This is a genomic window from Geomonas anaerohicana, assembly GCF_016458305.1.
GTDB lineage: Bacteria > Desulfobacterota > Desulfuromonadia > Geobacterales > Geobacteraceae > Geomonas > Geomonas anaerohicana.
This window is the reverse complement of the sequence record NZ_JAEMHL010000017.1, coordinates 1-55,085: the sequence shown is the minus strand read 5'-3', so window position 1 is coordinate 55,085 and position 55,085 is coordinate 1. Positions and strand designations below refer to the sequence as shown.

At 62.4% G+C, this 55,085-nt stretch carries 52 protein-coding genes and 1 tRNA gene; 19 read left to right on the top strand and 34 right to left on the bottom strand.

The window, feature by feature from the left end; translation table 11 throughout:
- Positions 1-663, top strand: a 663-nt coding sequence (locus JFN91_RS20225) for an SPOR domain-containing protein (protein ID WP_199390955.1), incomplete at its 5' end; no start/stop codon positions are given.
- A 222-nt stretch (positions 664-885) separates the two neighbouring features.
- On the opposite strand, the gene JFN91_RS20220 is transcribed toward JFN91_RS20225, so the two are convergent.
- Positions 886-1,296 (bottom strand): SseB family protein, encoded by a 411-nt coding sequence (locus JFN91_RS20220; RefSeq protein ID WP_199390954.1) that lies wholly within the window; start codon positions 1,294-1,296, stop codon positions 886-888.
- A gap of 100 nt (positions 1,297-1,396) precedes the next feature.
- Positions 1,397-1,765: a DnaJ family domain-containing protein gene (locus tag JFN91_RS20215; RefSeq protein WP_199390953.1), complete on the bottom strand. Its 369-nt coding sequence runs from the start codon at positions 1,763-1,765 to the stop codon at positions 1,397-1,399.
- Positions 1,766-2,079: 314 nt separating this feature from the next.
- On the opposite strand from JFN91_RS20215, the gene JFN91_RS20210 reads away from it, so the two are divergent.
- Positions 2,080-2,523, top strand: a complete 444-nt coding sequence (locus JFN91_RS20210) for a YbaN family protein (protein WP_199390952.1) — start codon at positions 2,080-2,082, stop codon at positions 2,521-2,523.
- A gap of 16 nt (positions 2,524-2,539) precedes the next feature.
- Here JFN91_RS20210 and JFN91_RS20205 read toward each other — a convergent pair whose 3' ends face one another.
- The 5 genes from JFN91_RS20205 to JFN91_RS20185 form a co-directional block, all read right to left on the bottom strand.
- Positions 2,540-4,174, bottom strand: a complete 1,635-nt coding sequence (locus JFN91_RS20205; RefSeq protein ID WP_236015282.1) for a methyl-accepting chemotaxis protein — start codon at positions 4,172-4,174, stop codon at positions 2,540-2,542.
- Between the two features lie 145 nt (positions 4,175-4,319).
- Positions 4,320-4,796 (bottom strand): SH3 domain-containing protein, encoded by a 477-nt coding sequence (locus tag JFN91_RS20200; protein WP_199390951.1) that lies wholly within the window; start codon positions 4,794-4,796, stop codon positions 4,320-4,322.
- A gap of 148 nt (positions 4,797-4,944) precedes the next feature.
- A complete protein-coding gene (locus tag JFN91_RS20195) occupies positions 4,945-5,262 on the bottom strand; it encodes a hypothetical protein (protein ID WP_199390950.1) in 318 nt (105 codons plus the stop codon).
- Positions 5,263-5,415: 153 nt separating this feature from the next.
- On the bottom strand, positions 5,416-8,703 hold the full coding sequence (locus JFN91_RS20190) for a cache domain-containing protein (protein WP_199390949.1): 3,288 nt from the start codon (positions 8,701-8,703) through the stop codon (positions 5,416-5,418).
- 288 nt (positions 8,704-8,991) lie between these two features.
- Positions 8,992-9,474 (bottom strand): PaaI family thioesterase, encoded by a 483-nt coding sequence (locus JFN91_RS20185; RefSeq protein WP_199390948.1) that lies wholly within the window; start codon positions 9,472-9,474, stop codon positions 8,992-8,994.
- Between the two features lie 245 nt (positions 9,475-9,719).
- Here JFN91_RS20185 and JFN91_RS20180 point away from each other — a divergent pair, with 245 nt between their 5' ends.
- The 7 genes from JFN91_RS20180 to rtcA all read left to right on the top strand — a co-directional run bounded on the left by JFN91_RS20180 (position 9,720) and on the right by rtcA (position 17,268).
- Complete coding sequence (locus JFN91_RS20180; RefSeq protein WP_199390947.1) at positions 9,720-11,309, top strand: sensor histidine kinase; 1,590 nt, start codon at positions 9,720-9,722, stop codon at positions 11,307-11,309.
- Positions 11,310-11,333: 24 nt separating this feature from the next.
- Complete coding sequence (locus tag JFN91_RS20175; protein WP_199390946.1) at positions 11,334-12,503, top strand: M24 family metallopeptidase; 1,170 nt, start codon at positions 11,334-11,336, stop codon at positions 12,501-12,503.
- Between the two features lie 152 nt (positions 12,504-12,655).
- The gene (locus JFN91_RS20170; RefSeq protein WP_199390945.1) at positions 12,656-13,831 is read left to right on the top strand and encodes a thiolase family protein; all 1,176 of its coding nucleotides are present in this window, start codon (positions 12,656-12,658) and stop codon (positions 13,829-13,831) included.
- Between the two features lie 152 nt (positions 13,832-13,983).
- Complete coding sequence (locus JFN91_RS20165) at positions 13,984-14,454, top strand: DUF2889 domain-containing protein (RefSeq protein ID WP_199390944.1); 471 nt, start codon at positions 13,984-13,986, stop codon at positions 14,452-14,454.
- Positions 14,451-14,750 carry a hypothetical protein gene (locus JFN91_RS20160; protein ID WP_236015281.1) on the top strand — a complete coding sequence of 100 codons (300 nt, stop codon included), beginning with the start codon at positions 14,451-14,453 and terminating at the stop codon, positions 14,748-14,750. Before JFN91_RS20165 ends, JFN91_RS20160 begins: the two co-directional genes overlap by 4 nt.
- Before the next feature lie 288 nt (positions 14,751-15,038).
- Positions 15,039-16,211, top strand: a complete 1,173-nt coding sequence (locus JFN91_RS20155; protein WP_199390943.1) for a 6-phosphofructokinase — start codon at positions 15,039-15,041, stop codon at positions 16,209-16,211.
- A 13-nt stretch (positions 16,212-16,224) separates the two neighbouring features.
- Positions 16,225-17,268 carry an RNA 3'-terminal phosphate cyclase gene (gene rtcA / locus JFN91_RS20150; RefSeq protein ID WP_199390942.1) on the top strand — a complete coding sequence of 348 codons (1,044 nt, stop codon included), beginning with the start codon at positions 16,225-16,227 and terminating at the stop codon, positions 17,266-17,268.
- Positions 17,269-17,403: 135 nt separating this feature from the next.
- Here the strand turns inward: rtcA and JFN91_RS20145 are convergent, their stop codons facing one another.
- From JFN91_RS20145 to JFN91_RS20105, 9 genes are all read right to left on the bottom strand, one after another.
- Positions 17,404-19,593, bottom strand: a complete 2,190-nt coding sequence (locus JFN91_RS20145; RefSeq protein WP_199390941.1) for a HAMP domain-containing methyl-accepting chemotaxis protein — start codon at positions 19,591-19,593, stop codon at positions 17,404-17,406.
- Positions 19,594-19,874: 281 nt separating this feature from the next.
- Positions 19,875-20,333, bottom strand: coding sequence for an NUDIX domain-containing protein (locus JFN91_RS20140; RefSeq protein ID WP_199390940.1), 459 nt, complete (start codon positions 20,331-20,333; stop codon positions 19,875-19,877).
- A 3-nt stretch (positions 20,334-20,336) separates the two neighbouring features.
- Positions 20,337-20,954, bottom strand: a complete 618-nt coding sequence (locus JFN91_RS20135; protein ID WP_199390939.1) for a trimeric intracellular cation channel family protein — start codon at positions 20,952-20,954, stop codon at positions 20,337-20,339.
- A 40-nt stretch (positions 20,955-20,994) separates the two neighbouring features.
- On the bottom strand, positions 20,995-22,668 hold the full coding sequence (gene hflX, locus JFN91_RS20130) for a GTPase HflX (RefSeq protein ID WP_199390957.1): 1,674 nt from the start codon (positions 22,666-22,668) through the stop codon (positions 20,995-20,997).
- A gap of 42 nt (positions 22,669-22,710) precedes the next feature.
- Positions 22,711-23,481: an enoyl-ACP reductase FabI gene (locus JFN91_RS20125; protein ID WP_199390938.1), complete on the bottom strand. Its 771-nt coding sequence runs from the start codon at positions 23,479-23,481 to the stop codon at positions 22,711-22,713.
- A 200-nt stretch (positions 23,482-23,681) separates the two neighbouring features.
- Positions 23,682-23,912 carry a hypothetical protein gene (locus JFN91_RS20120; RefSeq protein WP_199390937.1) on the bottom strand — a complete coding sequence of 77 codons (231 nt, stop codon included), beginning with the start codon at positions 23,910-23,912 and terminating at the stop codon, positions 23,682-23,684.
- A gap of 11 nt (positions 23,913-23,923) precedes the next feature.
- Positions 23,924-24,181 (bottom strand): TIGR03905 family TSCPD domain-containing protein, encoded by a 258-nt coding sequence (locus JFN91_RS20115; RefSeq protein WP_183348614.1) that lies wholly within the window; start codon positions 24,179-24,181, stop codon positions 23,924-23,926.
- A 129-nt stretch (positions 24,182-24,310) separates the two neighbouring features.
- Positions 24,311-24,823, bottom strand: coding sequence for a YkgJ family cysteine cluster protein (locus tag JFN91_RS20110; RefSeq protein WP_199390936.1), 513 nt, complete (start codon positions 24,821-24,823; stop codon positions 24,311-24,313).
- 2 nt (positions 24,824-24,825) lie between these two features.
- Positions 24,826-25,236 carry a response regulator gene (locus JFN91_RS20105; protein WP_199390935.1) on the bottom strand — a complete coding sequence of 137 codons (411 nt, stop codon included), beginning with the start codon at positions 25,234-25,236 and terminating at the stop codon, positions 24,826-24,828.
- A 127-nt stretch (positions 25,237-25,363) separates the two neighbouring features.
- Between JFN91_RS20105 and ybaK the strand changes: the two genes are divergently transcribed.
- The 6 genes from ybaK (at position 25,364) to JFN91_RS20075 (ending at position 31,280) form a co-directional block, all read left to right on the top strand.
- On the top strand, positions 25,364-25,846 hold the full coding sequence (gene ybaK, locus JFN91_RS20100; RefSeq protein WP_199390934.1) for a Cys-tRNA(Pro) deacylase: 483 nt from the start codon (positions 25,364-25,366) through the stop codon (positions 25,844-25,846).
- Between the two features lie 2 nt (positions 25,847-25,848).
- Positions 25,849-26,694 carry an SIR2 family NAD-dependent protein deacylase gene (locus JFN91_RS20095; RefSeq protein WP_328747722.1) on the top strand — a complete coding sequence of 282 codons (846 nt, stop codon included), beginning with the start codon at positions 25,849-25,851 and terminating at the stop codon, positions 26,692-26,694.
- 251 nt (positions 26,695-26,945) lie between these two features.
- Entirely contained in the window at positions 26,946-27,911 is a 966-nt protein-coding gene (gene dusB, locus JFN91_RS20090) for a tRNA dihydrouridine synthase DusB (protein ID WP_199390933.1), read from the top strand.
- Entirely contained in the window at positions 27,904-28,989 is a 1,086-nt protein-coding gene (locus JFN91_RS20085) for a two-component system sensor histidine kinase NtrB (protein ID WP_199390932.1), read from the top strand. Before dusB ends, JFN91_RS20085 begins: the two co-directional genes overlap by 8 nt.
- A 166-nt stretch (positions 28,990-29,155) precedes the next feature.
- On the top strand, positions 29,156-30,592 hold the full coding sequence (locus JFN91_RS20080; protein WP_199390931.1) for a sigma-54-dependent transcriptional regulator: 1,437 nt from the start codon (positions 29,156-29,158) through the stop codon (positions 30,590-30,592).
- Between the two features lie 124 nt (positions 30,593-30,716).
- Complete coding sequence (locus JFN91_RS20075; RefSeq protein WP_199390930.1) at positions 30,717-31,280, top strand: hydrolase; 564 nt, start codon at positions 30,717-30,719, stop codon at positions 31,278-31,280.
- Here the strand turns inward: JFN91_RS20075 and JFN91_RS20070 are convergent.
- From JFN91_RS20070 to JFN91_RS20000, 15 genes are all read right to left on the bottom strand, one after another.
- A complete protein-coding gene (locus tag JFN91_RS20070) occupies positions 31,264-31,974 on the bottom strand; it encodes a response regulator (RefSeq protein ID WP_199390929.1) in 711 nt (236 codons plus the stop codon). The two genes, JFN91_RS20075 and JFN91_RS20070, sit on opposite strands and share 17 nt — an antisense overlap.
- A gap of 162 nt (positions 31,975-32,136) precedes the next feature.
- Entirely contained in the window at positions 32,137-33,420 is a 1,284-nt protein-coding gene (locus JFN91_RS20065; RefSeq protein ID WP_199390928.1) for an enoyl ACP reductase FabMG family protein, read from the bottom strand.
- 132 nt (positions 33,421-33,552) lie between these two features.
- Positions 33,553-34,902, bottom strand: coding sequence for a replicative DNA helicase (gene dnaB, locus JFN91_RS20060; RefSeq protein ID WP_199390927.1), 1,350 nt, complete (start codon positions 34,900-34,902; stop codon positions 33,553-33,555).
- Between the two features lie 163 nt (positions 34,903-35,065).
- Complete coding sequence (recO, locus tag JFN91_RS20055) at positions 35,066-35,704, bottom strand: DNA repair protein RecO (RefSeq protein ID WP_199390926.1); 639 nt, start codon at positions 35,702-35,704, stop codon at positions 35,066-35,068.
- 130 nt (positions 35,705-35,834) lie between these two features.
- Positions 35,835-36,758, bottom strand: a complete 924-nt coding sequence (locus JFN91_RS20050) for a dihydrofolate reductase (protein WP_199390925.1) — start codon at positions 36,756-36,758, stop codon at positions 35,835-35,837.
- Positions 36,759-36,791: 33 nt separating this feature from the next.
- Complete coding sequence (locus tag JFN91_RS20045; protein ID WP_199390924.1) at positions 36,792-39,137, bottom strand: endonuclease MutS2; 2,346 nt, start codon at positions 39,135-39,137, stop codon at positions 36,792-36,794.
- 36 nt (positions 39,138-39,173) lie between these two features.
- Positions 39,174-40,361 (bottom strand): phospholipase D-like domain-containing protein, encoded by a 1,188-nt coding sequence (locus JFN91_RS20040; protein ID WP_199390923.1) that lies wholly within the window; start codon positions 40,359-40,361, stop codon positions 39,174-39,176.
- An 86-nt stretch (positions 40,362-40,447) separates the two neighbouring features.
- On the bottom strand, positions 40,448-40,669 hold the full coding sequence (locus JFN91_RS20035; RefSeq protein ID WP_199390922.1) for a NifU family protein: 222 nt from the start codon (positions 40,667-40,669) through the stop codon (positions 40,448-40,450).
- A 180-nt stretch (positions 40,670-40,849) separates the two neighbouring features.
- Positions 40,850-42,250: an aspartate ammonia-lyase gene (locus JFN91_RS20030; protein ID WP_199390921.1), complete on the bottom strand. Its 1,401-nt coding sequence runs from the start codon at positions 42,248-42,250 to the stop codon at positions 40,850-40,852.
- A gap of 145 nt (positions 42,251-42,395) precedes the next feature.
- On the bottom strand, positions 42,396-43,004 hold the full coding sequence (locus JFN91_RS20025) for an HAD family hydrolase (RefSeq protein ID WP_236015280.1): 609 nt from the start codon (positions 43,002-43,004) through the stop codon (positions 42,396-42,398).
- Positions 43,001-44,161: a class I SAM-dependent methyltransferase gene (locus JFN91_RS20020; protein WP_199390919.1), complete on the bottom strand. Its 1,161-nt coding sequence runs from the start codon at positions 44,159-44,161 to the stop codon at positions 43,001-43,003. Before JFN91_RS20020 ends, JFN91_RS20025 begins: the two co-directional genes overlap by 4 nt.
- Positions 44,162-44,232: 71 nt before the next feature.
- Positions 44,233-44,526, bottom strand: coding sequence for an addiction module antidote protein (locus tag JFN91_RS20015; protein ID WP_199390918.1), 294 nt, complete (start codon positions 44,524-44,526; stop codon positions 44,233-44,235).
- Positions 44,527-44,535: 9 nt separating this feature from the next.
- The gene (locus tag JFN91_RS20010) at positions 44,536-44,826 is read right to left on the bottom strand and encodes a type II toxin-antitoxin system RelE/ParE family toxin (RefSeq protein ID WP_199390917.1); all 291 of its coding nucleotides are present in this window, start codon (positions 44,824-44,826) and stop codon (positions 44,536-44,538) included.
- A 58-nt stretch (positions 44,827-44,884) separates the two neighbouring features.
- Positions 44,885-45,889, bottom strand: coding sequence for a helix-turn-helix transcriptional regulator (locus tag JFN91_RS20005; RefSeq protein ID WP_199390916.1), 1,005 nt, complete (start codon positions 45,887-45,889; stop codon positions 44,885-44,887).
- Positions 45,886-47,316: a DEAD/DEAH box helicase gene (locus JFN91_RS20000; protein ID WP_199390915.1), complete on the bottom strand. Its 1,431-nt coding sequence runs from the start codon at positions 47,314-47,316 to the stop codon at positions 45,886-45,888. The genes JFN91_RS20005 and JFN91_RS20000 overlap by 4 nt, the downstream gene beginning before the upstream one ends.
- Positions 47,317-47,710: 394 nt before the next feature.
- On the opposite strand from JFN91_RS20000, the gene trmB reads away from it, so the two are divergent.
- Entirely contained in the window at positions 47,711-48,334 is a 624-nt protein-coding gene (gene trmB / locus JFN91_RS19995) for a tRNA (guanosine(46)-N7)-methyltransferase TrmB (RefSeq protein WP_199390914.1), read from the top strand.
- 70 nt (positions 48,335-48,404) lie between these two features.
- On the opposite strand, the gene JFN91_RS19990 is transcribed toward trmB, so the two are convergent.
- The 3 genes from JFN91_RS19990 to JFN91_RS19980 all read right to left on the bottom strand — a co-directional run bounded on the left by JFN91_RS19990 (position 48,405) and on the right by JFN91_RS19980 (position 51,893).
- Positions 48,405-48,677, bottom strand: coding sequence for a type II toxin-antitoxin system HicB family antitoxin (locus tag JFN91_RS19990; RefSeq protein WP_199390913.1), 273 nt, complete (start codon positions 48,675-48,677; stop codon positions 48,405-48,407).
- A 3-nt stretch (positions 48,678-48,680) separates the two neighbouring features.
- Positions 48,681-48,869, bottom strand: a complete 189-nt coding sequence (locus JFN91_RS22540) for a type II toxin-antitoxin system HicA family toxin (RefSeq protein WP_199390912.1) — start codon at positions 48,867-48,869, stop codon at positions 48,681-48,683.
- A gap of 63 nt (positions 48,870-48,932) precedes the next feature.
- Positions 48,933-51,893 (bottom strand): NAD-glutamate dehydrogenase domain-containing protein, encoded by a 2,961-nt coding sequence (locus JFN91_RS19980; protein ID WP_199390911.1) that lies wholly within the window; start codon positions 51,891-51,893, stop codon positions 48,933-48,935.
- A 361-nt stretch (positions 51,894-52,254) separates the two neighbouring features.
- Between JFN91_RS19980 and truD the strand changes: the two genes are divergently transcribed.
- From truD to JFN91_RS19965, 3 genes are all read left to right on the top strand, one after another.
- Positions 52,255-53,406 carry a tRNA pseudouridine(13) synthase TruD gene (gene truD, locus JFN91_RS19975; RefSeq protein ID WP_215907465.1) on the top strand — a complete coding sequence of 384 codons (1,152 nt, stop codon included), beginning with the start codon at positions 52,255-52,257 and terminating at the stop codon, positions 53,404-53,406.
- A gap of 37 nt (positions 53,407-53,443) precedes the next feature.
- On the top strand, positions 53,444-54,286 hold the full coding sequence (ispE, locus tag JFN91_RS19970) for a 4-(cytidine 5'-diphospho)-2-C-methyl-D-erythritol kinase (protein WP_199390909.1): 843 nt from the start codon (positions 53,444-53,446) through the stop codon (positions 54,284-54,286).
- A gap of 19 nt (positions 54,287-54,305) precedes the next feature.
- Positions 54,306-54,380: transfer RNA gene (locus tag JFN91_RS19965), tRNA-Gln, on the top strand.
- Positions 54,381-55,085: the final 705 nt, after the last annotated feature.

Below are 55,085 nucleotides of genomic sequence, written 5' to 3'. Positions count from 1 at the left end.
GACAAAGCCGCTGCCAAGAAAGCGGCAGAAGAGAAGGCCGCTGCTAAGAAAGCTGCTGCGGAAAAGGCCGCTGCCGACAAAGCCGCTGCCAAGGCCGCTGTGAAGACAGCCGATGCAACGGCCAGCGCCACGGCACCCGCTGCCGCACCTGTAGTTGCAGCACAGCCCCAACCGCAGGCAGTGGCAAGTGTAGCTTCTGCCGACGGATATACCCTCGATTTCGGGACCTTTGTACTGAAGTCAGAGATGGCCCAGATCAAGAAGAAGATCAAGAATGCAGGCATGAAGCCGGTAGTGGCGCCGGGGCCCAAGAGGAAAGAGCAGATGAGCCGGATCCATGTCGGCGAGTACCCAGACCAGCAGAGCGCAGAGAAAATGCTGCAGAAACTGCGGAAAGCGAAGACGGAGAACTTCATCCTCCAGGACAAGAGCGGCAAGTTCAACGTGTATGCCGGCTCCTACTTCGATAAGGTCGGCGCAGTAGACGAACAACTGCGGCTGGCACGGTTCGGTATCACCACCGAACTCAGGCCGATAGTTGTTCAAGTGCCGACCTTCAGTCTCACGGCAGGCTCTTTCAAAAGCGAAGAGGATGCAGCTCGTAAGGTGGCCGAACTGGAGAAGCTCGGTGTCAAACCGACAGTGGTACAACGTTCGAAGTGAACATAGAGAAGTAATGAGGAAGAACGAAAAAGGGGCAGCCATACGGCTGCCCCTTTTCTTTGTCGCAGGCGGGGACTGGCTCCGCCAGGTGCCTGTCCCCCTTAATGCTTTGGAAAGGTGGCTGAACTGAAAGGAGCGTTCCGCTAGAGGGACAGGCGCCTAACGGAGCCAGTCCCATCTGCTTTCTTGCAGTAACGGGCGGGACCCCGCCCGTGAAGCTCATCAAGCCTGTCCACGATCCACCGCATCGGCATTGCAACGCTCGACCGCGTCCCTAAGCCAGGCTATTTCCTCACTATGGAATTCCTTGGAGTACTCGGTGCCGACGTTAAGCGCCCAGTTGAGCGGCTCAACCGTGCTCAGTGCGAGCACATGACCGGGAGCTTCGACATAGGGGACAGCGGGATCCCACGCCTGAAGTCGCTCCAGCGTGCTGAAGAGCATCAGGTAGTCCTTGCCGTCAGCCTCGGCTATCACTGGGAATACGCCTCCCTCTTCCCCCTGCTGCTCATTGTTTTCTATGATGGGTATGAAGAAGGAGGAGTTGAGAAAGATGTCATAGAATGCGGACTGCTTTTTGCCGTCCGTCGTGCTCTGGCGCATCTCTACCAGCGCCTCGTCTAGTTTTTCCATCTGGATTTCCTTTGAGAATATTATGGAGCAGGTTGGTGGTCTCCAGTCGCACCATACCGAACGGGGGGGATCATTTCAAGGATAAAGATAAAACGATCCATCACTCCTGCAGCTTGTCCAGCAGCTTGCCCTGGTACTCGGGGAGCAGGTCCAGGGATAGGGGGCGCTTGCGGGTCATCTCCAACTTCATCAGTTTGAAGTTCAGTTCTCGCACCTTCTTCATCCTCTCTTCGCTCTCCTCCATGTCCAGGATCAGCCGCCGCAGTGAGGCGACGTCGTTGGTCAGCTCCACCTCGAGGGGGACGCAGCCCGCGTTTTTGAGCACCTTGTAGGCCATGCGCAACTCTTCGGGGACCGCCGAGAGATCTTCCTGCACCAGCGGCTTGCCGCGCCCGGCGAGGTTGTCGAACTCCCCGCGCTCCATCGCTTCCTGGATCCTTCTTTCTGCTATGATGGCGAATATTTCCATTCGGCGATTGTGGCAGAACCGGCAACAGATAGTCAACTGCGGTCTTCATGCCAGGATGACCAGCGTTGATGTTCAGCAAGGCGGGCGAATGATTATTCGCCCCTACAGGGATGACCGGAGGGGCGGCGGTGTGCTCCGCGCTGTGCTAAACTCCTCTCCTTGTGTGGCCATAAAACACACGGATGCCGCTCGTGTCCCGGCCCAACAAATTCCATATTAAAACCGGACCGCGTCGCTTACAATTAAAAGGGATCTTTTCAGCCCCGCTTTATTCAACCTGCGGCTCGGCCGCGGCACACCGTTTGAGGGCACAGATGCAGCATCGGCACCTGAAGGTCAGGCTGGTAAAAAGCGAGTGGCTGCGCTACCTGCTCATCGGAACGGGGCTCCTCTCCCTTGCGGCGGGCGTGGTGGGGCTGTTCCTTCCCCTGGTCCCGACGGTCCCCTTCCTCATTGTTGCCGTCATCTGCTTTTCCCGCAGTTCGCAACGTTTCCACAGCTGGCTGGTAAAGCACAGACACTTTGGCCCGGTCGTAAAGGAGTACCTCGTCCACGGATCCGTTCCATTGCGAGCGAAATGCCTGGCCATAGGCGCCATCTGGATCTCGTTCCCGGTGACCGCGTTTGTGGTTGTTGCAGCGACCTGGCTGCGGATCCTGCTCATCTCCATCGCCGCCTGCGCGACCTTGTACCTGCTTATGCTGCCGACGACGCCGCACCGGCGCAGCGGTCGCCCTTCGGGAAGAGTGGATACCTGATTCCCTACCTTGCTTTTCAGTCGATGCTGAACTGGCCCACCCTGGCCTGGAGCTGGGCCGCGTTCTGGCTCAAGACGGTTGCCGCGTCGGCTGAATCGTGCGCCGCCCGTGTCGTTTGCTGCACCACGAAGCTGATCTGCTGCATGTTGCCGGAGATCTCCCGGGTGGTCGCTGTTTGCTGCTCCGCCGCGGTGGCCACCTGGTTGATCTGCATGGTTACCTCCGCAATGCATTCCATGATCTCGCGCAGCGCCTGCTGGGATTTCCCCGCCTCGATGGTCCCCCGCTCCACCTCGTCCACCCCGGCTTCCATGGCATCCACGGCGCTGCGGGTCTCCTGCTGGATCAGCTTGATCATCCCTTCGATCTCCTTGGTCGCCTTGGTGGTCCGCTCCGCCAGCGCCCGCACCTCGTCGGCGACCACCGCGAAGCCGCGCCCCTGCTCACCGGCGCGGGCCGCCTCGATGGCGGCGTTCAGCGCCAGCAGGTTGGTCTGGTCGGCTATGTCCTCGATGGTGCCGAGAATGGCGCCGATCTGCTCGGAACGGGTTCCCAGGCCCCCCACCGTCTGCGCCGAATCCCGGACCCGCTCCGCGATCAGGTGCATGGCGCCGATGGCCCCGTCGACGACGGCGGCGCCGGTCGACGCGGTGGCGTTGGCCCGCCGGGCCAGGTTGGCCGCGCCGGCGCAGTTGAGGGCGATCTCGGAGGAAGTGGCCGCCATCTCCTCGCCTGCCGCGGCCACCGACCCCACCTGTCCCGAGACTTGGTCAGCGCCGTCGGCCATCTGCAGTGCCGTCTCGTTGAGGCGCCCGGACGCCTGGGAGACCTCTTCCGCCGAACTCCTCACCTGCGCCACCACCCCCTTGAGGTGCTCCGCCATCCGGTTCATATCCGAGGCGAGCAGGCCCAGTTCGTCGCTCCCCTCGTGTTCGATGCGGGCCTTCAACTCGCCCTGGGCAATCAGGTTGACCCCGCGCGCCAGTTCGCCGATGGTGCGCTGCACCGACCTCACCAGTACCAGCATCACCGCGCCCCCCACCACGAACACCAGGAGCGCGATCAACAGGCAGTTCACCAGTAGCCCCCGCAGCACGCCGTCGATATGGCGCATCGAGATGTCGGCGCCGATCACGTAGAGGGTGCCGTCACCGGCGCGCACCGGCAGAAAAATGGAGCGGAAGGTCCCCCACTTGTCGGAGTACTGGTCGTAATGCAGCTTCTGGTCCTGGAAGGCGGCCTTGAGACCCTGGCTCGCGTCTTCGTAGGGATCGAGCAGCTTGCTCTGTTTCCCGGTCGCCTTTTCCTCCTTGGTGTAGCTGGACGACGAGAAGACGATCTTTCCGTCCTTTTGCACCATGGTGTAGATGTAGTTGAATCCGGAGGCGTTGGCCCAGGCGGTGAGGCGGTCGCTCAGGGCGTCGAACTCGGCCTGGCTTGGGGTGACGGTGGCAATCCGGGCGTGATAGGGGTCGGCGGCGAGACGTGCTCCCTCGACGCAGGTGCGCAGTTCGCGGTCCACGTCCCCCAGAATCTCTTTCTTTTCACTGTAGTAGGTGTGCAGCGTGAAGGCCGCCGTGGTGAAGAGGTTGAGGACCATCATGGCCCCGAAGAACTTGGTGGACAATTTTACCGAGGTGAAGCCTTTCATCGTGCGCTCCTATGTAGCCGTGTGGGGTCTGGCACCTTATCGGTTGAGGACCGGCAAGCTTTAGAGGCGCGGTGGTGAAAGAAGGCTGAGGCGGGGGGGACAGCGGAAGGGAAGGTAGGGGACCGTTGCCGGTCCCCACCGGGGATTATTTCTTGTGTTTCATCGCCACCTTGATCTTGCGGATGTCCTTGCGCATCATGGCCACGTCGCGCTCGACGTTGAGCACCTTGAGACGCAGGTCGGTGATCTGCATGGCGAGCTTTTCGTTACTGGGCACCTCTTTGGCAGCTTCTGCCGCCGGTGCGGCGCTGGAGGGGATGGGCACCGGTTCGGTCGAGGCGACCATGACCGGAGCGGAGGACGCGAGCGCCCAACCACCCACGTAGCCGTTGAGCTTGCCGTCGGCGGAGGAGACTTTCACCCAGCCGCCCGAGCAGCTCTCGGCGGTGACCCTGGCGTCCTTCTTGAGGACCGCGACCACCTTAGCCTTTTTACTGGCGCTCTTGCGTAAGCGGATCTCGGGGGCGGTTACCATACAGTTGGTGCTTTCGGCCAGGGCCGGAACGGCAAATGCTGCGACAGCCGCTGCTGCGAGAATGATGTTGCGGATCTTTTTGCTCATGGTGTCTCCTTTTTATGAGTAATGCGACCACTTGGTCGAGACTGAAAGTTACGGGGAGGCGACGCGGAAGTAGCCCCAGGAGTTTCGGCTTTAGATCCAGCGTGGAAATAATACCGAGACAATTAAAAATAATCAATAAAAAATCACTTTAATTTTTAGCTGATGCTTTGATTGGCAGGACTGCGCCGTTGTGTGCCGTCATATGCCGTGCGTCCCTGAGCTTGATGAGGTCCACTGTCTGCATGATCTTGTTGTACTGAGACAGGTTGACCCGCTCTCCTGTCAGTTCCTTGAGTGCCTTGTCGGCGATCTCGGGGTAGCGCTGCATAGCGGCGTGCAATTGTGAGTACTGGTAGTTGGAGATTTCGCGGCGGTCTTGCCGGCCTGCCGTGCGGACTCCGGGATTCGACATGAAAAGGGCTGTTATGGCGACGAACAGCAGCACTACGAAGGGGGTCTTTTCCATGAATAGTGACGGCCCCGGAACCGCGGGCTTCCTTTCCGAGTTTCGAGCAACAGTTTCAGTTATCGGCGCCGGACGTCTTTACTGAAGCAAAACTTTCAAAAAAAAAGGCAGCACCGGTTGTGCCGGTGCTGCCTTTTCGTTGCAGGATCATGGTTAGAATTTCTCGAAGTCTGAGTCGTCCTGCTCCATCTCCAATGCCAGTCCGCTTGCCACGGCTGAGCGCTTGGTCTGAACCGGCACCCGTGGCACGGACTGTGTGAGGGCCTTTTTGCGCGTCACGGGCTTGGACTTATGCTGTGGCGGCTCATGCTTCATTCCGTGCAGCGTGGGCGGTGCGTTGGCGCCCTCCACCTTGAAGAAGGTGATGGATCCCTGCAACTGTTCCGCCTGGCTGGAGAGTTCTTCCGCGGTCGAGGACATCTCCTCGGCTGCCGAGGCATTCTGCTGGATGACCTGGTCGAGCTGCTGGATCGCCTTGTTGATCTGTTCCGCGCCGGTGTCCTGCTCGCGGCAGGCGGCAGAGATTTCCATCACCAGTTCCGCCGTCCTCTGGATGTCGGGGACCATCTGGTTCAGCATGCTGCCGGCACGTTCCGCGATTTCGACGCTGCTTGAGGAGAGTTGGGATATCTCGGCCGCCGCCCGCTGGCTGCGCTCAGCGAGTTTTCGCACTTCACTTGCTACCACCGCGAATCCCTTGCCGTGCTCGCCGGCGCGAGCCGCCTCGATGGCGGCGTTCAAGGCCAGCAGGTTGGTCTGGCGCGCGATCTCTTCGATAATGGAGATCTTGCCGGCAATCTCCTTCATTGCCGAAACGGTGTGGGAAACGGCTTCGCCACCTTCCTTGGCGTCCCGGGCGGACTTGGAGGCAATTTTCTCCGTCTGCAGGGCGTTGTCCGCGTTCTGCCTGATGTTCGAGGTCATCTCTTCCATGGAGGAGGAGACCTCCTCGGCGGCGGCCGCCTGTTCGCTGGCCCCCTGCGACATCTGCTCGGAACTGGATGAGAGTTCCTGGCTTCCCGACGCGACGTTGTCGGCGGCTCCCTTGACGTCGGTCACCACCTCGTTCAGTTTGGCCAGCATCGCCTTCAGCGCGATCATGAGCTGGTCTTCGGGGGAGCGCTCCACGAGTTTCAGGGTCAGGTCCCCGGCCGCGATCTTCTGGGCGACCTCCGAGATGTTGCGGTTGGCCTGGGCGGAACTGTTCACCGCCTGGGCCAGCGTGTCGAAGGTGTGCTTCACCTCGGTGGTGTCGCTGTCGGCGGGCTCGGTGCTGAGGGTGATGTTGACGTCGCCCAGAGCGAGCCTTCCCAGTCCCTCGACGAGCTTTTGGGTCTCGCGTTCCTGGTAGTCGGCGATCTTCTTGGCCTGGCGCGCCGCCGTCTTCACCGAGGTCAGGTCGGTGACCACCTCGAAGGCGCCGATTACCTTGCCTTCCTTGTCCTTGACCGGAACGCCGGTGTAGCTGATGTCCAGGTCGAGCCCGGCCGAGGGGTGGGCGTCGGTCTCCCGGGTCGCCTCGAGACCGGAGGTGATGGCCTGGGCACAGGCGCAGTTGGCCGTCCTGCAGTCGCTGGTCTTGAAGTGGTCGTAGCACTTGGTGCCGATGACCTGGGCCTGGCTCTTGCCGCCGACCTTGGCACCCAGCTGGTTCATGTACAGGACGGTGAAGTCGTTGTCGATGATCATGGCGGGAGCGGGCATGTTGTCCATGAAGCCGACCATGGTGGAGAGCGTGTCGTTCACCCCCTGCACGATGTCCCGGTAGGCCCCCTGGTGCTTCTGGGTTTCGGCGCGGGAAGTGAGCCTACCTTCCAGCGCAGCCTGCGCCAGGTGCGCAGTGTCGCCGCTCAGGGTCTTGATCACCTCGACACAGCCGTTGACCGCCGTGGCGAGTGCGTCGAAGATCTGCTTCGCCTCGGTGGTGTCCTTGTCGGCTTCCGCCGTGGTGATGGAGAAATCGACCTGCCCCTTGGCGAGTTTGTCCAGGCCGTGCACCAGTTTTTTGGTCTCCTGTTCCTGGTAGTTGCTGACCTTCTGCGCCAGCCGGGCCGCCTGTTTGACCGCGGTCTGGTCGGTCACCACCTCGAAGGCCCCGATCACTCGGCCGCCGTCGTCGTGGATGGGGATGCCGGTATAGGCGATGTCGAGGTCGAGCCCCGCGGAGGGATGCGCGTCGGTTTCCGAGCTTGCCATGGCGCCGGTCTGCATAGCCCTGCCGCAGGCACAGTTGGTGCTGCCGCAGTCGCTGGTCTTGAAGTGGTCGTAGCACTTGGTGCCGACGACCTGGGCCTGGGTCTTGCCTCCTACCTTGGCGCCGAGCTCGTTCATGTACATGACACTGAAGTCGCGGTCCACGATCATGGCCGGCGCCGGCATGGCGTCCAGGAGCCCGACCAGGCGCGCGATGATGGCGTTGACCCCCTCGATGGTCCTGCGGTACTCGCCTTGGTGCCGGGTCGCGTCGGCGCGCTCGGTGAGCCTTCCCTCCATGGCGGCTTTGGCAAGCAGGTTGGCGTCGGCGGCCATGGCCTGGACCGCGGCGATGGTAACGTTCAGGTTGATGGCCAGGACGTCCTTGTCCGACTTGGGCTGCAGTTGCACCGACAGGTCTCCGGCAGCCACCTTCTCCGCTGCCCTGGCGGCTTCCGAGATGTTGTCCACCATCTTGCCGAAGGCATGGGCGAGGTTGCCGGCCTCGTCGCGGGAGTCGCTTTCGATCACGATGTCGACGTTGCCCACGGCCAACTCGTCGGCGACCTTGATCAGCCTGTTGATGTTCCTGCTGATCCGCTGCGCCACCAGGTATCCCAGCAGCAGCACCGCCGCCGCGATGGCCAGGGTGATGGCCCCCATCTTCCAGCGCATCGCTGCGATCACCTGGTGCAGGTCATCCATGTACAGGCCGGTCCCGACCACCCAGCCCCAGGGCTTGTACAGCTTCACGTAGGAGAGTTTCGCCACCGGTACGGTAGAGCCTGGCTTGGGCCAGCGGTATTCTACCACGCCGCCACCCTGGTTCCTGGCGACGTTGGCCATCTCGGCGAAGAGCTGCTTACCGGTCGGGTCCTTGGTGGCGCTCTGGTCCTTGCCGTTCAACTCCGGTTTGAGGGGGTGCATGAGCATGACCGCGTTCAGGTCGTTGATCCAGAAGTATTCGCTGCCTGCGTAGCGCATGTTCCTTATGCGCTCCATGGCGCGTTTCTTCGCTTCTTCAGGGGTGAATTCTCCCTTTTGGACCCTCTGGTCGTATTCAGCGATCAGTTCGATGGGGAGGTCGACTACCGCCTTCAACGTGTCCTCTCTTTCAGCGAGGATCCTGTCTTGCATGGCCGGCAGCAGGTACAGGAAGTTCACTGCCGCTATGATAACGACGGTGGCCATTGAGATACTTAATACCTTTGCGGCAATGCTCCAGTCTTTAAACCTTTTGATTTTCATGCTGTTCTCCCTTTGCAGCCCTTGGATCTACAGTATCACGCGTTACTGCTGACACAGTTCACCGGACCAGAATGTGTGCTGTATCAATTTATCGGCAATTAGCGTGGAAATTTAATGGGAGATTGGAACGTCGACTGTGCGAAAAACGAAGGACGCACCATGGGGAAAGGCGTTGGAGACCTGGCAGGCGTGGCAGAGACAGGGCAATGGCCGTCAGCGGTAGAGGGAGCGGGAAATAACTTCGGAGGGAATTTGTGCGGCGGCGCTGGCGCCGCCGCAGTGATCAGCTTACTTACCGGGGATGGTGATGCACAAACATTGTGCCTCGGCGAAGGTTTTGTCGCCGCGGAAGATGCGGCCGTGCACCATGATCTTCCTTCCTTCCACGGAAACGACCCTGCTTTCCACGGTCACCACCTTCCGAAGCGGCAGCATGTTGCGGAAACTCACGTTGAGGTTGCCCACCACGATGGGGTAACCGGCCGCCCAGGCGGCAAGCCCCAGTGCCTCGTCCATGATGGCCGCCACGGCACCGCCGTGGGCATGTCCCGGAGGCCCCTCCGCCTCGGGACCAAGCCAGAAACGGGCGTGCAGGTGCTGCTCCGCATCCCGGTAGTAGCGGGCCCGGAAGCGGTCGCCGCGGGAATCGCCCGAGACGAAACGCAGGGAGTCTCCCACCAGGGCCGGTGCGTCGAACGGGACCCAGTCCGGCTCCCCGCTCAGATCGATTTCGGTCTTTTCACAAGCTTTCAGTACGGTTGAATTGGACACTGTCTTTCTCCTTACTGGTTTACGTGCACGTAAAGCAGGGGTAACCTTAGCAGACTTTTTTCCGGAAATAAAGACTCCATCGCCCCTTTGTTTACAAAAAGAGCGAGGCGGGCAACATTCCCATTGGAATCGCCAGGTTGCCTGACCAATTCTCGTGATTTTGCAAGGTGAATTCAGTTGACAGTTTGCTCGACAAAGCGTAAACAAATCCACACCCCAACCTTATTTCCAGTGCCGGAGTTGTTATGAAAGACGAAGTGACAACCGCAGGCGATCTCCAGGCCGAGGTGGCCAGACTGCAGGCTGAAAATGCCGCGCTGCGCCGGATAGTGAAAGAGCAGCAAGAGGCCCTGGATGGGCAGGACCAGGCGCCGCGCTGCTCCCGCTGCCTCTACAGCGACACGCCGGTCATGCTGCATTCCATCGATCGCAACGGCCTGCTGCTCGGGGTCAGCAACTACTGGACCGAGGTGCTGGGCTACTCCCGCGAGGAGGTGCTGGGGCGTCCTTCCATCGATTTCCTTACCCCCGCCTCGCAGCGCTACGCCGTGGAAACGGTGCTGCCGGAGTTTTTCCGCGTCGGCTATTGCCGCAACGTAGAGTACCAGCTGGTCAAGAAAAACGGCGCGGTGATCGACGTCCTCTTGAGCGCCGCTGCAGAGCGGGACGCGCAAGGCGCCATCTCCCGCTCGCTGGCGGTCATGATCGACGTGACCGAGTGGAAGGCGGCCGAGAAGGCGCTCAAGGAGAGCGAGGCCCGCTTCCGCATGATCGTAGAGACCTCGCAGGAAGCCATCGTCGCCGCAGACCGCATCGGCTGCCTTTCCTACCTGAACCGTCAGTTCGCCGAGATGCTGGGATACGAGGTGGTCGAGTTGCTGGGGCGCCCCTTCCTGGAGTTCGTGGACAAGGCGCTGCACGAGGACACCGCCGCCCGCCAGAAAAGCCGCGAGAAGGGCGTCTCAGAACACTACGAAACCATCCTGGTGCGCAAGGACGGCACCAGGGTCTGGGCCAGCGTCTCGGCCATGCCCATCCACGACGCCGTCGGCGTATTCCAGGGCTCCTTCGCCATGATCTCCGATGTCACCCGCCGCAAGCAGGCCGCCGAGGAGATCGAGGTGCTCCATACCCATCTCTCGGCGCGCGCCCTCGAACTCGAGACCGCCAACGAGGAGCTCGAGGCCTTCAACTACACGGTCTCCCACGACCTGCGGCGCCCCCTCACCGCCATCTACGGCTTCGCCCAGGTGATCATGGAGCTTTACGGCCAGCAGCTGGAAGCGCAGTGCCGGGACTACGTGCAGGAGATCATCAACGGCAGCATCAAGATGAACCACCTGATCGACACCCTGCTCAACTTCTCGCGCCGCTACACGGTGTCCCTGAACCGGGAACTGGTGGACGTGAGCGGGCTCGCCCAGGAGATCCTCGCCGAACTCAGGCTTTCCGATCCGCAGCGCCGCGCGGAGTGCGTGGTCCAACCCGGCGTTGTGGCCGACGCGGATCCCCAGTTGCTGCGGGTGGTGCTCGACAACCTGTTGGGCAACGCCTGGAAGTATTCCGCCAAGAAGGAGGAGACCAGGCTGGAATTCGGCACGGTGCGGCACCAGGGGCGGGATGCGTTTTTCGTGCGGGACAACGGCGCCGGGTTCGACATGAGCCGGGCCGCCGCCCTGTTCACGCCGTTCCAGCGCCTGCACGACTGCGACGATTTCAAGGGGACCGGCATCGGCCTGGCCAGCGTGCAGCGCATCATCCAGCGCCACGGGGGGCACATCTGGGCCGAGTCCGAGCCCGACAGTGGCGCCACTTTTTTCTTTACGCTCGGCTAGAGGCCGGCTCACCAGGGAGGACCGATGCTAACCAGGCAGGAATCACAACAGCGTATCTCGAGGCTGCAGGAGGGGCTACGGGACAAAGGGATGGACGGCGCCCTCTTCATTCACCCCATCGACGTCTACTATTTTTCCGGTACCCGCCAGAACTCGACGCTCTGGGTCCCGGCCACGGGAGCGCCGCGCCTTTGGGTGCGCAAGAGCTTCACCCGGGGGCAGCAGGAAAGCTGCATCGACGACACCCGCCCCTTTCCCTCCAGCAAGGAGTTCCCCGGGGAGTTCGGGGAACAGGTGCGCACCATCGGCTTCACCTTCGACGTGGCTCCGGTACAGCAGCTCAACTACTATCAAAAGCTCCTGCCCGGCCGCGACTTCGTCGACGTCTCGGCCCTAAACCGTGAGATCCGGTCGGTCAAGTCGCCCTGGGAGCTGGAGCAGATCCGCTACTGCGGCGCGCAGCTGGCCGGCGTGTTCCGCGAGGTGCCCGGGTTCCTGAAGGCGGGGATGCGCGAGGTGGATCTCGCCGCCGAGTTCGAGTACCGGCTCAGGAAGGCGGGGGGAGAAGGGTACGTGCGCATGCGCGCCTTCAACCAGGAGCTGTTCCAGGGGCTGGCGGTTTCCTCAGCCACCGCCGGCGCCACCGGCTTCTTCGACGGCGCGGTCACCGGCAAAGGGATGTCCAGCGCCTCGCCTCACGGCGCCTCCGCCGCCCTGATCCCCGTCGACGCCCCGATCCTCATCGACTACACCGGCGTCTTCAACGGCTACATCATCGACATGACCAGGTTCTTCGTGATCGGCAAGCTGGCGCCGGAACTCGAGCATGCCTTCCGGACCGCGCTGGCCATCCAGGGATACCTGGCCGAGCATCTGAAACCGGGCGCGATATGCGAGGAGTTGTTCCTTCAGGCTGCCGGGATGGCGCAGGCGGCGGGGCTCTCCGACCACTTCATGGGGGCGCCCGGCGAGAACGCGAAATTCGTCGGTCACGGCGTGGGGCTCGAGCTGGACGAGTTCCCGGTACTGGCACAAGGGTTCAAGGTAGCACTTCAGGCCGGGCAGACGTTGGCCATAGAGCCCAAGTTCGTGTTCCCGGGCATGGGTGTCATCGGCATAGAGAACACCTTTGCCGTAAGCGAGGCGGGTGGTGTCAGGCTGAGCGACCTCCCCGACGACATCGTCTACCTGTAAGCACAGGCACAGCCTTTGATATAAAGGGCAGTCCTCACCGGGCTGCCTTTTTCTTTTCTGTTTCGTCGCGGTTTTGCCAGCGGCCACTGGAGATATGACCAAAACCCGGTACATTTTATTCTCTTATCGACAGTGGCGTGGGGGGAAGGGGCATGAAAGACATATTCGTGATCGAGGCGTTGCGGACACCTTTTGGCTCCTTCGGCGGAGCGCTGTGCGACCTAGAGGCGCCGGCGCTGGCCGCCCCGGTGCTGCAGGCCCTCCTGGAGCGTAGCGGTGTCGCCCCGGACGCGGTGGACGAGGTGATCGCCGGCCAGGTCCTTTCCGGCGGCTGCGGCCAGGCACCGGCGCGCCAGGCGATGCGGCGGGCCGGGATCCCGGACAGCGCTCATGCCTTGACCATCAACAAGGTCTGCGGCAGCGGCTTGAAGGCGATCATGCTCGCCGCGGGAGCCATAGCCCTCGGCGACGCCGAAATCGTCCTGGCCGGCGGCATGGAGAGCATGTCCCAGGCTCCCTTCTTCCTGAAGAAGGCGCGCTACGGTTTCCGCATGGGGCACGGGCAACTGCTGGACCTCATGCTCTACGACGGCCTCCAGGACCCCTATTCGGGGCGGCACATGGGTGAGATCGCCGAGGAGGCGGTGAAGCGGCACGCGCTCGGGCGCGAGGCGCAGGACGAGTTCGCGCTGCGCTCGTACCGGCTGGCGCAGGAGGCGGTGAGCGAGGGGATCTTTGCCGACGAGATCGTGCCGCTCCTGAAAAAGGGGCGCCACGGCAAGGAAGTGGTCGAGGAAGACGAGGAACCCTATCGCTCCGACATCGCGCGCATGGCGGACTTGAGGCCTGCCTTTGGCCGGGAGGGGACCATCACCGCCGGCAACGCCTCCACCATCAACGACGGCGCCGCCTTTGCCCTGCTGGCCGGTGCGGAGGCGGTCGAGCGCCTTGGCCTTGCTCCCAAGGCCCGGATCATCGCCTACGCCACCAGCAGCATGCATCCCGACCACTACACCGATGCGCCGGTGGGCGCCATCAGGGCCGTCTGCGCCAGGGCCGGGCTGGAGTTGTCCCGGATCGACCTGTTCGAGATCAACGAAGCCTTCGCGGCGGTGCCCCTGATAGCCATCAGGGAGCTGAGGCTCGACGCCGCCAGGGTCAATGTCAACGGCGGCGCCTGTGCCATCGGCCATCCCATCGGCGCCAGCGGCGCGCGGCTGGTCGCCACCCTGGTGCGGGAGCTGGGAGTGCGCAAGAAGCGCTATGGCCTGGCCTCGCTCTGCATCGGCGGGGGCGAGGCGGTGGCAGCGATCTTTGAGAGGGTGTAGCGTACGCTTTGCCGCGCACGATGTTGATGAGGCGGCGCCAGCCCCCGACTTTCGCTTGACATATCCGGTCTAAGCGGCGAAACTCTCCCCCCGACGGACCGGCCGCTATGGCGGCTCCCGGGCCGGACATCCAGGCTGGAAAGGTAGTGTCGATGCAACTGAACACCATGGAAGATTTTCAAAGGGACATCTCGTACCGCCTGTTGAAGCTGCCCGACGGCACGGCGCTGCTCACCGCCACCATGAAGGATCGTTTCCACGACGTGCTCCTGGAGGTGCGGGTCGAGGTCGCCACCATGAAGATCATTTCGGCCCAGGCCGATTTCCGCAAGTCCCCCACCCCTGACTGCCGCAACGTCTCCGCCCGGATGGCGGCGCTGAACGGCTTCGTGATCGGGCGCGGCCTGCAGCGCAAGGTTTCCGAGGCGCTGGGCGGCTCCACCGGGTGCGGCAACATGCGCAACCTGCTTTTGGGGCTCCTGCCGCTGGCCCTGAACCTGGGCGCCGCCGCCGGTATCACCGACGAGGCCCAGATGCTCGACGCGATCCACGAGAAGCTGGTGGGCACCTGCGCCGGGTACGTCGCGCCCCCCGATAAGGGCAGAGGCCGGAGGCCACAATGACCATGCAATGGCACCATCTTCCCCTGGGCGCCGGCGACGATTCCGCCGCACGATTGACCGCTATTGCGGATGCCTTCACTGCGCTCTTTCGCTCGGCCGGCGGCCCCCGCACCATGGCTCTCTTCCGCAGACAAGCCGGTGAGGGGGGCATCGACCTCTACTTCACCCCCGAATGCGAGGTGCACGCCTGGCCCCTGCTGCAGGAATGCGGGGCGCCCCCCTGCGCCCCGCCGGCGCTCACGGGGCTGGAACTCCTGGTCGGGCACAACGAGATCACCTACTACCTCACCACGTGAGCCGCAGAAAGAGTTCCTTGCCTCCATCGACTGCCGCCTCGTGCAGGGCTTGGGGGAGGACGTAACTTGCTCCCCTGAATTCCCGGATGAACCTTGCTACGAAGGGTGACACGAGACGGTACGTTCCCCCCCTTTTACGAAGGGGGGACAGGGGGGATTTGCTTCGTGTCAGCCCAGTAATTCCCTCTCAATCTTTCTAAAGTACCCATCCCCCCGCCGCCTTGAAATGAAAACCCTCTCCTGTATAATGTGAAAGTTTTTTAACCATGATCATTAAAGGAGATTGCCATGGCAGACAGGCAGAAGACCATAGGCGTCCTGACCGGCGGCGGCGATGTGCCGGGGCTCAATCCCGCCTTGAAGACCCTGGTGGCGCGCGCCTCCGAAAGCGGGTATCGAGTGGTCGGCATCCGGCGCGGCTGGGGGGGGCTTTTGGCCTACAACCGCGACGACCCGGACACCTGGGACCACACCGTCATGCCGCTGGACCGGCACACGGTACGTACCGTCGACCGTTCCGGCGGGACCTTTTTGCACACCAGTCGCACCAACCCCGGCAAGGTGGCCGGCAGCGATGTCCCCATGTTCCTGCGCGGCGCCGAGTTCGACCCCGCCGCTGAGGGACATCACGATTTCACCTCGCACATCCTCGCCAACCTGGAGCACCTGGGCATCGACGTGCTGATACCGATCGGCGGCGACGACACCTTGAGCTACGCCGAACGTCTCAACCGCGAGGGGGTTCCCATCGTGGCCATACCGAAGACCATGGACAACGACGTCTTCGGCACCGATTACTGCATCGGTTTCTCCACGGCGGTCACGAGGAGCGTCAACTTCATCCACAACCTGCGCACCAGCGCCGGGTCGCACGAGCGGATCGCGGTGGTGGAGCTCTTCGGCAGGAACTCCGGGGAGACATCGCTCATCTCTGCGTACCTGGCGGGGGTGGATCGTGCCCTTATCTCCGAGGTCCCCTTCGACGTCGAAAAGCTTGCGCTGCTGCTGCAGGAGGATAAGAAATCCAACCGCAGCAACTACGCCATGGTGACCATTTCGGAAGGGGCGTCCATGGTGGGGGGGCAGATCGTCGAGTACGGGCAGGAGGACGCCTACGGGCATAAAAAACTCGGCGGCATCGGCGTGGTGGTGAGCGAGGCGGTGAAGCAGCTGACCGGTTCCCACATCATCTACCAGCAGCTCTCCTATCTCATGCGCAGCGGCGCCCCCGATTCGCTGGACCTCATGGTGGCCTACAACTACGCCAACATGACCATGGACCTGATCACCGAAGGGATGTCGGGGCGCATGGTCGCCATGCAGGGGGGGACCTACCGGCATATCCCGATCAGCACCATCATGCAGGGGGAGAAGCGGGTGGACGTGGCCGAACTCTACGATGCGGCCGAGTACCGCCCCAAGGTGCGCCACGTGCTGGGCAAGCCGATGTTCCTGTACTGACAGCGGGAGAGCCATGATCGAGATCGACGGCAGCATGGGGGAAGGGGGAGGGCAGGTCCTGCGCAGCGCCTTGAGCCTGTCCTGCCTGACCGGCCAGGCCTTCCACATCTACAACATCAGGAAGAACCGCTCCAAGTCCGGCCTGATGCGCCAGCACCTCATGGCGGTGCAGGCGGCGGCGCGCATCTCCTCGGCCAACGTCGCCGGAGACCGGCTCGGCTCCCCTGAGCTCAGCTTCCTTCCCGACCGCATCACCCCCGGAGAGTACAGCTTCGACATCGGCACCGCCGGCTCCGCCACCTTGGTGCTCCAGACCGTGATTCCCCCTCTGCTGGCCGCCCGCAAGGCGAGCAGGATCACGGTCATCGGCGGCACCCATGTCCCCTTCAGCCCTTCCTGGAACTACTTCGAGGAAATCTTCTGGCCCAGCATCGCCCGCCTCGGGGTCCGCGGCGAGACTGCTGCCCGCTCCTTCGGTTTCTATCCCAAGGGGGGAGGGCGGGTGGGGTGCACGGTGGAGCCGGCCGAGGTGCTGGCCCCGTACCTGGTCCGGGAGCGGGGGAGGCTGACCCGCCTGAGCATCGTCTCCGCCGTCGGCAACCTCCCCAGGGCCATCGCCGAACGGCAGCTCCATTCGGCACTCTCCACTCTCAAGGGACGGTTGGAACGGGGCCTGCCCATGGACATCGAAACGCGCGAGCTGACCATCTTCGGTCAGGGAACCTTCATTTTCATCAAGGGGGAGTACGAGCATGCCGTGGCCGGCTTCACCGCTCTGGGTGAGCGGGGCAAGCCCGCTGAAGCAGTCGGTGCCGAGGCTGCGCGCGAGTTACTCGAACACCACGAAAGCGGGGAACCGATCGATCCGCACCTGGCCGACCAGCTGGTGCTCTACCTGGCCCGCGCCTCGGCAGGCTCGCTCTTTCGCACCTCGCGCCTAACGAGCCACCTGGCCACCAACCTGCTGGTGGCCGGCTACTTCCTAGAGCTCGCCTGCCGCGTGGAAGGAAGCGAAGGGGGACCCGGCGCGGTGGTCATCACCCCCATCCCCGAATAAAAACTTTGCCGCAGGAGGGGACTGGCTCCGCCAGGTGCCTGTCCCCTTAGTGCTTGGACGCCGGCTAAGCTGAAAGGAGCGTTCCGCGAGAGGGACTGGCACCTGACGGAGCCAGCCCCTTCTGCAACCCTTCTGCTAGTACCTCTCGAATCCCGCCTGCAACAGGCTTTCCTCGTTGGCCACCATGTTCAAGTCGACCCCGTTCAGCTCGGCCACCGCGCTTGCCGAGCGGGTCAGCTTTTGCTGCCCCCGCTTCACGGTCGCGGAAGCCGGGGGGGCGGCACCCTTACGCGGCTGCCGCTGTTCCAGCGTGGCAGCCCCCACCTTGAAGAAGGCGATGGTGCCTTGCAACTGCTCGGCCTGCGAGGCGAGCTCTTCCGCGGTGGAGGCCATCTCCTCGGATGCGCTGGCGTTTTGCTGGATCACCTGGTCGAGCTGCTGGATGGCGCGGTTGATCTGCTCGGCGCCGGTATCCTGTTCCTTGCAGGCGGCGGAGATCTCCTGCACCAGTTCCGCGGTCTTGTGGATGTCGGGGACCAGCATCTCCAGCAGGGTCCCGGCGTGCTCCGCCACCTCGACCGACGTGAGGGAAAGGTCGCCGATCTCCCCGGCTGCCCGCTGGCTCCGTTCGGCGAGTTTTCTCACCTCGGAGGCGACCACGGCGAATCCCTTGCCGTGCTCTCCCGCCCGGGCCGCCTCGATGGCAGCATTCAGGGCCAGCAGGTTGGTCTGCCGTGCGATCTCCTCGATGATCGAGATCTTGGAAGCGATCTCCTTCATGGCCGCCACCGTCCGTGCCACCGCGTCGCCGCTCTCGCTGGCGTCGGTCGCCGATTTTACGGCGATCTTCTCCGTCTGCAGCGAATTGTCCGCATTTTGCCTGATGTTGGAGGTCATCTGCTCCATGGAGGCGCTGGCTTCTTCGGCGGAGGCCGCCTGCTCGCTTGCCCCCTGGGACATCTCCTCGGAGGTGGAACTGAGTGCCTGGCTTCCGGAGGTGACGTTGTCGGCCGCGATTTTCACATCGGAGACCACGCGGGTCAGGTTGCGCACCATGGCGGCGAGTGCCTGCATCAGCCCGTCATTGTCCGAGCGCTGCTTCACCTCGAGGAGCAGGTTGCCGTCGGCGATCTCCTTGGCGAGCTTGGTGGCGTCGTTATTGGCCTCGATCAGCAAGTTGAGGCTGTTGATGATGTCGTTGAAGTCGCCGTAATAGGTGTCGGTGATCTTGGCGGGGATGTCCCCCACCGAGATGCGGGCGAGGTGGCGCGAGGTGACGTCGATGGGCTGCACGAAGGCCTCGATCAGGCGGTTCTGTCCGGTAAGTAACTCGCCCCAGGCCCCCTGGAAGGACGCGGCGTCGGCGCGCACGCTGAGCTTCCCCTCCCTGATGGCCTTGATCAGCTCGTTCATCTCCAGGCTCAGTTTTCCGATGGTGGCGATCATGGTGGAGAGGTTGTTGCCCATCAGGTCCCGCGCCGATTTTGGGGTGACCTGGACCGAGAGGTCGCCGTGGGCAACGCGCTCGGCGGCGAGCGAGGCCTCCTTGATGTTGTCGGCCATGTTCTTGAAGGAACGCGCCAGGAGCGCGATCTCGTCCTTGCCCTCGGTGTCGATATCCACCTCGACGTCTCCGAGCGCGAGCTTGTCCGCGCAGGCCGAGAGGGCGCCCACCGGGCGGCTGATGCTGCGGGTGATGACGAAGCCGATCACCGCGCCGATGGCGATGGCCAAGAGGGCCAAGGAGATGGCGATGACGCGGGAGCGCGAGGAGAGGGCGGCGGCAGTGCCGTAACGCTCCTCGATCCCCTGCTCCTGGTACTGCACCAACTCCCTGAAGGCAGTGTCAATGGCCACACAGAGCGGCTCCGCTTCCTTTTCGAATACCGTTGCCGCCCGCGCGCTGTTTCCTGCCATGGCCAGTTCTATGGCCTGGTTGTTAGCCTTGCGTGCATTGTCGAGAGAGAGTTTGGCCTTGCCAATGAGTGCCTTCCCCTTCTCCGTCACCTCCAGTTTTTCCAGCTTATCCATGGCCGCCTTGTACTGCTGCCGGGCCTGCTCGATCTGCTTGTTTTCCTCGCGCCGTGCCGCCGGATCCGACGTGATCACCATAGATTTGATGCTGGAGACGATGGTTGAGACGTTGTCGGCGCTTTCGTTGGCCAGCTTTATCTTGGCGTAATCCTTCTTTACGATCGTTTCCAGCCCCTGGTCGATCTTGAGCATGCTGAAAACGCTGATGGCACCGATGACAAGGAGCAGTAACAGGATGATGCCGAACCCAACGCTGAGCCGTGTACCGATCTTCATGTCCTGAATCTTCATCTTCCCCCCCGGTTCATTTTAGTCGTGCTGCGGGCTGACAGGGTGGTCGGCTCTGCCTCGCAGCGACGTTATCTTTCCCATCGTCCTGTACATTCGCGAACTTGAACGTATACGAGAAAAAAAGTAGGGTACGATCGCCCCCGAATGAGGGAGGGGAGGAGGGGGTCTTGAAGGTGCCGTCGGTAAGGTGGTGAAGTAGCGCCGGAAATCTGGCCGGGATGGCGGGACGGCGTCCGCGGCGGGAAAAAACGAAGAGAATGCGCCTTATTTGCTTACGTGGCTCATTGCAGCAGGGAGGTCACCTGGTCGATCAGGGGGAGCTGGCTGGGGAGGATCTTCTCCCGCGCCTGCGGGACGGTGAACCAGGCGGCGCGGTCCACTTCGGGGAACTCTTTTTGCCGTCCCGAGCGGGGCGGCCATTCCATGGTGAAGCTGTTGCTGGTGAGAGTGGCGGGATCGCAGTCGCCGGCAAAGAACCATGCCTTGACCCGTTTGCCGCCGGCCTGCCTGATCTCTGACAGTTCCCGGAATTCCCCCTCCGGCGTCAGTCCCGTTTCCTCGCAGAATTCGCGCCGCGCCACCTCGAGCGGGTCCTCGCCAGAAAGGTATTCCCCCTTGGGTATCGACCATACCCCCAGGTCCTTCTTGGCCCACAAGGGGCCGCCGGGGTGCACCAGCAGGAACTCTAGCTCGCCGTTGACCAGGCGGTACATGATGAGCCCTGCGCTTTGTTTGGGCATGGGCTAGAGCGCCTGGCCGCGCGGCAGTTGCCACCCCTTGACGATGGCGGTGCAGCGGATGGCGATCACGGTCAGGGCGGAGACGGTGAGGTTGATCTGGGAGGGGACGCTGGTCTGGTGCAGGAAGAAGAACAGGGCTCCCCCTACCACGCAGGCCGAGGCGTAGATCTCGCGCTGCAGTATGAGCGGGATCTCGTTGGAGAGGAGGTCGCGCACCAGCCCTCCGCAGGTGGCGGTCATCACCCCCATGATGATGGCGCCCATGAGCCCCAGGTTGAACTGGAGCGCCTTTGACGTACCGATCACCAGGAAGGTCCCCAGCCCCAGGGCGTCCAGAAGGAGCATGGCGCGGTTCATGCGCTCGAAGCTCCTGGGGGTCAGAAAGACCACCACCGAGGCGGCCACGGCGAGGTAGAGGTAGAGCTCGTTTTTGAAGCAGAAGGGCGGGGTGTCGTTCAAAAGGACGTCGCGGATGACGCCTCCGCCGGTGGCGGTGACGATCCCCAGCACGATGATGCCCAGGAGGTCCATGCCGCGGCGCACGCCGGCGAGCGCTCCCGAGGCGGCGAAGGCGACGGTGCCCAGGAGGTCGAGGGCATAGATGATGGCTTGCTGGTCCATGAAAAGATCGGTTCCTCTGCTGCGGGATCGGGCGAGTCGGCTACTCCTCGAACTCGTCGTGGTTCTCCCCCGGGGCCCGGTAATCCTCGACATCGTGCCAGAAACGCTGCTGCAGCTCCTTCATGAGCGGTTCGAGGGTCTTGCGATCGGAGGCGCTGATGGTGATGGCGCCGTACTTGCGGGTCAACTGCCGCACCTTCATGAAAGCGAGGGGATCGCTCTTCTTCAGGTCCGGGAGCAGGTCCATCTTGTTGAACACCAAAAGGGTCGGCTTCTGGGACAATTCCAGCTCGGCCAGGATGGTGTTGACCTGGTTGATGTGCTCCTCCAGGCGCGGGTGGCCGCAATCGACCAGGTGCACCAGGAGGTCCGCGTCCTTCAACTCCTCCAGGGTCGCCTTGAAGGCCCCCATGAGCGACTTGGGGAGGCTCCTGATGAAGCCGACGGTGTCGGTGATGATCACCTCGCGGTCCAGGGGGAAGCGCAGCCGCCGGGACGAGGTGTCCAGCGTGGCGAAGAGGAGGTCCTCGGTGAACACCTCGCTCTTGGTCATGGTGTTCAAGAGGGTGGACTTGCCGGCGTTGGTATAGCCAACGATGGAGATGATGGGGATGCCCGCCTTGATCCGTTTCTGGCGGCGCTGGTAGCGGCCGTTGGAGAGTTCCTTCAGCTCGCGCTCCAGGTGCGCGATGCGGTCGCGGATGCGGCGCCGGTCGACTTCGAGCTTGGTCTCGCCGGGGCCGCGCCCGCCGATACCCCCCATGAGCCGCGACATCTGCACGCCGCGACCTGAGAGACGGGGCATCAGGTACTTCAGCTGGGCCAGCTCCACCTGCACCTTGCCGTCCTGGGTGGTGGCGCGCCGGGCGAAGATGTCCAGGATCAGCTGGCTGCGGTCGATGACCTTCAGTTCGGTCAATTCCGATATGGAGCGGACCTGGGCCGGCGAAAGTTCCTGGTCGAAGACCAGCATGGTGGCCCCGTACTGCAGCGCCTTGATCACCACCTCGCGGATCTTCCCCTCGCCCAGAAGGTAGCGCGGGTTGAACTCCTTGGGGCGCTGGATCACGGTATCCAGTACACCGACGCCGGCCGTGCGGGCCAGTTCCTTAAGTTCCTCGATGGAGTCGACCGCCTCTTCCATGGGGCGCTGGGTCACCGAGATCAGGATGCCGCGCTCCTGGCCGCTGGCGACCACCTTCCCTTCCTTCAACCCGCGCTCCATGGTCTGTTCCAGGGTCTCCACGAATCCTTTGAATTCGAGGTCGTACTTCTGGAAGGGGACCGAGGGTTCCACTTGGTAGGGGAGGTGCCCCCCGTCGGGCGGGACCAGCGCGGCGGTCTGGATCGAGAAGCGGTCCGGATTCTGGGTGAGCTGCAGGGCTGCGATCAGGTCCAGGCGCAAAAGCGACAGGTCGGTCAGGTCGTCGTCGGAGAGCACTTCGCCCTTGAGGTGGGTGTGCACCAGGCGCACGCCGCGCAAGAGCCTCTTGCCCAGCGGGTAATCGTCGAGGGCCGGGATCATGATGCCGCGCTCGTCGCCCACCACCACGTAGGCGATCTCGCCGATGCGGGAGACCAGGATGCCGATCTGGCGGCGGATCTCCAGCGAGATGTCGGCCAGCTCGCGGGCGAGTTCCAGGGAGATGACCTCCGTGGGTTTCACGCGGCGGCGGTACAGCCTTTCCAGCCTGTTTACCTGGCTCGATTTCAGCCCTGTCAGGTTACCGTGCAATCCTTTGATGGCGCGCCTCCGCTACAGCCCGATGATGTTGTAGCCGCAGTCCACGAAGTGGATCTCGCCGGTGACGCCGCTGGCAAGAGGGCTGGCGAGGTAGAGGGCGGCGTTACCGACCTCCTCCTGCGAGATGTTGCGCCTAAGCGGCGCCTTGTCGGCGACGTGACCGGCGATCTGGCCGAAGCCGCCGATACCGGCGGAAGCAAGGGTCCGCAGCGGTCCCGCCGAGATGGCGTTGACCCGGGTCCCCTCCGGTCCCATCGCCTCGGCCAGGTAGCGCACGCTTGCCTCCAGCGCCGCCTTGGCCACCCCCATGACGTTGTAGCTCGGGAACACTTTCTGGGCGCCGTAGTAGGTCATGGCGATCACGCTGCCGTCGCGCCCCTGCATGAGCGGCGCGGCCTCCCGCGCCATGGCGATCAGCGAGTAGGCGCTGATGTCCAGTGCGGTGGCAAACCCCTCGCGGGTGGTGTTCAGGAAGGAGCCCTTCAACTCCTCCTTGTTGGCGAAGGCGACCGAGTGCACCAGGATGTCCAGGCCGCCCCACGCCTCGCGCACGTCCGAGAACAGGCGCGCGATCTCCTCGTCGCTTCTCACGTCGCAGGGGAGCACCAGGTTGCAGCCGATGCTCTCGGCCAGCGGCATCACCCTCTTGGCGACCGCCTCGCCGGCGTAGGCGAGGGCCACTTCGGCCCCCTCGCGATGAAACGCCTCGGCCGTGGCCCAGGCGATGCTTTTATCGTTAGCAACTCCGAAAATAAGTGCTTTTTTACCTTCCAGTAAACCCATGAACTCTCCTTGGCGTCGGCTGCGGCAGATTAATCGTCTTTACTCTGCCGGCAGACACGTAGCGGCACATAATAATGAAAAAAGCGGGGGTTGGCAAGGGATATGACAGCTTTTTAAGGCGGGGAGGAGGTAGGAAAACCCTCCCCCGAGAAGGACGGGGGAGGGGGGGATGCAAAGAGCTGGGGCCCGAAGCCGACGGGCTACTCCGAAGGGTCGAGCGGACGGGAAGGCTCCTCGGGAGGCGACAACGGGCGCTCCTGGAGCAGGCGCTCCATGTTCTTCAGGCGCTGGTCCATCTCCTCCAGCATCGCTGCGGAGCGGTCCACGCGCCCCTTGATGTTGAAGATAACGAAGGGAAGGATGAACCAGATCACGACCAGGAAGAAGCCGATGATGCTCATCATCATCATGAACCCGCCGAAGATTTCCATAATGCCTCCGTCTAGGAAGGTCTGGTGGTGCATTGCGACTGCTCCAGGGCTCTGGCCAGTTGGTCGGGGCAGGAGGTGTCGCCCTGGCAGGCGATCCCCTTCAGGCGCCTGATGGCTTCGCCGACCTCCATGCCGCGCACCAGGGCCGCCACCGCCTGGGTGTTGCCGGCACAGCCGTCCACGAACTTGGTGGCGACGATGACGCCGTCCTCGATCTCTATCTCGATGCGGGAGGCGCAGCTCCCGGATGTGTTGTAGCTTACCTTCATCGTGTTGCCTCTCCTTTTCCAGCAGTAAAGTATATGCGCACAAATCCCCTGCGCCAGCTTCCGGCTCACGTACGACAGCGGCTGCGAATTTTTCGCACCGGGCCATATACCCTGAAGTCGGGGGAAATGTCAATCGGTGAGAGTGAGTGCCTGGGCTATGGTGAGCCGCTCCGGTCCCGGGAAGGACTGCAGGTACAGCGCGTTGATGGTGGCGAGCATCATGTTCAGCCGCTCTAGGTCGATGACGGCGCTGCCGGGGATGCTGGGAAGCCCCTGGAAGTTTTCCGGGCAGAAGTCGATGGTGCGTTCCCCCTCGCGCAAAAGCAATAGCGGCAGCCCATGGGTGCGGCAGATGATGGGGCGGGCCTGGTAGAGCAGGCAGAGCCCGTCGTGAAGCAGCGGACAGGGGGAGCCCTCATGCGCCTCACGCGCCTTGGCGCGCACCAGCTCGGCCTGGTCGGCCGGGAGCTCTGCGAGCGCTTTTTTGAGGGCGGCGGCTTCTACGGCGAAGATGGATAGATGGCGGCAGCAGGCGTCACAGCCTGCATGGCAGGTGATGTGGTCGCTGAAGGTTTCCGAGGTGCGCCGGCAGATCTCGTCGATGCGCTCCAAAAGGGCGAGGTAATTTTCCAATCCGGTCATGCTTACTCTGTGCCGCGCAGGGTCTTGCTGAACTCTTCCATGAGTTGCTTGTTCAGGTAGAAATAGGGTTTCTCGATGGTGCCGCTGAAGCCGAAGTTCCGGTAATTGATCATGACCGGGTCGTCGGTGCGGCCGCTGGACACGTACCCCTTGGCGGCTGGGTCTATCTCGAGCAGGCGCTTCATAGCCTCCTGCCCTCCCATGCCCCCGGGGATGTTCAGGTCCAGGATGACGGCGGCGAAGGCGTCGCCGGCCTGGTACCGCTCGCGGTAGATCTCCACGGCCTGGGCGCCGTCGTTGGCGAAGTCGACCTCGAAACCGTAGCGCTTCAAGGTCTCGCCCGCTACAAACCGGACCATCTCGTCGTCATCCATCACCAGAACTTTGGCCGGCCTTTGGTTCTCATTTCCCATAACAAGTTACCCTAGTTACACGGTTGTTAAGCTGCAGAAGACGTGCTATTAATCTATAGCCGGTATGTCCGTGCCTGGCAAGTGACTTTTTTACTAACGAAATCAAATGCGTTCAAGGAGAACTGCAATGGCCAAGGTGAAATCGCCGGTCACGGCTGCCATCCGGGTACTGCGGCAGGCGGGAGTTACCTTCGGCGAGCACCCCTACCACTACGAGGAGAAGGGCGGCACCGCCGTTTCGGCACGGGAGTTGGGCGTCGACGAGCACAGCGTCATCAAGACCCTGATCATGGAGGACGACACCCGCGCGCCGCTGGTGGTGCTGATGCACGGTGACCTCCAGGTTTCCACCAAGGAGTTGGCGCGCGCCATCGGCGTCAAGAGCGTCGCCCCCTGCACCCCCGACACCGCCAACCGGCACTCTGGCTACATGGTGGGGGGGACCTCCCCCTTCGGCACCAGGAAACAGATGCCGGTCTACATCGAGGAGAGCATCCTGGCACTGCCGCTCATCTACATCAACGGCGGCAGCCGCGGCTTCCTGGTCTCGCTGCCTCCCTCCGAGCTGCAACGGGTGCTGAAGCCGATCCCTGTCAAGGTGGGGATCTAGGCGTGGCGGCCGATCTCGCCCCGGTTTTCAGGGCCGCGGCCGAGGCGGTCGCGGGCGCGCAGGCGCTGGTGGTTACCGCCGGCGCCGGCATGGGGGTCGACTCCGGCCTCCCCGATTTCCGCGGCGACACCGGCTTCTGGCGCGCCTACCCCCTCTATCAGCGTCTCGGCATCAGCTTCGTCGACGCCGCCAACCCTGAACATTTCGAGCACGATCCCGCCTTCGGCTGGGGCTTTTACGGCCACCGTACCAACCTCTACCGCGCCACCGTTCCCCATCCCGGCTTCGGCCTCCTGCTCGACTGGGCCGCCCGCTTTGGTCTCGATACGTTCGTGGCCACCTCCAACGTGGACGGGCAGTTCCAGAAAGCAGGTTTTGCGGAGCAGGGCGTCCTCGAGTTCCACGGCTCCATCCACCACCTGCAGTGCACCGGCCCCTGCTGCGACCGGATTTGGGACAACCGTGAACAGTTTCGCATCGACGAGGACACCATGCGCGCCGACCACGTCCCGCTTTGTTCCCGCTGTGGTAGGGCGGCGCGTCCCAACATCCTCATGTTCGGGGACTACGCCTGGATCGGCGAGCGCACCGCAAGGCAGCAGGAGCGCTTCCGGCAGTTCCTGTCCCGCCAGTCCGGCAGACGCATCGTCGTGGTCGAGATGGGGGCCGGTACGGCCATTCCGACCGTGCGCGCCGCCAGCGAGCGCATCGGCGCCCTCTCCGGCGCGCGCGTCATCCGCATCAACCCGCGCGAGCCGCAGATCCGCGCCCCGCACCTCTCCCTTCCCTGCGGCGCCCTGGAGGGGCTGAGCGGCATAGAACGGATGCTGCGGCTCACCGAGGCGTAGACCTCTCGCTTCCATACTCTCCCTCCCCCGGAGGGGGAGGGCAGGGGAGGGGGAAGCCCGCCAACGCTGCCCCCCCTCCCGACCTCCCCCCTCCAGGGGGAAGAGCCTGGTTCTGAACAGCATCCACCATTTCGTTTTGTCCCTTCCGACACCCTCCTTTTCCGTATACGCCCGCCACAAAAAACCCTTGCGTTTTAAATTCTTAGTTGTTAGTATGCACATTTTTTAGGCAGATAAGGAAGTCATCACATATGCAAAAGACGGTGGCCATCGGCTCCCTTACCTTGAAGAATCGGGTATTTCTGGCCCCCATGGCCGGCATCACCAACCTCCCCATGCGCATCATCGCCCGCGACGGCGGGGCCTCGCTCACCTTCACCGAGATGGTGAGCGTCAACGGCCTGACCAGGGAGGGACGCAAGAGTTTCGATCTCCTGAAGACCACCCCGGAGGATCGTCCCATCGGCATGCAGCTTTTCGGGGACGAGCCGGAGATGCTGGCCGAGGCGGCGCGGCTGGTCGAGGGATACGGCGAACTGATCGACATCAACATGGGCTGCCCGGTGAAAAAGGTGGTCGGCACCGGGGCCGGCAGCGCGCTGATGAAGGAGCCGGCCAAGGTGGCGCGCATCATCCGCTGCGTGCGCAAGGCGACCGCGCTTCCCTTCACCGTCAAGATCCGCACCGGCTGGGTCTGCGGCGACGACACCTTCCTCGAGGTGGGGCGGATCGCGCAGGAAGAAGGATGCGACGCAATAACGCTGCACCCCAGGAGCCGGGCCCAGATGTTCGAGGGGAAAGCGAACTGGTCCAAGCTGGCTGAGTTGAAGAGCGCGCTCAAGATCCCGGTGATCGGCAGCGGTGACCTCTTCACGGCGGACGACGTCGTCCGCATGTTCCGCGAAACCGGCTGTGACGCGGTGATGGTGGCCCGCGGCGCGATGGGGAATCCCTGGCTGTTCCGGGAGGCGCTCGCCCTTATGGCGGGCGAGGTCCCGGCAGCGCCGACGGTGGCGGAACGGCTTGCGGTTGCCCGCAGGCACTTCGAGCTCTTCAGCGAGTTCGAGGGGGGCAGAGTGGCCCTGATGGAGATGCGCAAGCATCTTGCCTGGTACTCCAAGGGGCTTCCGGGAGCGGCGCAGTTTCGGGCCGCGGTGAACCGGATCGAACACGCTGCCGAGCTGGTCGGGGCAATGGAGGAGTTCTTTAATGGCTGACCGCCTGGAGAATTATTACGCGAACGTGGTCGACAGCGTGGGTGACGGCGTCATCGTGCTGGACAACACCGGAGCCGTGACGCTGGTGAACCCGGCAGCCGAAGAGCTGGCCGGCGTGTCGAGGCGTCAGGCGCTGGGGCATCTTTTCAGCGAGATCTTCAAGGACGACCGTGCCCTGAACGAGCTGGTGGCGAAGACCGTCAGCACCGGGATGTCGGTCTCCGACCACGAGAATATCGTGCTCAAGCGGGGGAGCCGCATCACCCCGGTGGGGACCAGCACCTCGCCCCTTTTGAGTTCGAGCGGCGAGCGCATCGGCACCATCGTACTGCTGCGTGATCTCACCAACGTGCGTGAGCTCGAGAGCGCTGTGCGCCAGGCGGACCGCCTTTCCTCGTTGGGGGCGCTCGCCGCAGGCCTCGCCCACGAGATCAAGAACCCGTTGGGCGGCATCAAGGGAGCGGCACAGCTGCTGGAGATGGAGTTTCCCGACAACGAGGATCTTCGGGAATACGTGCGGGTCATGCTGAAGGAAGTGCAGCGGGTCAACGTCATCGTCGAGGAGCTCCTGGGGCTCGCCTCGCCGGGGCGCCTAAAGCTTGGCAAGGTGAACCTGCACCGGGTCCTCTCCGACATCGTCCTGTTGCAGAAGAACGCCTGCGAGGGGAAAGAGGTCTACCTGCAGCAGTACTTCGACCCCAGCATCCCCCCGATACTCGCCGACGAGGCGCTCTTGACCCAGCTGTTCCTGAACCTGATCAAGAACGCCATGGAGGCAGTCGGGACCGGCGGTGTGGTCAAGGTGACCAGCCGGGTGCTGGCCGATTACGCTATGACGCAAAAGGGTGAGCGGCGTGCCCGCATGGTCGCCATCGACATCTCCGACAATGGTCCCGGTATCCCGGAGGACGTGTTGGAGAACATGTTCACCCCGTTTTTCACCACCAAGTCCCAGGGCACGGGGCTGGGGCTGGCCATCTGCCAGAAGATCGTGTCCGAGCATCGCGGCATGATCCGCGTCGATTCCAACCCCTCCCGTGGCACCGTCTTCACCGTCATGCTGCCGCTGGTGCAATAACTTACAGCTGTTCAACGTTCTACGTTCAAGGTTCGATCGCGCCGCTCATGTGGCGCCGTCATCCTGACCTGACCTGCAGCGTGGCAAGTCAAGGCGTAGAGTCCAATGGCGGATGACCGCATCGAACGTTGAACGTTGAACCTTGAACGGTTTTTTAGGAGCATTTATGTCAATCAACAACATTCTCGTGGCGGATGACGAAGAGAGCATGCGCTGGGTCCTTTCCAAGGCCCTCAAGAAAAAAGGATTCAACGTCGAGTTGGCCAAGGACGGCAACGAGGCGCTCAAGCTCATCAAGGAGAACGTCTACGACCTGGCGCTTTTGGACATCAAGATGCCCGGCGTCACCGGACTGGAACTGCTGGATCGGGTCAAAGAGGAGCGTGCCGACCTGATGGTGGTGATCATGACCGCCGAGGCGAGCATGAAAAACGCCGTCGAGGCGATGAAGCGCGGCGCCTACGACTACCTGACCAAGCCTTTCGACCTGGGCGTCATCGACGCGGTGGTGGAGAAGGTGAGCCGGGCGCGCGAGATGACCTCGCAGGTGTCGCTGCTCAAAGAGGAACTGGCGGACCGCTACCAGCTCGAGAAGACCATCATCGGCAACTCTCCCGCCATGCGTGAGGTCTACAAAACCATCGGCAAGGTGGCCCCCTCTGACGTCACCGTCCTGGTGCAGGGTGAGTCGGGCACGGGCAAGGAGTTGATCGCCCGCGCCATCCACTACAACTCCAAGCGTCTGGGCAAGCCGTTCATCCCGCTCAACTGCGCCGCCATTCCCAAGGAACTCCTGGAGAGCGAGCTGTTCGGCTTCGAGAAGGGCGCCTTCACCGGCGCCACCGAGAGGAAGCTGGGTAAGTTCGAGCAGGCCAACGGCGGCACCATCTTCCTGGACGAGATCGGCGACATGCCCATCGACCTGCAGGCGAAGATCCTCAGGGTGCTGCAGGAGCGCGAGATCACCAGGACCGGCGGCAACCAGAGCATCCCCGTCGACGTCAGGGTGGTGGCAGCCACCAACCAGGACCTGGAGGAGTCCGTCCGCAACAAGCAGTTCCGCGAGGACCTCTACTACCGCCTCAACGTGATCCCGATCCAGTTGGTGCCGCTGCGCGACCGCAAGGAGGACATCCCGCTGCTGGTGCAGTATTTCCTGGGCAAGATCTGCGCCGAGCTCGAAGTGCCGCAAAAGCGGACTTCCGCCGACGCCGTGAAGCTCCTCTCCAACTACAACTGGCCCGGCAACATCCGTGAACTGGAGAACACCATCAAGAGGGCGGTGATCCTTTCGCCCGATCCGCTTCTGGTCGCCTCCGATTTCCCTGGTCTGCGGAGCCGCCCGAGCGAAGGGAAGGGTGAGGAACTGTCGCTGGAAGGGATTGTCGATCTGAAGCTGCGCGGCTGCTTCTCCAACATGGAGAAGATGGAGAGCGGCGACGTGCACGCCATGGTGCTGGAGCAGGTCGAGCGTCCGCTGATCCGTTTCGTCCTGGAGAAGACCCGCGGCAACCAGGTGCGCGCCGCAGACATCCTGGGCATCAACCGCAACACCCTGAGGAAGAAGATCACCGAGCTGGGGATCGAACTGCGCAAGGAATAGAAAAATCAGGTTAAGGTTGATGTTGAGGTCGAGAACATCTTAACCCCACTCTTAACCTCAACCTTAGCCTCGACCTCAGTTTCTCAACCTTAACCTTAGCCTCAACCTGCTTTTAGGAGGTGTTATGACCCTGCTGGAAAGGTTTTTCCTGGACAAAGAGAGTGCACAACTGGTGGTGGTCGACGTGCAGGACAAGCTCTGCCGCGCCATGGACGAGAAGGTGCTGGGGAAGCTGACCAACAACATCTCCATCCTGCTCGATGCGGCAACCGAACTGGGCATCCCGGCGCTCGCCACGGAGCAGTACGTCAAGGGCCTCGGCGAGACCGTGCCCGCCCTGAAGGAAAAGCTCTGCACGCCCAGCCTGGAGAAGATGACCTTCAGCTGCTGCGGCGGGGAAGGTTTCCTCGATACCCTGGAGAAAAACGGCAGGCGCCAGGTGATCCTGACCGGCATGGAGACCCACGTCTGCGTGCTGCAGACCGCCCTGGAGCTGCTGTCGCGCGGTTACGTGGTGCACCTGGTGGTCGATGCGGTGATGAGCCGCAAGAAGCACAACTGGGAGATCGCGCTGCAGACCATGACCCAGGCCGGCGCGGTGATGACTTCCACCGAGTCGGTGCTGTTCCAGCTGCTGCGCGTCGCCGGCACCGAGGAGTTCAAGAAGCTTTCTAAGCTCGTGAGGTAGGTGACAGGGTACTGACGTAGCGGTCAATCCGTTCCCGGTCCTCATCTGAGATGCCGATGAACTGGATGCCGAAGCCTTCCGGGAGCGTCCCTTTCCTGCGGGTCTTGCTGGTGTTGAGCCAGGCGATGCGCCCCTTGGTCTGGATGATGGCCGTTGCCGGCTCTGGAAGCGCGAAGAGCAGCTCCAGTTCGGTCCCTTGTTCCAGCTCCATGTCGGCGGCGAGGTAGAGGCCGTTTTGGCTCAAGTTGACGCTAAAGCCCGAAAGGGTGAGTCCGAAGGCACGGAATTTAACGTTGAAGCGGCAACTTCCCCTCCGGTCGCGCCGGTCCACGGCGGGCAGGAGTTTGCGGGCCGCGTCGAGGAAAATCGCGCGATCCAGAGGTTTGAAGAGCAAGTCGTCGCAGCCCGCTTCCAGGCAGAGCCGGCGATCGGCCTCCTTCCCTTCAGAGGTGACCATGATCACCGGGCTGGAGAGATGGGGGTCTTTTTTTATGGCGCGGCAGCAATCGGCGCCGTCCATGACCGGCATATGCAGGTCCATGATCACCAGGTCCGGGTGCTGTTCCCGGCAGATTGTCAGCGCCTCCTCCCCGTTGCGGGCGGTAAAGATAGCCACCGCGGAGAGGGAGAGGAAATCCTTTTCCAGTTCCAGAAACATGCTCACGTCATCGACCAGCAGGACCTTGTGCGCCACGTGTACTCCGTTCGGTGTTATCAAGTGTTGAAGGTGAAAGTTCTCTGCCCCCGAAGCGCCTCCCGCATCTCACGTCCTCCCCTTGTAAAAGGGGAGACAGAGGGGATTTGCTTGTAAAAAAAGGGGGCGAAACATGTCTCGCCCCCCCGGTTTGCTTTCCGATTAGCCTTTCGCCAGCGTCTTGGCGATCACGTCATGGTTCAGCCAGAACACCGGCGCCTGTGGGTTCCACGAGCTGTTGAACATGAGGCTGCCGACGCCCTGGAACACGGCGCGTGAGAGCACCGCGCAGACGATGTCCTTCTGGTCCGCGTTCATGCTGATCAGCTCCGCGGAGGTGTTCAGCATGTACTCCTGCTGCTCCGGCTTGTTGTGCTGCGGCCAGCTGTCGAAGTCGCGCGTGCTGGTGATGAGCTCGGAGGTGAGGTAGGTGTTGGCGATCTTAAGGAGGTCGTCGACCGTGGTCCCTTCGCGCAGCAGCGCCTGGCACTCGTTGACGACCGACTCCACGCCCTCGGTGCGCAGGGCGCCCATGAGGGGGTAGAGGGAGTTCTCGACGCCCAGGAAGAGCGCGCTGGAGTTGGTGAGGATCTCGGGGCAGTTGTACACGGTCGCCTTGATCCCTTTCTCCCAGGCCTCGATGGCGATGTCTTCCAGGCGGATCTTCGCCCACCCCTGCAGGTACGGGGTGTAGGACTGCCAGGTGATGACGCCGTTGATCAGCACGCCGGTGCCGTGGTAGCCGTAGGCCGCGTAATGAGTGTCGTGCTTCTCCCTGAGGCCCGCGGTTGCGTCGATCAGGTAGCGGAAGGTGTCCGCGGTGACCTCGTTGAAGCTCGCGTCGCACAGTTTGCCCATGTCGGAGGTCCAAAAGGCCTCGGAGGAGAGGAAGCGGTCGCCCTGACCCTTGAACAGTTTGTTCAGGATCGGCATGAAGACGCGGGCGCGCGGGATGCCGCCGGCCATGGTGTGGACCACGAGCAGCTTGCTGCCGGCCGGGATCATCTGCTCCAGTTCGGCCACCACGGCCGCAAGGTTCTTGCAGAAGCGCTCGGTGCCGCGCTGTTTGGAGTACTCGACCTCTGCCGGGTCCAGCTTGACCGAAGCCCAGTCATCCGGCTTGACGCCTTTGAAACGGTCCACCGGAGCGATGCCGTCCTTGCCGGGCTCCATGTCGAACCCTGCCTCCAGCGGGATGTTGATGATCTTGCCGCCCAGCCCCGCCTCGGCGGTGGTCAGCTCCTCCTCGTTGAGCGGGCGCAGCGTGCCGTCCGCATCGCGCCTCCCCACGGTGGCGCCGATGATGGTCATCCCCTTGGCCCTGGCCTCGTCCACGATGCCGTTGGCGTAGCCGCGGCCGAACAGTTCGCCGCAGAGAAACAGTACGTCCCCTTCCTTATATCCGGCGGTAGCCGGCACTTCCGTCATTGCATGGTATCTGCTCATCTACGTTCCTTTCTATTGTTGTTTGCTCCTCCCCCCGGAGGGGGGAGGTGGGGTGGGGGGAACGCTTGAGAGGCAACCGCGCCCCCTCCCTAGCCCTCCCCCTCCAGGGGAGGGAACTCTATTGGTTACGGTTTAATATTCTTCCCTGTTGCTGAGGTTCTCGAACCGGGTGAACTCGCCCCTGAAGGCGAGGTCGACGGTGCCGATGGGACCGCTTCTGTGCTTGCCGATGATGACCTCCGCCTTCCCCTTGAGGTCCTCGTTCTCCTTGTCGTACACCTCGCCGCGGTAGACGAACATGATGATGTCGGCGTCCTGCTCGATCGCCCCGGATTCGCGCAAGTCGCTCATCATCGGGCGCTTGTCGGTTCTCTGCTCCAGGCTTCGGTTCAACTGTGACAGGGCGATCACCGGGATGCTCAGTTCCTTGGCCAGCGCCTTCAGCGAGCGCGAGATCTCAGAGATCTCCTGCTGGCGCGATTCGCTGTTGGCGCCGCCGCGCATGAGCTGGAGGTAGTCGATGACGATGATGCCAATGTCGTGCTCGGCCTTGAGGCGCCTCGCCTTGGAGCGGAGTTCCATCACGGTGATGGAGGGGGTGTCGTCGATGAAGATCTTGGAGTTGTGCAAAAGCCCGGCGCCCTTGATCAGCTTGGGCCAGTCGTTTTCCTGCAGGTGCCCCGAGCGCAGGCGGGTGAGGTCGACCCGCGAGGCGGAGCAGAGAAGCCTCTCCACCAGCTGCTCCTTGGGCATCTCCAGCGAGAAGATGGCAGCCGGGAACTTTTTGTCCGAATCGACCGCCGCGTACTGGGCGACGTTCAGTGCGAAGGTGGTCTTACCCATCGCCGGACGTCCCGCGATGATGACCAGGTCGCCGGCATGAAAGCCCGCGGTCAGCTTGTCGAGGTCGTTGTAGCCCGTGGGGACGCCGGTCACCAGCTCCTTCTTCTCGTAGAGGAGCTCGATGTTCTTGATGGTGTCCTTGAGGATGTCGCTGACCTTGTAGTACGACGGGCGCAGCTTGTTTTCCGAAATCTCGAAGATCACCTTCTGCGCGGAATCGAGCAGTTCCTCGACCTCCACCTTGTCCTCGAAACCGTTGCTGACGATGTCGGTGGCGGCGGAGATGAGCTTCCTGGTGATGTACTTCTCCTTCACGATCTTGCAGTAGTAGGAGATGTTCGCCGCCATGGGGACGAAGTCCACCAGGGTAGCCAGGTAGGCGCCGCCACCCACCTCTTCCAGCTCACCCTTCTTGCGCAGGATGGTGGTCATGGTGATCAGGTCGCAGGGCTCGCCGCGCTCGTTCAGTTCGATCATGGCGCGCATGATCTTTCTGTGGCTCTCCCGGTACATTTCTTCCGGTGAAAGGACCTCAAGCACCCGGTTGATCGCTTCGTTGTCGACCAGGATCCCTCCCAGGATCGACATCTCCGCTTCGATGCTCTGCGGCGGCAGTTTTCTCATGTCCGCTTGGTTCATGCGTTCCTCAAAAACAAAAAGCAGCGCCTGGGCGCGGCTGCACATACGGGTTTGACTGAAGCGTCGAATAGTACCTGTTACCGGCGCCGGGGTCAACAAAATTGACGGTTTGCAAAAGAATCTTGGCGGGTTACGCCGCACCTTTCGGTGCCCGGTGCGGCAGCTACACGCCGCACTCCTTCAGGAAGGCCAGCGACTTCAGTTCACGGTCCAGGTGGAGGTCGATGGCGGGGTTCAAAAGGAGGTCCGCCTCGCGCAGCAACGCGTCCGGAAAGACCACGGCCCCGAAACGGCCGGTCTGCATGGCACGGGCCAGGAGGGATGCCGTTTCCTCGGAGACGCCGCGCACCTGCAGTTCCGGTTGGTAGCCCAGTATCTTCAGGAGGTTGACCGCGAAGAAGCGGCGGTCGGAGGGGGAGGCGGGGGCGTCGTTGAGGCGTTCCAGGTAGCAGTACAGGAGGCGGAACAGGCGCGGGTTGGGTTCGTCTTCCGGGGTGAGCCGTTCCACCAGTTCGCAGGCGTAGGCAGCGCAGCCGATCCTGGCGAGGTCGGCGCGGATGCCGGGGAAGATGCCGACGATGTCGGCGCTGGACAGCGTGGGAAGGGAGGTGCCGAGGTGCAACTGTAGTTTGAGGTGTGCGAAGGGCTCCAGGGCCCCAGCGAAGCGTTTCTTGCTCCGTTTGGCGCCACGTGCCACCCCCTGCAGTTTCCCCTGTTCCAGGGTGAACAAGGTGACGATACGGTCCGCCTCCCCGAAGTCGGTGAGGCGCAGCACTATCCCTTCAGCCTCCGTGTTTTTCATGGACAGGAAAGTAGCATCATGGCAGGGGTGGAGTCAACGGGGCATCTGCAGAGACGATGGCCTTCTTATCGGCCGGGTCATTACTCCCTCCCCCGGAGGGGGAGGGCTGGGGAGGGGGAGGAGGATGGACTTACCCCCGCATATTCAACCTGTGCATCAAAATCCCCAAGTACCGGTTCAGCGGGTGGCTTCTGGGGAGGGACTTGATGGGCGGGGTCCCCCTGGTGCCGCACTTGGCGAGTTCGGTGTAGAACTCCTGCCCGCCGCCTGCCTGCACCCCCTTGCGCAGCATCTCCAGCCCTTTCCCCTTTTCGCCGGCGAGGACCAGGATGCGCCCCAGGTTCAACCGGATGCGCAGGTTGTCCGGATCGTCGCGGAAGGCCCTCTCCGCGAGCTTCAGTGCTTCCCCTGGGTCCCCGCCGCTTTTGGCCTGGCTGTAGGCCAAGTCGGACGCAGTTTCCGCCGAATCTTCCAGCGCCTGTGCCTGCCCGAAGCAGCAGCGTGCCAGGAAGTAGAGCTGGCGGTTCAGCGCTTCCACCCCTTTTTGCCGCAGTTCGTAGACGTCACTCCCCGGCTGGATCTGGTCCACCTTCTCCAGCACCACGTAGCTGGTGGGGGGGGCGCCTTCCAGGAACTCCTCCCGGTGCATCTCCGCAAAGGAGCAGGGAGGCTGCGGAAAATGCACGTCTCCCTCGTACTGTCCGTGCACCACGGTGAGGTAGATCCTCTGGCACAAGGGGAGCGCCTCCCGGAACACGGCCTCGCCGCCGCAGATGAAGAGCTCCTCGTCCCCCTCGGCGGCCGCGATCCCTTCCTGGAGGGTGCGGGCCACGATGACCCCGTCGGTCCTCCCCATGCTCTTGCTGAGCACGATGTTCTTGCGTCCGTCCAGGGGATGGCCGATCGATTCGAAGGTCTTTCTTCCCATCAGCACTGCGTGTCCCATGGTGAGGCTTCGGAAACGAGCGAGATCGGCGGGAATATCCCACGGCAGCTTCCCGTGCGCGCCTATCACCCTGTTGTCAGACATGGCAGCAATGATGGAGATGATCATAAGGCCTCCGCAGTCATCTGTGATCGCATTACACTAGCGCAGCGTCACCACCGTGACACCGTCGCCCCCTTCGAAACGCTCGCCGGTGCGGAACTCCGCCACCAGCGGGTGCCCGGTCAGGTAGCTGCGCACCCCCTTCATCAGGGCGCCGGTCCCTTTGCCGTGCACGACGCGCACCTCGGACATCCGCTCCAGCGCGGCGTGGTTCAGGAAGGGCTCCAACTCCCCGATGGCTTCCTCCACCCGCATCCCGAGCAGGTTGATGCTGGTCGCGGGCTCGGAGGCTGCGGCCTCCGCCTCCTGCTGCCGGGCGCGCTGCTTACGTACCTTCTTCGGCTCTTTCCCCTTGGGCTTTAACAGCGATACCAGTGCGACGTCCAGTTCCATGCTCCCGGCGCGCACGCGGGCACGCCCGGCACGACGATCCACGGAGAGGATGGTGGCGTCGCAGTTGAGCGGCTTCACGAAGAGGACATCGCCCGCTGCTACCTGGTCCGGGTCGACGTTCTCCTCGGGGTGCAACCCGTCCAGCGCGGCTTCGACCTCGCGTGCCGCCTGGTCCAGCTTTTCCTTGGCCTCGCGCGCCTTGTCGCGCTTGGCCTCGTCGATCATGGCCGCCACCTCGCGACGGGCCTTGGCGATCACCTGCTGCGCCTCCAGGAGCCCCTTCTCTCGGGCATCCTGAACCAGCCGGGCCGCCTCGTCGCGGCGGTCCACCAGGTTGTGCTCCGCGCGTGTCAGCTTCTCTTCGCGCTCGGCCAGTTCGGCCAGGGTGCGGTCCAACTGCTCGCGCTTTTCCTTCAGGTCACGCAGCAGGGCATGGAAGTCCGCCTCCATGGTGCCGATCATGCCCCGCGCAAAGCTGACCACCCGTTCGGGGAGGCCGTAGCGGCTGGCGATCTCGAGAGCATGCGACTCGCCCGGTTCGCCGACCACCAGCCGGTACAAGGGCGCCAGCTTCTGCCGGTCGAAGGCCATGGCCGCGTTCACCATCCCGGCTTCGCGCTGCACGAAGCCGATGATCTCGGTGAGGTGGGTGGTTGCCACCACCAGTGCCCCTTTGTTCTGCAACTCTTTGAGCACGGCGCAGGCGATGGCGGCACCCTGTCCCGGTTCGGTGCCGGTGCCGAGCTCGTCCAAAAGCACCAGGGCGCCGCGGTCGGCATGCTCGATGATGCTGGAGATCTTGGAGATGTGGGCCGAGAAGGTGGAGAGGCTCTCCTCGATGGACTGCTCGTCGCCGATGTCCACCAGGATGCTGTCGACCTTGGGCAGCACGGTGCCGGGGAGGGCAGGGACCGGCATGCCGCACAGGGCCATGACGGAAAGAAGTCCCGCATTCTTGATGGCGATGGTCTTGCCGCCGGTGTTGGGGCCGGTGACCACCATGACGCGGTTCTCCGCTGCCAGTTCCAGGTCGAGCGGGACCACGTCTTTCCCCATCAGGGTGAGGATCGGGTGGCGTGCCGCCTTGAGCAGGATGGTCGGGGTGTCGGCGATGACCGGCGTCTCGCTCCTGAGACGGTCGCTCAAGGTGGCGATGCAGTTGAGGATGTCGAGCTCCACCAGCGCCTCGAACTGCTGCAGGATCGTCTCGGCGTCCTCCCTGATCCAGTCGCAGATCTGCCGGACGATGCGGATCTCCTCGGCCCGCTCGTCGGCCACCAGGTTCTCCAGTTCGTTGGCGAGGCCGATGATCTCCAGCGGCTCCATGAAGGCGGTCTCGCCCGAGTTGGATACGTCGTGCACCACGCCGGGGACCATCCCCTTGGAGTCCATGCGCACCGGGATCACCCAGCGCCCGGAGCGCTGCGTGATGAAGTCGTCCTGCAGGAAGATCGCCGTGTGCCGTTCGCGCACGATCTCCTCGAGCCGTTTCTTGATGCGGGTGGTGAGTCCCTTCTTCCTGCCCCGGATGTCGGCCAAAAGCCGGGAGGCGGTGTCGAGGATTTCACCCTCCTCGTTGACGGTGTGCTCGAGCGGGTTTAAAAGGTCCGGGAATCCGGTGATGCAGCCGACCTCGGCCAGGAGCAGCGGTACGTCGCTGCGGAAGGATAGTTGTGAGGCCACCGCGGCCATGACACGCAGGGTGGGGATGAAGCGCTGCAGGGCAATGGGGGCGATGACCGCGCCCTTGGGACGGACCGCCCTGACCTGCGGGGTGATGTCCTCGAAGGGAGCGAGCTTCAGCGCGATGCCGAGCCGGGTCAGCTTGCGGATCTCGTCGACGAGCCCCAGGCGCAGTTCCATCTCCTGGCGGGTTCGTAGCGGTGCTATGGCAAGGGCTCCCTCGTGGGATGCCTCGCAGTGGGCGAAGGTTGCGGCGGTTTCCAGGATCTTGTCGAATTCCAGCCGCTTCAGGGTGTCCTTGTTGATCATGTAGATAACTCCGGGGGAAAAAACAGGAAAAGCGGATTACAAAAACCAGGCGACCGGGCTGAACAGGCGCTCCAGGAAGCGCACCGGCCAACCCCGTTTTTCGTGCTCGTGCAGAACGATGCGCCGGGTGCCGGCGAAATCGGCTTCCAGCATGTCGGCGACCTGGGCGCCGAAGTCGTGGCTGTCGACCACCACGTTCAATTCATAGTTACGGTGGAAGCTCCTGAGGTCCATGTTGGCGGAGCCGACCATGGTCCAGTCGCCGTCAATGATAAGGACCTTGGCGTGCAGCACGGCGCTGTCCATCTCGTGGATCTCTACGCCATTTCTCAGCAACTGGCCGTAGTAGGTCCGGCTCACCAGGCGCACCAGCGGGACATCGCTCTTGTAGGGGAGTAGCAGCCTCACCCGGACCCCTCGTCCAGCCGCCCGCAGCATGGAACGGATCACCCGCGGTCCCGGTATGAAATAGGGGCTGGCGATGGTGACGCTCTCCGAGGCGCCGGCGATGGCAACCCGGAAGGCGCTCCTGATGAAGCTGCGCTTCTGGTGCGGTCCGCCGTTCACTACCATGACTTTCGCATCGCCGTCAAGTTCCGGCAGCGGAGCGGGATCGGTTCCCACCGGAGGCACGCCGACCTCCTCGGTCCAGGCCTCGCGGAACAGGCGCAGCAACTCCAGCCCTGCCTCACCTTCGATCCTCAGTCCCACGTCGCGCCACTTGGTCTTCTTCTTTCCGAAGCCGGAGTAGACGTCGGCGATGTTCATGCCGCCGGTGAAGATGCGCCAGCCGTCGATGATGACGATCTTGCGGTGATCGCGCTTGTCGAACCAGGCGAGGCCTCGGCGAAAGGGGGGCGGGTTGAAGGGGGCGCAGTTGACGCCTCCCTTGGCGAGTCTCTTGAAGTAAGCGGCAGGGGTGTCGAAACAGCCGATGTAATCGTAGAGCACGTAGACCCGCACCCCGCGCGAGGCTGCGGCGAGGAGGGCGTCGGCCACCATGCGCCCGGTCTCGTCATCGGCGATGGTGTAGAACTCCAGGCAGATGCTTTCGCTGGCCTCGGGCAGCGCCTCCAAAAGGGCAGTGAAGAATTCGGAGCCGTAGCGGTACAGCGTGGCGCGGTTGCCCAGGAACGTGGCGGCCTCGGTGTTCCTCCTGAAGAAGTCGAAGAACTTCGCCGTCTGAAACAGCAACTGCTTTCTTTTTCGCCGCACGGTGGTCATAGGCCCAACCCAAAAGCGAAAAGCGCGGAAATAACGTCAACCGGTTACTTCCGCGCTTCGGGTGTAACGACTAAGGGGAATACCCGTTAGACAGAAACAACTTCCTTGATGCCGGGGATCTTCTCTTTGATGGTCCTTTCGATACCCATCTTGAGGGTCATGGTGGACATCGGGCAGTGGCCGCATGCCCCTACCAGGCGCACCTTGACAATCCCGTCGTCGGTCACTTCTACGAGTTCAACATCGCCGCCGTCAGCCTGCAGCGCCGGCCTGATGTTCTCCAGTATCGCTTTTACTTCTTCAGTCATGTACTCCTCCGTGTGCTTTGGTTTGGAACAGGTATGAGTCTATAGGATTTTTACAATAATTGCAAAGCCCGCCGACACTCCCCCGACGACGGTGTGCCGTCTGTCTCTCTCCCCCCGGGAGAGGGTGTCCGGAGGGCGGGTGAGGGCTCTGCCGGCTCTGTTTCGCTGGCCTTGGTACTGCTAATCCTTGCCGTGCACGCCCGGGGTGGTGAGCGGGTAGGGGGCCAGCACCTCTTCGAACTCCTCCTCGGTCAGGATGCCACGCTCCAGGATTACCTCCCGGATGCTCTTGCCGGTTTTCGCGGATTCCTTGGCGACCTCGGCTGCCGCAGCGTAGCCGATGCTGGGCGCGAGCACCGTGGCGAGCCCTACGGACTGGTCCAGGAAGTTGCGGCAGCGCTCCTCGTTGGCGGTGATTCCGTTGATGCAGAGCGAGGTCAGCTGGTGCAGGCAGTTTTTCAGGATCTCCATGGCGAAGAGCAGGTTGAAGGCGATGACCGGCATCATCACGTTCAGTTCCAGCTGCCCGGCCTGGGCCGCCAGCGCCACGGTCAGATCGCACCCCATGACCTGGAAGCAGACCATGTTGGTCACCTCCGGCAGTACCGGGTTCACCTTGCCCGGCATGATCGAGGAGCCCGGCTGCATGGCGGGGAGGTTGATCTCGCCCAGACCGGTGCGGGGGCCGGAGGAGAGCAGGCGCAGGTCGTTGGCCAGCTTGATCAGGTTGACCGCGGCCCCCTTGACGCTGGAGGAGAGGGCGACGAAGGGATCCATGTTCTGCATCCGCTCGACGAGGCTTTCGCCCCGGGTCAACTCCTGCCCGGTCTCGCGCGCGAGCGCCTCGACGACCAGGTCGATGAAAGCCTGTTCCGCGTTAAGTCCCGTTCCGACTGCGGTGCCGCCGATCCCCAGCTCGCGCAGCCCGGCAAAGGTGCGCTCGATGCCGGAGCGGTTGTTGGCGATGGCGATGGACCAGGCGGAAAACTCCTGCCCCAGGCGGATCGGCACCGCGTCCTGCAGGTGGGTGCGGCCGGACTTCAGGATGTGGTCGAACTCGATCCCCTTGCGCGCCAGCGCGTCGGAGAGATCACGCAGTTCGTTGTCCAGTTCCTGCGCCAGCTCCAGCGCCGCCAGGCGCATCGCCGTCGGGAAGACGTCGTTGGTGGACTGCGCCATGTTGACGTGGTCGTTGGCGTTGACCCGTGCATAGTCGCCGATTTGGCCTCCCAGGATCTCGTTGGCGCGGTTGGCCAGCACCTCGTTCACGTTCATGTTGTGGGATGTGCCCGCGCCGGCCTGGAACGGGTCGACCACGAACTGGTCGGCGAACCGGCCCGCGAGTGCCTCGTCGGCTGCCTGGACGATGGCCTCGCCCAATTCCCTGGCAAGTCTGTGCGTGGTCATGTTGGCGATGGCCGCACATTTCTTGATCCGTACCGTGGACCGCACCAGCGCCTGGTGGGGTTTCAAGCCGGAGATGGGGAAGTTGTTGACTGCGCGCTGGGTCTGGGCGCCGTAGTAGGCGCCTTCGGGGACCTCGACCGTCCCCATGGTGTCCTTTTCCAACCGGTGTGCCATGACTAGCTCCTCAAAAACAAGTTTCTTGGCATGCTGTCGATCAAAACACTCTGCACTGTCTTTGTGCCGTCAGCCCCGGCTTTCGGCGCGTCACTGTGACATTGGGCGGAGAATCAGGCAGAGCCTGTGTCTCAGCATGGCGCTATCAGTGTACCAGATCTGCCAGTGTCAGCAGCTCTTCGGTCGTTTTCATCTCAAAGACAGCACACCCCATGGCTTCCGGAACTGCCAGGTCGACGCGGTAGCGGTCGCCGACAAAGAGCGTCTCCTGCGCACGACAGTCGATCTTGGCCAGGATGTCCTCGATGATGCGACGATCGGGTTTGGGGATCCAGTGGTCCTCGATGGTGAACACCCGCTCCAGCAGGTCGTCCACCCCGATCTGCTTCATGATCCTGCTGGAGAGGTTGCGGTTGTTGTTGGTGTAGAGGTGCAGTTGGAAGCGGGTCGAGAGAAGTTGCAGGAGCACCCGGACACGGTGGTCGGGCTTGAGCAGTTGTTCGGGGTGGCAGTCGGCGGCGAACCGGAGATGCATCTCCTGCAGGGTCCCCCCCAGGGCCACCACGGCACGGCTGAGCGTGCCGCCGGCGCCGTCGGCGGCGCGGGTCGCCTGCAGCAGGGTTTCCGCCTCAGCCGGTGCCACCCCCTTTAGGTCGGCCACGTAGTGGATGGCGCTCTGGTTGACCTCCTCTCCCAGGCGGTCTTCCTGGTACAGCGTCCCGTCCAGGTCGAAGACGATGGCTTTGATGGTCAAAGCCCCATCCCCCATTTCCTCATGCACAGAAGCTGCGGGTTTGCCACCCCTTTGGCCTGGATCAGCACCTTGAAGGTGTCACCCATACCGCCTTCGGGCATCATCAGCTTCTTGATGGCCAGCCGGTGTTTCAGGCTTTCATGCTCGTCCTTGGCCTGGGCCACGAGTTGCATCAGTTCCTCCATGAGCCCAACCCCCAAAAGGAACCGGTACTGCTCGCCGTACCAGACTGCGACCAGGTCCTCCTCCTTGCCCGCCTCGATCAGGGAGCTGAAGTTGATGTGGGTGGTGATGTCCTGCTCCCCAACCAGCTGGTAGGGGTTCTCGTTGGTGCTGTGCTTGTGGTAGCAGAGCAGGGTGCCGTTGCGCCGTTGCGGGGTGTAGAGCTCTTCGGCGAGGTAGCCGTAATCGATGGTGAGCACGAAGCCGCGCTCGAGCGTCGCGGCCGCGCGGGCGATCCAGGCCGGTGCGGCGAGGTTGATCTCCGCCCGCTGGCCGGGCATGAGGCGCACCTCGAATTTCGCCAGGTAGGCAGCCAGTTCCGGGGTGGACGGGGGGAGGAGCTTTTCACGGAAACCGTCGGCGTCCGCCGAAATGAAAACCTCCTTAAGGCCGTCCTCCGCCATCTCGACCAGGTGCACCGGCATGGCGTCGAACAGCTCGTTGGAGATGATGCAGCCGGTGAAGCTGAGCGCGCCGTCGGAAAGTTCCTGCGGCGAGCTCCAGGCCAGGCGGTCGGCGTGCTGCGCGAGCCGTGCGGCCTGGGCCTCCTGCAGGGACGGCTCCTTCTCGATCAGGCGATAGGTGAGGGCGGCGTAGAGGCTGGGATTCTCCTCCGTGATGGCGTCCAGGATGTCCTGCGCCAGTTGCCCACCCCCCGCGCCGGCTTCGGCGACGGTGAAGGATTCGGGGCGATCGAGCAGTTCCCAGAAGCGTCCGATCTCGCGGGAGATCAGGCGGCCGAAGGCGCTGTGCACGTTCATGCTGGTGTAGAAATCCCCTTCGGCGCCTACCTTGCGCCCCGGGGAAGTGTAGTAGCCCAGGTCGGGTTCGTAGAGAGCGCTCTCCATGAAGGAGGCGAAGGTGATGTCACCGCGGGAGCGGATGCGTTTGAGGATGATTTCTGCCAGTTGCGTCGTTGCCACTTCGTCAGCCATTAAAAGCCCTCCTGAATCTGAAGGTCTTTTTATATACGGAACGAAAATGGTTGTCAACGCGGGCTAAAGCTCTATCGCGCCTGCGCGTGTAGCTTCAGGCCCAAAGCCGCCACTATTTTCAGTATGGTGTCGAAGCTGGGGACGCGTTCCCCGGAAAGGGCTTTGTAGAGGCTTTCACGCGAAAGACCTGCGTCTCGGGCGACTTGTGACATTCCTTTGGCACGTGCTATGTCACCAAGAGCCTTGGCGACGAAAGCTGCGTCGCCATTTGATTCTTCCAGGCACGCTTCCAGGTAAGCTGCCATCTCCTCGGGTGTCTGGAGATGCTCAGCGACATCGTAAGGGGTAGTCATCGTTTTTGCCATGTTCAGCTCCTAAAGTCCCTGTGCAAGGGTCACTGCTCTCTTGATGTCCCGGCCTTGGGTGCTTTTGTTACCGCCTGCCAAAAGAATTATCAGCTTGTCCCCGTGTTTCGTGAAGTAGACGCGATACCCGGGGCCATAATCAATCCGCATTTCGGAAACCCCTTCGCCGACGGCCTTGACGTCTCCAGGGTTTCCTGCTGCAAGGCGTTCAATCCTGATGAGAATGCGTGCTTTTGCCTGTACGTCACGCAGGTTATCGAGCCACTTAGCAAAGGTCTCTGTTTTGCGGATTTCTGCCATGACCTTAGTGTATCCGGCTGGCTACAAGATGTCAACGTGTGGACGCAGGGCGTTAGAACTACAGGTGAGCGTGGTAGAGTTGGGCGGTCGCGGTGGCCATCGCGGCGAGTTCCTCGCGCAAGTCCGCCGGTTGCAGCAGTTCGGCGTGGGCGCCGTAGGAGAGGAGCCAGGCGAGGATCTCCATCTTCCCGCCGGCATGGAAGTTCAAAAGCAGCGTGCCGTCCTGCTGTTCCTCGATCTTCTGCGACGAGTGCCAGACGCGGTCCCTGATGGCATGGGCGATGGATGCGGAGAAGCGGATCGCCACGTCCATGGGGGGCTCGGCCACGATGCCGAACGCTTCACCAAGCGCGGAGCCGGGGTGGAATCCCTCCGGTATCTCGAAACGCTCTTTCAGCGGCTCGACGGCGCAGATGCGCTCGATGGCGAAGGTGCGCAGTGCCTCGCGCTCCTGCGCGTAGCCCAAAAGGTAGATGCCGCCTTTCTGGAAGAGCAGGGTGTAGGGATCGACCCGGTAGTCGACCGGTTCGGGACGGCTGGGGGTACGGTAGGAGATGACCACGGTCTGCTGGTAGAGCAGGGAGTTGCGGATCAGTTGCAGGTACTCGGCGCAGCGGGAGTAATCGCGCTTCCCCTGCAGAAGCGGCAGGGACACCTCGGCTATCCGCTCCATATGGGCGGCGAGGCGCGGCGGCAATACCGAGTTCACCTTGCGGAAGACGCTCTGCATGTCCTCCAGGAACGGGGTTCCCTTGAGGAGGTCGAGCTGGGAGCGCAAAAGGGAAAGGGTCATCAGCTCCTGCAAGGTGAAGCTGATGGGAGGGACGTCCTTGAACCGGGTCAGGAAGCGGTACACCTTCTCCCCGTCCTGCCAATCGGAGATGAGTGGGTAGCCCGCCTCCTGGATGGCGATCAGGTCGCGGTGGATGGTGCGCTTGTTTACGCCGGTCTCCTCGGCGAGCTCGGCCACTGAGATGCCGTGACGCGCCTCGATGAGGCGGATCACGTCGTGGACCCGGCCCGCCTGGGAGTATTTGCGCGGGGGACGTCCCTTTCCGGTCACGGCTGCTCGGGCTGCTGCTCTGCCGGCTTGGCCTTGGGCTTGCGACGGCGACGTTTGCGCTTGGCCGGTGCATCGCCGTTAGCGGCCGCCTCCCCGGTAGGTGTGGTTTCGGCGGTCGGCTGAGTTTCCTTTTGCTCCGCCTTCTCCTTGCCGGCACCGGACCTGCCGCTTCTGCCGCGGGATTCACCGCGCCCGGATTTCTCGCCACGTCCGCCGGATTTGCCGCCTCTGCCGCCGGGTTTCTCCTCGGTGCGGCGCGGAGGCCGGGCGGTTCTCTTGTAGTCGTGGACGAACATGTCGTCCTCCGCCCACTCGGTGGGGATCTTCTGCTTGATGAACTCCTGGATGGCCTCGATGAAGAAGGCGCCGTCCTCGTCTGCCAGCGAGATCGCCATTCCCTCGGCTCCGGCGCGGGCGGTGCGGCCGATGCGGTGCACGTAATCCTCGCAGTCCTGGGGCAGGTCATAGTTGATGACGTGGGATACCCCTTCGATGTGGATACCGCGGGAAGCGACGTCGGTGGCGATCATGATCGGGAGCAGACCGGCCTTGAAGTCGGCGAGGATCTTCATCCGCTTTCTCTGTTCGACGTCGCCGGAGATCACCTTGGCCGGGAACTCGTTGGCGTTGAGGCGGTCCTGCAGGTACTCCGCTTCACGCTTGGTGTTCACGAAGATCATGGTCCGCTCCATGCCCATCTTGCGGAGCAGGCCGAGGAGCAGCGGGAATTTCTCTTTGCGAGCCACGTGGTAGAGCACCTGCTCCACGCGTTCAGCGGTCATCTGCTCCGGCGTCACCGAGACCTTCTCCGGCATGTTCATGAACTCGTAGGCGAGTTCCATGACGCGGGTGTTCAAGGTGGCGGAGAAAAGGAGGTTCTGGCGCTTGTCGTAGGGGGGGAGCCTTCTCAGGATGAAACGGAGGTCGGCGATAAAGCCCATGTCGAACATGCGGTCGGCCTCGTCGATGACCAGCGCCTCGATGTCCTTCAAGGAGTAGACCTTCTGCTTTAGGTAATCGATCAGGCGTCCCGGGGTGCCGATGACGATGTCGGCGCCGGCCTTCAGTGCGTCGCGCTGCTTCATGTAGTCAACGCCGCCGTAGATGGCCTGGACGGTGAAGCCGGTGTGCTTGCCCAGGGCCTGGGCGTCCTTCTCGATCTGGACCACCAGCTCACGGGTCGGTGCGAGGATGAGGGCGCGGGGGTGATTGACGGCGCCGGTTTTCTGCTGGCTCAGCAGCTTGGTGAATACGGTGATGAGGAAGGTGGCGGTCTTGCCGGTGCCGGTCTGGGCTTGGCCCGCGACGTCCTTGCCGGTGAGGGCCAGAGGCAGCGCCTTTTCCTGTATCGGTGTGCAGTCGGTGAAGCCGGTTTCGTCGATGCCCTTCTGGACCAGTTCCGGCAGCTGCAGCTCGGTAAATTTCATGTCTGTGTTTTCCTTTTTTGCCTTATTTCAACCGGATACAATTAGCATGTTGTGAGAAAAATGGCAATGACAGAAAGGACAACAGGGGCGCAGGGGTAAAAACTAAAGCTTTAACGCAAAGGCGCAAAGCCGCAGAGGCGCAAAGGAATAACAAATGGATCGTGGTTTTTACCCTCGCCAGTCTTTCTTAGCGTCTTCGCGCCTCTGCGCCTTTGCGTTAGGTCTTTCAGCCTCGTTTTCCGTCTATCTTTGCGACCTTGCGGCTTTGCGTTAGATAAAAAGTGTTGGTTTTTGGTTTCCCTTTACGGTTTTTGTGTTGTTGGCGTCTTGGCGGCTTTGCGTGACACGTTTTTTTGTGTTATGTTCCCCGCGACAAAATCCGCAAGAGGTACCGATGACGCAATCTTTTATTCACATCGAATCACCCAACTACCTGAGACTCCAAGATCTTCCCACCCCGCCCGACTGGCCGGGCATTTTCGGCAACGACAACAGGCTTGCCCTCGAGATCGGCTGCGGCGTGGGAGACTTCATGCTCAAAACCGCACTGGACCAGCCCGATACCAACTTCGTTGCCATCGACTTCTACAACAAGGGATGCGACAAGACTTGCCGCCGCATCGACCGCCATGGCGTTACCAACGTGCGCGTGGTGCGCGACGAGGCCCGTGCCTTCGTCACCGAACGCATCCCCAAGGGGAGCCTCTCCGCCATCTACATCAACTGCCCCGATCCCTGGCCCAAGAAGCGGCATCGCAAACGGCGCCTGGTGAACCAGGAGTTCATCGAGTTTCTCCTGGACTACATGGTTCCCGGTGCCGACTTCTTTTTTGCCACCGACTTCGACGACTACGGCATCGACGTTGCCAACGCGCTGCCCGGTATCGCGGCGTTGGAGAACCAGTTCGGGTCGGATCTCTACCGCCACGAGTTTCCCGGCTACCATCTTTCCAAGTACATGCGCAAGTTCATGGCCGAGGGAAAGCAGATCTATTTCATGCACTACAAGGTGAAGTAGTTGGGAGTGACAAACGAAAAGAGGGGGACCCGTTCGGTGTCCCCCTCTTTTTTGTGCTGGTGTTGCTCTCTTAATGTCCTTTGCGAGACAGTCTGGTGACATCGATGTCGACCATGCGCCAGATGCCCCCCTCGTAGTTAGGGTCCTTCTTTAGCTGTTCAAGAGGGGTCGGCGGCGGGATTTCCATGTCTTCCCCGTCGAAATACACCTCTGCAGCCTCCTGTATCATGCGGGGCAGATCTTCTTCTGAGTCGGCTGCTGAAAAACATCCAGGGAAGTCAGGGATGACCACCCCGTGGGCGTGTTTGTCGTCACCTCCGTGTAGATAAACCGGGTACAACATTTCCTACCTCCACTCCCAACCCGCTTGCTTGAAGATATGTCGCAGCGTGCCGATTGGAATGTCCTTGCGCGGACACGGGACGACAACGTGTCCCTGCTTCATGGGGTGTTTGAACTTCCGATGATCCCCCTTGCCGCCGACACACTGCCACCCCTCTTCTTCCAGTCGTCTGATGATCTCACGGCTACCCATTCCATTTATATACAGAGTACTTACGGATGAGCAAGGAGAAAAGGTGCAGCTGTCTCTAATCCTTTACGAGAACATCCGCATCAGGTGCCCCTTGAGCGTCGACTCGAAGTCCGCCTCACGGTCGCCGCGGTAGACCAGCGATGAACCGATCTCGGCGGCGAGGATGGCGAAGAGGTATTTCTGGGGCAGGTTCTTGATGCGCTTGGCGTACTTCGGCTCCTCCCTCAGCATCTTGGGCAGGTGCGCAAGGATCGCCTTCCGGTAGATGGGCTGCAGACACAACTGCGGCCGGTTCTGAAAGAAGCGGTAGATGGTCGCGTACTGCTCGTTGATCTCGCCGCTTAAGGCATCGGAGATCTCGGTGCAGAGAAGTCCCGGCTGCTCGCGGTGCCGCTTCAGGATCAGCCGTGCCTCGTCCGCCGCGCGCTGCTCCAGTATCTCCAGGACGTCCTGAACGTAACGCTCCTTGTGCGCCATGAATTCCGTCTCGGTAAGGAGCAGGTTGGCGATGATCTCGTAGGAGGAGGAGATCACCCCGCACTTGTTGGCCGAGGCGTCGCGCATGATGATGACCCCCTTCTTCTGCAACTGCACGCGCGCTTCCGGGGTGATGAAGGAGTTGGCCCCCTCGACGATGGCCCCCGCGGAAGGGGCGCCGTTGGGCAGCAGGTAGTTCTGCCAGTTGTCCTTGTCGATCGTCTCCGGCCGCCCGCCGGCAGGGATGAAGAGGTCGCTCTTCACCGTGAAGGGAAGCCCGGCGTAGACCCTGGAAAACTCGTCGGTGGAGATCCACTCCTCCCTGAGCCCCTCGTTGGTCTTGCTCACCTTCCGGTACAACTCGCGCAGGCCGTCGCGCCGGCTGCCGCTGCGGTAGAGCAGGAAGCCACCCGGGTGCAGCGCCTGCGGGTCGAAGGCATCGAGATCCTGCTGCAGTACGATGCGCCCCAACTCCTTGCGGTCGGCCCCCTCGGGGTCGCATAGCGCAGCGGTGCCGTCCAGGATCAGCTTGATCGCCACCTGCGGGGCGCGCTCAAGGAGGATGCGCATGGCGTTACCCGCGACGTCTCCGTTGGGGCCGCCGGTGAACTTCACGCTGAAGGGATCGCGGTAGATGTCGATGCCCAGTTCCGCCATGGTGATTTCGGCGAACTTCACCACGCCGGTCGAGGTGACGCCGTACTCCTTGTGGTTGATCCCCACCTCCTTGCTGGACATGATGCCGATGCCAAGGATGTAGCCGCGCCGTTTGGAGATGCGCGCGATGTTCTCGATCATGGAGTCGTGCATGTTCTCGTCCGGCCCCAGCTCGATCGGTTCGTCCTCGCGGTAGTAGTCAACCACCGCGGGCGACCTGGCCACCCCGTTGTCGGTCACGAAGATGTCCAGGAAGGCATTGGTGACGCCGTGCTGCAGCTTGTACAGGCGCCAGTTTTCCATCTGGCGTTCACCGCCGCGCTGCAGGTCGGAGGAGTCCAGGATCAGCACCAGCTTCGAGCCCCCTTCGTAGATATCTTTGTTCTTCAGGTGCTGGGTATGCGCCAGCACGAAGTTCTCGCGGAAGATGGTGTTCGAGTTGGTGATGAAGTCGTCCATGTTGCGGGCGATGACGGTGCGCCAGCCGCCGCGGGCGATGTCGGAGAAGCCGATGTGGTAGCCAAACCCGAAGCGGCTGAAGAAGAAGGTGACCCGGAAGGGGAGCGCCTGGGGCAGGTCCGCCGTAAAGGCCGGCCCCAGCTCGGTCAGGTAGCTCGGGTCGAGCCGGAACGCGAAGGCCTGCTTCTCCAGCACGAAGAAGTTGGTCTTCAGGGTATGGGTGATGAAGATGAGGCAGCAGCGGTAGATGGCGCGGCGCACCTCGTCCAGGTAGCGGTGGCCCGTGTTGTAGTCATTCACCGCCCGCACCGTTTCCTCCCGGATGGAGGCGTAGAGCGGGTGGCTCTCGGTGATGGCTGGGTCGAAGCGGGCCTTGAACAGCTTCACGAGCTGCAGCGACATCTCGGGGTGCGCGTGGAAGGCGTTCTGCACGTCGTCCAGGCCGAACCGGTCCGGCTGGTTATGGGCCAGGTTGGTATGGCAGAAGGCGATGAAAGCGTTCACCAGGGAGGCTTCCTCGCCGGTCATGACGTTGTTGGTGACGAACTCGCGGTAGGTGTAGCTCTTGGTCGAGACGATCTGGGTGTTGTAGAGCTCCTGCTGCAGCCTGCGGTACAGCTCGGAGCCCGGCTCCAGCACCTCGCCGGAGCGCCGGTTCACCAGGAAGGTCCCCAGGAAGTAGGGGTGGATGCCGTTGGAGATGGTGAGACAGTAGGCGCGGTTGACGCCGAGGTCGAGCCGGTTGAACACCTCCATGAGCTGCAGCAGGAACTCCTTCTGGGGCGGGTTCGCCACCGCGAAATGCACCCTCGATATCTTGACGTCCGGGGTCGGCTCGACGTGGAGGTACAAGCCGCCGCTCCTGCTCGATTTCTGCAGCAGCTGCAGCACCTGGGCCACGCGCAGCGGCGAGGCAACCTTCACGTAACTTTCGTTGTTGAGCCAGAGGATCTTGAGCAGGCGGTCGAACTCCTTCATGTCGAATTCGGGATAGGTCGCGCGCAACTCGGCGGCGGTCTTGCGCATCAGCCCTTGGGGGAGTTGCACCTCCTTCCATGCCTTGATGTCGTCGTTGCTCTTGCGGTCGAACTCGAAGCGCTGTATCTCCAGCGCCTGGCTCATGCCGGGCATGGGGCCGTCGGAATGGGTGATCATGGCATAGGAGATCTCCCGGTCCTGGAAGTGCCGCAGCGAATCGTACAGCGAACCGGGTTCGTTGACCCTGGCCAGGATCAGGCTCTTGTCGCGGTCCGCCAGGATCAGGCGCCGGTTGCTCTTGAGGGAAAGAAGCTCGCGCTCCAGAAGCACCAGTGCCTCCGGTTCGTCCTGCATGGATGTGAAGAAGTAAGGGTTTATCTGCTCTTTCAGCCACTTGCGATTTTCGGAAAGCTCACTGGCGACGCTTCTTCTGACATTGGCCTTGCTGGTCATGCTTCATTCCCCTTTAACTTCGATATAACTGCTCCTGCACCAGTATATCAATGACCACGCAATTTACTAAAACGAACTTGCTTCTGGCGGAAAAAAGTTTGCTATAAGCAAACGGTGCAGCCGTATCGCCTCTCGGAGCAGCAGCTTCTTGCAAAGGCAATTTCGGTCGTGGCTGCAGGAGATCTGGTAGGGAGGAGGCACTGGAGGCAGGTGACAAGGTCCGGATGGATGATTCTTTGCCACTGACAAAACCAGTTGAAACTGGACCTGCTACTGGGTATGATGCCGGGATTGAGAACGTTCGGATGGAGGAACGGTGCAGAGATATTTGACTGCCGAGGTGCCCGGTATCGGCGGCACAATGAAAAACACCCCCGACGACTTCATCGTCGAGGAGATTCCCGCGTACCTCCCCGGCGGGCAGGGGGAGCACTGCTACGTCGCCATCGAAAAGCGGGGCATCGCAACGTTGGAAGCGGTGCGCCGTCTCGCCAAGGCTCTTGGCGTGCAGGAGCGGGATATCGGTTACGCCGGCATGAAAGACGCCGTGGGTATCACCCGCCAGACCGTCTCTATCCCGCGGGTCGCACCCGACAAGGTGCGCACCCTGGATATCCCCGGTATCAAGGTGCTCTCCGCCGTTCTGCACGGCAACAAGCTGCGGCTCGGGCACCTGAAGGGAAACCGTTTTGAAATCAGGGTTCGCGACGTGGCACCCGGCGCGCTGGCACAGGCCGAGGCGGTGCTGGCGGTCCTGTCATCGCGCGGTGTACCCAACCGGTTTGGTGCGCAGCGCTACGGTGTGCAGGGGAACACCCACGACATCGGCGCCGCCATGCTGCGTCGCGACTTCAGGGCCGCGGTCGATACGCTGATCGGTGATCCCGCGCAGGTGACGGACGAGCGCTGGCGGCAGGCCATCGCAGCTTACCGGCAGGGCGACCTGGCCGGAAGCCTCGCCCTGTTTCCCGGGCACTTTCGCACCGAACGCGAACTGCTGGGACGGCTACAGCAGCGCCCCGACGCCTACGAAAAAGCCTTTCACGCGGTACAACCGCGCATGAAAAGGCTGTACCTCTCCGCCTTCCAGTCTTCCCTGTTCGACCTGGTGCTGGAGCAGAGGATGGAGCGTCTGGACCAGGTGGAAGAGGGTGACATCGCCTTCAAGCATGACAACGGCGCCTGTTTTCTGGTTCAGGACGCTGCCGCCGAGGCGCCGCGGGTCCAGGCCTTCGAGATTTCCGCAACCGGCCCCATGTTCGGCTGCACCATGATGGAGGCCAAGGGGGCGCAGGGGGAGTTGGAAGCCGGGATCCTGGCTGCCGAAGGGCTGGTGCCCGAGAGTTTCAATCTTTCCGGGGGGCTGCGCATGGAAGGGGAGCGCCGCCCGCTGCGCGTGCCGCTGTCGGCTGCCTCGGTGCGCCAGGATGGCAGCGACCTGCTCTTCGATTTCTCTCTGCCGCGCGGGGCCTATGCTACCTGCGTCCTCAGCGAAGTAATGAAAGATCAATAAATCCTGTTCCCCTTGAGCGGGGTGGAAGGAGTTAGTTGTGGAAAAACTGCAATTACAGGCACCGGCCAAGGTCAACTACCGTTTGGACGTGCTTGGGAAGAGGCCGGACGGCTATCATGACCTGCGTATGGTCATGCAGCGGGTAGGCCTGTGTGACGAGATCAGTATCACCCTGAGCGCGGCTCCCGGCATCCGCGTCACCTGCGGCAAGAAGGGGGTGCCCGACGGGCCCGGTAACATCGCCTGGCGTGCGGCCGATGTGCTCCTGAAGCTGTCCGGGAAAGAGGTAGGTATCGACATCGCCATCGACAAACGCATCCCGGTGGCCGCCGGTCTGGGCGGGGGGAGCAGCGACGCCGCCACCGTGCTCATGGGGGTTAACGAACTCCTGGGACTGGGGCTTTCCGATCAACGCCTGATGGAGATAGGGGTGAAGCTGGGTGCCGACGTCCCATTCTTTATCTTCAAGAAAACCGCGTTGGCGGAAGGGATAGGGGACCAGCTCACCGCGATGGAGTCGATGCCGAGCCTGTGGGTGGTCTTGGTTAATCCCGGCATCCATGTCCCAACCGCCTGGGTCTATCAAAATTTAATATTGACAGAGAAGGGTCCCGCCACTATAATCCGCGGTTCATACAGCAGTGCGGCAGAAGTTGCCGAGCTTTTGTCCAACGACCTCGAGCCGGTCACCTGCGGGAAGCATCCGCTGCTGAACGAGGTGAAGGACATGCTGCTCACCGCCGGAGCAACGGGTTCCCTGATGTCCGGCAGCGGCGCCACCGTCTTCGGGATCTTCGAGGATGAAGCCGTAGCCAGGAAAGCGGCGGCCGACATAGCCGCGGCGCGCGGCTGGTTCGCGGAAGCGGTGCAGACGCTGTAAGAGAAAAGAAATAGATTATTGGGGCGTCGCCAAGCGGTAAGGCAACGGGTTTTGATCCCGTCATTCCCAGGTTCGATCCCTGGCGCCCCAGCCAATAAAAACGGGCACTTATCTTTTTTGATAAGTGCCCGTTTCTGCTTTGGTGACCTTTTTCGTGACCGTTTTTCCCGGCGCTGCAGGGGCGCTGCGTCCGGCGGGGATAGTCCCCTGTGAGTCGGCGTGCAAAAATGACTCACCTTTAGGCCGAATCGGCATCCCAAATTGATAACATGTTAAAGGCACCTGGCTGCCCGCACCATCGAGGCTCAACGTGCAGACCACATCAAGGGACCATTTCTCTTTCCCCATTATGCTAAGCTACTGGCCGAACTAGTAACAGCCAAGCCGCGCCATCACATCCTGCCAGACATAAGGGACAGCATTACCTCACCTGCCAAATTGACCTCTCCATGAGGTGTTTCTGTACCAGTATCAGTTGCAGCTAGGTAAAGTCTGCACTCAGTGAATTTGTCGTTACAGAAGTGGTCGAGCATGAAGTCCCACTTCAGGCGATGCAGTTGGTCTTTCATCAGAGTCGTAAATATGTGCAGCGTGCCATGCAGAACCCGCCGTGTTGGTACAGGGTAATTATATTCTATTGCATTGACCGGTGATGTACCCTGACTGGCAGACGGCGAGCAGTAAACCCTGGACGAGAACAACGAGGTGCTCTGCCCGGATTGGGAAGCTCCCCCGCTAATGTAGACACCTCAACCAAACGGAGGTGTCGGAAATGGCAAAGATGGTGGGACCAAGAAAA

Bases quoted from the DNA above. Each gene is read 5' to 3' on its own strand.
- JFN91_RS20220 (WP_199390954.1), bottom strand. From the start codon at position 1,296: ATGGAAAAACTAGACGAGGCGCTGGTAGAGATGCGCCAGAGCACGACG.
- JFN91_RS20105 (WP_199390935.1), bottom strand. From the start codon at position 25,236: ATGGGAAATGAGAACCAAAGGCCGGCCAAAGTTCTGGTGATGGATGAC.
- JFN91_RS20020 (WP_199390919.1), bottom strand. From the start codon at position 44,161: ATGGCTGACGAAGTGGCAACGACGCAACTGGCAGAAATCATCCTCAAA.
- JFN91_RS20180 (WP_199390947.1), top strand. From the start codon at position 9,720: ATGAAAGACGAAGTGACAACCGCAGGCGATCTCCAGGCCGAGGTGGCC.
- JFN91_RS20155 (WP_199390943.1), top strand. From the start codon at position 15,039: ATGGCAGACAGGCAGAAGACCATAGGCGTCCTGACCGGCGGCGGCGAT.
- trmB (WP_199390914.1), top strand. From the start codon at position 47,711: ATGACGCAATCTTTTATTCACATCGAATCACCCAACTACCTGAGACTC.
- dnaB (WP_199390927.1), bottom strand. From the start codon at position 34,902: ATGAACCAAGCGGACATGAGAAAACTGCCGCCGCAGAGCATCGAAGCG.
- JFN91_RS20175 (WP_199390946.1), top strand. From the start codon at position 11,334: ATGCTAACCAGGCAGGAATCACAACAGCGTATCTCGAGGCTGCAGGAG.
- JFN91_RS20040 (WP_199390923.1), bottom strand. From the start codon at position 40,361: ATGACCACCGTGCGGCGAAAAAGAAAGCAGTTGCTGTTTCAGACGGCG.
- JFN91_RS20080 (WP_199390931.1), top strand. From the start codon at position 29,156: ATGTCAATCAACAACATTCTCGTGGCGGATGACGAAGAGAGCATGCGC.
- JFN91_RS20190 (WP_199390949.1), bottom strand. From the start codon at position 8,703: ATGAAAATCAAAAGGTTTAAAGACTGGAGCATTGCCGCAAAGGTATTA.
- JFN91_RS20135 (WP_199390939.1), bottom strand. From the start codon at position 20,954: ATGGACCAGCAAGCCATCATCTATGCCCTCGACCTCCTGGGCACCGTC.
- JFN91_RS20000 (WP_199390915.1), bottom strand. From the start codon at position 47,316: ATGAAATTTACCGAGCTGCAGCTGCCGGAACTGGTCCAGAAGGGCATC.
- JFN91_RS20200 (WP_199390951.1), bottom strand. From the start codon at position 4,796: ATGAGCAAAAAGATCCGCAACATCATTCTCGCAGCAGCGGCTGTCGCA.
- JFN91_RS20035 (WP_199390922.1), bottom strand. From the start codon at position 40,669: ATGACTGAAGAAGTAAAAGCGATACTGGAGAACATCAGGCCGGCGCTG.
- JFN91_RS20085 (WP_199390932.1), top strand. From the start codon at position 27,904: ATGGCTGACCGCCTGGAGAATTATTACGCGAACGTGGTCGACAGCGTG.
- truD (WP_215907465.1), top strand. From the start codon at position 52,255: ATGAAAAACACCCCCGACGACTTCATCGTCGAGGAGATTCCCGCGTAC.
- dusB (WP_199390933.1), top strand. From the start codon at position 26,946: ATGCAAAAGACGGTGGCCATCGGCTCCCTTACCTTGAAGAATCGGGTA.
- JFN91_RS20140 (WP_199390940.1), bottom strand. From the start codon at position 20,333: ATGCCCAAACAAAGCGCAGGGCTCATCATGTACCGCCTGGTCAACGGC.
- JFN91_RS20125 (WP_199390938.1), bottom strand. From the start codon at position 23,481: ATGGGTTTACTGGAAGGTAAAAAAGCACTTATTTTCGGAGTTGCTAAC.
- JFN91_RS20160 (WP_236015281.1), top strand. From the start codon at position 14,451: ATGACCATGCAATGGCACCATCTTCCCCTGGGCGCCGGCGACGATTCC.
- JFN91_RS20065 (WP_199390928.1), bottom strand. From the start codon at position 33,420: ATGAGCAGATACCATGCAATGACGGAAGTGCCGGCTACCGCCGGATAT.
- JFN91_RS19980 (WP_199390911.1), bottom strand. From the start codon at position 51,893: ATGACCAGCAAGGCCAATGTCAGAAGAAGCGTCGCCAGTGAGCTTTCC.
- JFN91_RS20045 (WP_199390924.1), bottom strand. From the start codon at position 39,137: ATGATCAACAAGGACACCCTGAAGCGGCTGGAATTCGACAAGATCCTG.
- JFN91_RS20030 (WP_199390921.1), bottom strand. From the start codon at position 42,250: ATGGCACACCGGTTGGAAAAGGACACCATGGGGACGGTCGAGGTCCCC.
- JFN91_RS20010 (WP_199390917.1), bottom strand. From the start codon at position 44,826: ATGGCAGAAATCCGCAAAACAGAGACCTTTGCTAAGTGGCTCGATAAC.
- JFN91_RS20120 (WP_199390937.1), bottom strand. From the start codon at position 23,912: ATGGAAATCTTCGGCGGGTTCATGATGATGATGAGCATCATCGGCTTC.
- JFN91_RS20165 (WP_199390944.1), top strand. From the start codon at position 13,984: ATGCAACTGAACACCATGGAAGATTTTCAAAGGGACATCTCGTACCGC.
- JFN91_RS20115 (WP_183348614.1), bottom strand. From the start codon at position 24,181: ATGAAGGTAAGCTACAACACATCCGGGAGCTGCGCCTCCCGCATCGAG.
- JFN91_RS19990 (WP_199390913.1), bottom strand. From the start codon at position 48,677: ATGTTGTACCCGGTTTATCTACACGGAGGTGACGACAAACACGCCCAC.
- JFN91_RS20170 (WP_199390945.1), top strand. From the start codon at position 12,656: ATGAAAGACATATTCGTGATCGAGGCGTTGCGGACACCTTTTGGCTCC.
- JFN91_RS22540 (WP_199390912.1), bottom strand. From the start codon at position 48,869: ATGGGTAGCCGTGAGATCATCAGACGACTGGAAGAAGAGGGGTGGCAG.
- JFN91_RS20210 (WP_199390952.1), top strand. From the start codon at position 2,080: ATGCAGCATCGGCACCTGAAGGTCAGGCTGGTAAAAAGCGAGTGGCTG.
- JFN91_RS20110 (WP_199390936.1), bottom strand. From the start codon at position 24,823: ATGACCGGATTGGAAAATTACCTCGCCCTTTTGGAGCGCATCGACGAG.
- JFN91_RS20145 (WP_199390941.1), bottom strand. From the start codon at position 19,593: ATGAAGATTCAGGACATGAAGATCGGTACACGGCTCAGCGTTGGGTTC.
- JFN91_RS20075 (WP_199390930.1), top strand. From the start codon at position 30,717: ATGACCCTGCTGGAAAGGTTTTTCCTGGACAAAGAGAGTGCACAACTG.
- JFN91_RS20050 (WP_199390925.1), bottom strand. From the start codon at position 36,758: ATGATCATCTCCATCATTGCTGCCATGTCTGACAACAGGGTGATAGGC.
- rtcA (WP_199390942.1), top strand. From the start codon at position 16,225: ATGATCGAGATCGACGGCAGCATGGGGGAAGGGGGAGGGCAGGTCCTG.
- JFN91_RS20215 (WP_199390953.1), bottom strand. From the start codon at position 1,765: ATGGAAATATTCGCCATCATAGCAGAAAGAAGGATCCAGGAAGCGATG.
- ybaK (WP_199390934.1), top strand. From the start codon at position 25,364: ATGGCCAAGGTGAAATCGCCGGTCACGGCTGCCATCCGGGTACTGCGG.
- JFN91_RS20195 (WP_199390950.1), bottom strand. From the start codon at position 5,262: ATGGAAAAGACCCCCTTCGTAGTGCTGCTGTTCGTCGCCATAACAGCC.
- recO (WP_199390926.1), bottom strand. From the start codon at position 35,704: ATGAAAAACACGGAGGCTGAAGGGATAGTGCTGCGCCTCACCGACTTC.
- JFN91_RS20015 (WP_199390918.1), bottom strand. From the start codon at position 44,526: ATGGCAAAAACGATGACTACCCCTTACGATGTCGCTGAGCATCTCCAG.
- JFN91_RS20205 (WP_236015282.1), bottom strand. From the start codon at position 4,174: ATGAAAGGCTTCACCTCGGTAAAATTGTCCACCAAGTTCTTCGGGGCC.